The 55,553-nt window shown below is 70.6% G+C and carries 52 protein-coding genes, 2 tRNA genes and 2 pseudogenes (1 of these 56 running past the window's edge); 24 read left to right on the forward strand and 32 right to left on the reverse strand.

The annotated features are described in order from the left end of the window. Positions 1 to 93: 93 nt before the first annotated feature. The 8 genes from AB0D27_RS24960 to AB0D27_RS24995 form a co-directional block, all read right to left on the reverse strand. A complete protein-coding gene (locus AB0D27_RS24960) occupies positions 94 to 963 on the reverse strand; it encodes an alpha/beta fold hydrolase (protein WP_362512731.1) in 870 nt (289 codons plus the stop codon). A 109-nt stretch (positions 964 to 1,072) separates the two neighbouring features. Further along, positions 1,073 to 1,648, reverse strand: a complete 576-nt coding sequence (locus AB0D27_RS24965; protein WP_362512734.1) for a flavin reductase family protein — start codon at positions 1,646 to 1,648, stop codon at positions 1,073 to 1,075. After that, the gene (locus tag AB0D27_RS24970; protein WP_362512737.1) at positions 1,641 to 2,123 is read right to left on the reverse strand and encodes an SRPBCC family protein; all 483 of its coding nucleotides are present in this window, start codon (positions 2,121 to 2,123) and stop codon (positions 1,641 to 1,643) included. The genes AB0D27_RS24965 and AB0D27_RS24970 overlap by 8 nt, the downstream gene beginning before the upstream one ends. A gap of 76 nt (positions 2,124 to 2,199) precedes the next feature. Beyond that, positions 2,200 to 3,480 (reverse strand): aminotransferase class III-fold pyridoxal phosphate-dependent enzyme, encoded by a 1,281-nt coding sequence (locus AB0D27_RS24975; RefSeq protein ID WP_362512740.1) that lies wholly within the window; start codon positions 3,478 to 3,480, stop codon positions 2,200 to 2,202. Continuing rightward, positions 3,477 to 4,553 (reverse strand): SDR family oxidoreductase, encoded by a 1,077-nt coding sequence (locus AB0D27_RS24980; RefSeq protein ID WP_362512743.1) that lies wholly within the window; start codon positions 4,551 to 4,553, stop codon positions 3,477 to 3,479. The genes AB0D27_RS24975 and AB0D27_RS24980 overlap by 4 nt, the downstream gene beginning before the upstream one ends. A gap of 640 nt (positions 4,554 to 5,193) precedes the next feature. Then, positions 5,194 to 6,327, reverse strand: coding sequence for an acyl-CoA dehydrogenase family protein (locus AB0D27_RS24985; protein WP_362512746.1), 1,134 nt, complete (start codon positions 6,325 to 6,327; stop codon positions 5,194 to 5,196). A gap of 149 nt (positions 6,328 to 6,476) precedes the next feature. Next, the gene (locus AB0D27_RS24990) at positions 6,477 to 7,541 is read right to left on the reverse strand and encodes a LacI family DNA-binding transcriptional regulator (protein WP_362512748.1); all 1,065 of its coding nucleotides are present in this window, start codon (positions 7,539 to 7,541) and stop codon (positions 6,477 to 6,479) included. A gap of 95 nt (positions 7,542 to 7,636) precedes the next feature. Then, positions 7,637 to 8,188: a YceI family protein gene (locus AB0D27_RS24995; RefSeq protein ID WP_362512751.1), complete on the reverse strand. Its 552-nt coding sequence runs from the start codon at positions 8,186 to 8,188 to the stop codon at positions 7,637 to 7,639. Between the two features lie 219 nt (positions 8,189 to 8,407). Here AB0D27_RS24995 and AB0D27_RS25000 point away from each other — a divergent pair, with 219 nt between their 5' ends. Continuing rightward, positions 8,408 to 8,938 (forward strand): MarR family winged helix-turn-helix transcriptional regulator, encoded by a 531-nt coding sequence (locus AB0D27_RS25000; RefSeq protein WP_362512754.1) that lies wholly within the window; start codon positions 8,408 to 8,410, stop codon positions 8,936 to 8,938. 37 nt (positions 8,939 to 8,975) lie between these two features. Here AB0D27_RS25000 and AB0D27_RS25005 read toward each other — a convergent pair whose 3' ends face one another. From AB0D27_RS25005 to AB0D27_RS25025, 5 genes are all read right to left on the reverse strand, one after another. Beyond that, positions 8,976 to 9,788, reverse strand: a complete 813-nt coding sequence (locus AB0D27_RS25005) for an SAM-dependent methyltransferase (protein ID WP_362512757.1) — start codon at positions 9,786 to 9,788, stop codon at positions 8,976 to 8,978. Between the two features lie 84 nt (positions 9,789 to 9,872). Continuing rightward, positions 9,873 to 10,523 carry an endonuclease gene (locus tag AB0D27_RS25010; RefSeq protein ID WP_362512759.1) on the reverse strand — a complete coding sequence of 217 codons (651 nt, stop codon included), beginning with the start codon at positions 10,521 to 10,523 and terminating at the stop codon, positions 9,873 to 9,875. Between the two features lie 12 nt (positions 10,524 to 10,535). Next, positions 10,536 to 10,874 carry a DUF3140 domain-containing protein gene (locus tag AB0D27_RS25015; protein WP_362512761.1) on the reverse strand — a complete coding sequence of 113 codons (339 nt, stop codon included), beginning with the start codon at positions 10,872 to 10,874 and terminating at the stop codon, positions 10,536 to 10,538. 59 nt (positions 10,875 to 10,933) lie between these two features. Further along, positions 10,934 to 11,416, reverse strand: coding sequence for a DNA starvation/stationary phase protection protein (locus tag AB0D27_RS25020; RefSeq protein ID WP_362512764.1), 483 nt, complete (start codon positions 11,414 to 11,416; stop codon positions 10,934 to 10,936). After that, positions 11,413 to 11,670: a WhiB family transcriptional regulator gene (locus AB0D27_RS25025; RefSeq protein ID WP_362512767.1), complete on the reverse strand. Its 258-nt coding sequence runs from the start codon at positions 11,668 to 11,670 to the stop codon at positions 11,413 to 11,415. The genes AB0D27_RS25020 and AB0D27_RS25025 overlap by 4 nt, the downstream gene beginning before the upstream one ends. A gap of 204 nt (positions 11,671 to 11,874) precedes the next feature. Between AB0D27_RS25025 and AB0D27_RS25030 the strand changes: the two genes are divergently transcribed. From AB0D27_RS25030 to AB0D27_RS25040, 3 genes are all read left to right on the forward strand, one after another. Then, on the forward strand, positions 11,875 to 13,062 hold the full coding sequence (locus AB0D27_RS25030) for a thiolase family protein (protein ID WP_362512770.1): 1,188 nt from the start codon (positions 11,875 to 11,877) through the stop codon (positions 13,060 to 13,062). Between the two features lie 86 nt (positions 13,063 to 13,148). Beyond that, on the forward strand, positions 13,149 to 14,657 hold the full coding sequence (locus AB0D27_RS25035; RefSeq protein ID WP_362512773.1) for a long-chain fatty acid--CoA ligase: 1,509 nt from the start codon (positions 13,149 to 13,151) through the stop codon (positions 14,655 to 14,657). A gap of 66 nt (positions 14,658 to 14,723) precedes the next feature. Further along, a complete protein-coding gene (locus AB0D27_RS25040) occupies positions 14,724 to 15,497 on the forward strand; it encodes a sulfite exporter TauE/SafE family protein (protein ID WP_362512776.1) in 774 nt (257 codons plus the stop codon). A 2-nt stretch (positions 15,498 to 15,499) separates the two neighbouring features. Here the strand turns inward: AB0D27_RS25040 and AB0D27_RS25045 are convergent, their stop codons facing one another. Further along, a complete protein-coding gene (locus tag AB0D27_RS25045) occupies positions 15,500 to 16,291 on the reverse strand; it encodes an HAD-IIA family hydrolase (RefSeq protein ID WP_362512778.1) in 792 nt (263 codons plus the stop codon). A gap of 73 nt (positions 16,292 to 16,364) precedes the next feature. Between AB0D27_RS25045 and AB0D27_RS25050 the strand changes: the two genes are divergently transcribed. After that, positions 16,365 to 17,111: a cobalt-precorrin-6A reductase gene (locus AB0D27_RS25050; protein ID WP_362512781.1), complete on the forward strand. Its 747-nt coding sequence runs from the start codon at positions 16,365 to 16,367 to the stop codon at positions 17,109 to 17,111. A gap of 34 nt (positions 17,112 to 17,145) precedes the next feature. Here AB0D27_RS25050 and AB0D27_RS25055 read toward each other — a convergent pair. The 3 genes and pseudogenes from AB0D27_RS25055 to AB0D27_RS25065 form a co-directional block, all read right to left on the reverse strand. Continuing rightward, positions 17,146 to 17,659: pseudogene (locus tag AB0D27_RS25055) on the reverse strand (MFS transporter); the annotation flags it as partial. After that, positions 17,660 to 18,430, reverse strand: coding sequence for a precorrin-6A synthase (deacetylating) (gene cobF, locus AB0D27_RS25060; RefSeq protein ID WP_362512784.1), 771 nt, complete (start codon positions 18,428 to 18,430; stop codon positions 17,660 to 17,662). 80 nt (positions 18,431 to 18,510) lie between these two features. Then, positions 18,511 to 19,035 carry a DUF309 domain-containing protein gene (locus AB0D27_RS25065; RefSeq protein ID WP_362512787.1) on the reverse strand — a complete coding sequence of 175 codons (525 nt, stop codon included), beginning with the start codon at positions 19,033 to 19,035 and terminating at the stop codon, positions 18,511 to 18,513. Positions 19,036 to 19,134: 99 nt separating this feature from the next. Here AB0D27_RS25065 and AB0D27_RS25070 point away from each other — a divergent pair. Further along, positions 19,135 to 19,208 (forward strand) — tRNA-Pro (locus AB0D27_RS25070). Positions 19,209 to 19,305: 97 nt separating this feature from the next. Here AB0D27_RS25070 and AB0D27_RS25075 read toward each other — a convergent pair. Beyond that, entirely contained in the window at positions 19,306 to 19,434 is a 129-nt protein-coding gene (locus tag AB0D27_RS25075; protein ID WP_362512789.1) for a hypothetical protein, read from the reverse strand. 711 nt (positions 19,435 to 20,145) lie between these two features. Here AB0D27_RS25075 and AB0D27_RS25080 point away from each other — a divergent pair. The 4 genes from AB0D27_RS25080 to AB0D27_RS25095 all read left to right on the forward strand — a co-directional run bounded on the left by AB0D27_RS25080 (position 20,146) and on the right by AB0D27_RS25095 (position 25,819). Continuing rightward, positions 20,146 to 21,087 (forward strand): ABC transporter ATP-binding protein, encoded by a 942-nt coding sequence (locus AB0D27_RS25080; RefSeq protein ID WP_362512791.1) that lies wholly within the window; start codon positions 20,146 to 20,148, stop codon positions 21,085 to 21,087. Further along, positions 21,084 to 22,457, forward strand: a complete 1,374-nt coding sequence (locus AB0D27_RS25085; RefSeq protein ID WP_362512793.1) for an ABC transporter permease — start codon at positions 21,084 to 21,086, stop codon at positions 22,455 to 22,457. The genes AB0D27_RS25080 and AB0D27_RS25085 overlap by 4 nt, the downstream gene beginning before the upstream one ends. Before the next feature lie 7 nt (positions 22,458 to 22,464). Then, a complete protein-coding gene (locus tag AB0D27_RS25090; protein WP_362512796.1) occupies positions 22,465 to 25,218 on the forward strand; it encodes an alkaline phosphatase family protein in 2,754 nt (917 codons plus the stop codon). A 214-nt stretch (positions 25,219 to 25,432) separates the two neighbouring features. Continuing rightward, entirely contained in the window at positions 25,433 to 25,819 is a 387-nt protein-coding gene (locus tag AB0D27_RS25095) for a VOC family protein (RefSeq protein WP_362512799.1), read from the forward strand. A gap of 134 nt (positions 25,820 to 25,953) precedes the next feature. On the opposite strand, the gene AB0D27_RS25100 is transcribed toward AB0D27_RS25095, so the two are convergent. Next, positions 25,954 to 26,238: a hypothetical protein gene (locus AB0D27_RS25100; RefSeq protein ID WP_362512802.1), complete on the reverse strand. Its 285-nt coding sequence runs from the start codon at positions 26,236 to 26,238 to the stop codon at positions 25,954 to 25,956. Between the two features lie 321 nt (positions 26,239 to 26,559). On the opposite strand from AB0D27_RS25100, the gene AB0D27_RS25105 reads away from it, so the two are divergent. Continuing rightward, entirely contained in the window at positions 26,560 to 27,363 is an 804-nt protein-coding gene (locus AB0D27_RS25105; protein WP_362512804.1) for a DUF427 domain-containing protein, read from the forward strand. A 221-nt stretch (positions 27,364 to 27,584) separates the two neighbouring features. Continuing rightward, complete coding sequence (locus AB0D27_RS25110) at positions 27,585 to 29,399, forward strand: ABC transporter ATP-binding protein (protein WP_362512807.1); 1,815 nt, start codon at positions 27,585 to 27,587, stop codon at positions 29,397 to 29,399. Positions 29,400 to 29,473: 74 nt separating this feature from the next. Here AB0D27_RS25110 and AB0D27_RS25115 read toward each other — a convergent pair whose 3' ends face one another. After that, a complete protein-coding gene (locus AB0D27_RS25115) occupies positions 29,474 to 30,010 on the reverse strand; it encodes an NUDIX hydrolase family protein (RefSeq protein WP_362512810.1) in 537 nt (178 codons plus the stop codon). Between the two features lie 99 nt (positions 30,011 to 30,109). Continuing rightward, on the reverse strand, positions 30,110 to 31,216 hold the full coding sequence (locus tag AB0D27_RS25120) for a DUF2235 domain-containing protein (protein ID WP_362512813.1): 1,107 nt from the start codon (positions 31,214 to 31,216) through the stop codon (positions 30,110 to 30,112). A 126-nt stretch (positions 31,217 to 31,342) separates the two neighbouring features. On the opposite strand from AB0D27_RS25120, the gene AB0D27_RS25125 reads away from it, so the two are divergent. From AB0D27_RS25125 to AB0D27_RS25155, 7 genes are all read left to right on the forward strand, one after another. Beyond that, on the forward strand, positions 31,343 to 32,515 hold the full coding sequence (locus AB0D27_RS25125) for a caspase family protein (RefSeq protein WP_362512815.1): 1,173 nt from the start codon (positions 31,343 to 31,345) through the stop codon (positions 32,513 to 32,515). Continuing rightward, a complete protein-coding gene (locus tag AB0D27_RS25130; protein ID WP_362512818.1) occupies positions 32,512 to 33,795 on the forward strand; it encodes a hypothetical protein in 1,284 nt (427 codons plus the stop codon). Before AB0D27_RS25125 ends, AB0D27_RS25130 begins: the two co-directional genes overlap by 4 nt. A 22-nt stretch (positions 33,796 to 33,817) precedes the next feature. Then, the gene (locus AB0D27_RS25135; RefSeq protein ID WP_362512821.1) at positions 33,818 to 34,858 is read left to right on the forward strand and encodes a hypothetical protein; all 1,041 of its coding nucleotides are present in this window, start codon (positions 33,818 to 33,820) and stop codon (positions 34,856 to 34,858) included. Between the two features lie 40 nt (positions 34,859 to 34,898). Further along, complete coding sequence (locus AB0D27_RS25140; RefSeq protein WP_362512823.1) at positions 34,899 to 35,051, forward strand: hypothetical protein; 153 nt, start codon at positions 34,899 to 34,901, stop codon at positions 35,049 to 35,051. Continuing rightward, positions 35,048 to 36,127 (forward strand): maleylacetate reductase, encoded by a 1,080-nt coding sequence (locus AB0D27_RS25145; RefSeq protein WP_362512826.1) that lies wholly within the window; start codon positions 35,048 to 35,050, stop codon positions 36,125 to 36,127. Before AB0D27_RS25140 ends, AB0D27_RS25145 begins: the two co-directional genes overlap by 4 nt. Before the next feature lie 227 nt (positions 36,128 to 36,354). Further along, a complete protein-coding gene (locus tag AB0D27_RS25150; protein ID WP_362512903.1) occupies positions 36,355 to 37,752 on the forward strand; it encodes a hypothetical protein in 1,398 nt (465 codons plus the stop codon). A gap of 144 nt (positions 37,753 to 37,896) precedes the next feature. Continuing rightward, positions 37,897 to 38,664, forward strand: coding sequence for an NPP1 family protein (locus AB0D27_RS25155; protein ID WP_362512829.1), 768 nt, complete (start codon positions 37,897 to 37,899; stop codon positions 38,662 to 38,664). 48 nt (positions 38,665 to 38,712) lie between these two features. Here AB0D27_RS25155 and AB0D27_RS25160 read toward each other — a convergent pair whose 3' ends face one another. Continuing rightward, the gene (locus tag AB0D27_RS25160; RefSeq protein ID WP_362512832.1) at positions 38,713 to 39,600 is read right to left on the reverse strand and encodes an SDR family NAD(P)-dependent oxidoreductase; all 888 of its coding nucleotides are present in this window, start codon (positions 39,598 to 39,600) and stop codon (positions 38,713 to 38,715) included. 71 nt (positions 39,601 to 39,671) lie between these two features. Between AB0D27_RS25160 and AB0D27_RS25165 the strand changes: the two genes are divergently transcribed. Further along, positions 39,672 to 40,622: a LysR family transcriptional regulator gene (locus tag AB0D27_RS25165; RefSeq protein ID WP_362512834.1), complete on the forward strand. Its 951-nt coding sequence runs from the start codon at positions 39,672 to 39,674 to the stop codon at positions 40,620 to 40,622. Positions 40,623 to 40,701: 79 nt separating this feature from the next. Then, positions 40,702 to 40,775 (forward strand) — tRNA-Pro (locus AB0D27_RS25170). 62 nt (positions 40,776 to 40,837) lie between these two features. Here AB0D27_RS25170 and AB0D27_RS25175 read toward each other — a convergent pair. The 9 genes and pseudogenes from AB0D27_RS25175 to AB0D27_RS25215 form a co-directional block, all read right to left on the reverse strand. Continuing rightward, positions 40,838 to 41,671: a PaaX family transcriptional regulator C-terminal domain-containing protein gene (locus AB0D27_RS25175; RefSeq protein ID WP_362512837.1), complete on the reverse strand. Its 834-nt coding sequence runs from the start codon at positions 41,669 to 41,671 to the stop codon at positions 40,838 to 40,840. Between the two features lie 83 nt (positions 41,672 to 41,754). Next, positions 41,755 to 42,495, reverse strand: a complete 741-nt coding sequence (locus AB0D27_RS25180; RefSeq protein ID WP_362512906.1) for an Asp/Glu racemase — start codon at positions 42,493 to 42,495, stop codon at positions 41,755 to 41,757. A gap of 89 nt (positions 42,496 to 42,584) precedes the next feature. Next, on the reverse strand, positions 42,585 to 43,490 hold the full coding sequence (locus tag AB0D27_RS25185) for a fumarylacetoacetate hydrolase family protein (RefSeq protein WP_362512839.1): 906 nt from the start codon (positions 43,488 to 43,490) through the stop codon (positions 42,585 to 42,587). Between the two features lie 62 nt (positions 43,491 to 43,552). Further along, the gene (locus tag AB0D27_RS25190) at positions 43,553 to 44,662 is read right to left on the reverse strand and encodes a cupin domain-containing protein (protein WP_362512842.1); all 1,110 of its coding nucleotides are present in this window, start codon (positions 44,660 to 44,662) and stop codon (positions 43,553 to 43,555) included. Next, positions 44,659 to 45,666 carry a carbon-nitrogen hydrolase family protein gene (locus AB0D27_RS25195; RefSeq protein WP_362512845.1) on the reverse strand — a complete coding sequence of 336 codons (1,008 nt, stop codon included), beginning with the start codon at positions 45,664 to 45,666 and terminating at the stop codon, positions 44,659 to 44,661. Before AB0D27_RS25195 ends, AB0D27_RS25190 begins: the two co-directional genes overlap by 4 nt. 41 nt (positions 45,667 to 45,707) lie before the next feature. Then, positions 45,708 to 48,074 (reverse strand): FAD-dependent monooxygenase, encoded by a 2,367-nt coding sequence (locus AB0D27_RS25200; RefSeq protein WP_362512848.1) that lies wholly within the window; start codon positions 48,072 to 48,074, stop codon positions 45,708 to 45,710. 119 nt (positions 48,075 to 48,193) lie between these two features. Then, the gene (locus tag AB0D27_RS25205; RefSeq protein WP_362512909.1) at positions 48,194 to 48,679 is read right to left on the reverse strand and encodes a thioesterase family protein; all 486 of its coding nucleotides are present in this window, start codon (positions 48,677 to 48,679) and stop codon (positions 48,194 to 48,196) included. Between the two features lie 171 nt (positions 48,680 to 48,850). After that, positions 48,851 to 50,449, reverse strand: a pseudogene (locus tag AB0D27_RS25210) (AMP-binding protein); the annotation flags it as partial. 190 nt (positions 50,450 to 50,639) lie between these two features. Further along, a complete protein-coding gene (locus AB0D27_RS25215; protein ID WP_362512851.1) occupies positions 50,640 to 50,996 on the reverse strand; it encodes an ATP-binding protein in 357 nt (118 codons plus the stop codon). 420 nt (positions 50,997 to 51,416) lie between these two features. On the opposite strand from AB0D27_RS25215, the gene AB0D27_RS25220 reads away from it, so the two are divergent. Then, entirely contained in the window at positions 51,417 to 52,355 is a 939-nt protein-coding gene (locus AB0D27_RS25220) for an alpha/beta hydrolase (RefSeq protein WP_362512854.1), read from the forward strand. 203 nt (positions 52,356 to 52,558) lie between these two features. Next, positions 52,559 to 53,284 carry a phosphatase PAP2 family protein gene (locus tag AB0D27_RS25225; RefSeq protein ID WP_362512857.1) on the forward strand — a complete coding sequence of 242 codons (726 nt, stop codon included), beginning with the start codon at positions 52,559 to 52,561 and terminating at the stop codon, positions 53,282 to 53,284. 8 nt (positions 53,285 to 53,292) lie between these two features. Here AB0D27_RS25225 and AB0D27_RS25230 read toward each other — a convergent pair whose 3' ends face one another. After that, complete coding sequence (locus AB0D27_RS25230; RefSeq protein ID WP_362512859.1) at positions 53,293 to 54,297, reverse strand: LacI family DNA-binding transcriptional regulator; 1,005 nt, start codon at positions 54,295 to 54,297, stop codon at positions 53,293 to 53,295. A 94-nt stretch (positions 54,298 to 54,391) separates the two neighbouring features. Here AB0D27_RS25230 and AB0D27_RS25235 point away from each other — a divergent pair, with 94 nt between their 5' ends. Then, a protein-coding gene (locus tag AB0D27_RS25235) for a cytochrome P450 (RefSeq protein ID WP_362512862.1) crosses the window boundary here: on the forward strand, positions 54,392 to 55,553 show its 5' portion. 191 nt of this gene lie beyond the right edge of the window; only the first 1,162 of its 1,353 coding nucleotides appear in the window; the start codon lies at positions 54,392 to 54,394; the stop codon falls past the right edge of the window.

Raw genomic sequence — 55,553 nt, forward strand, 5'->3', positions numbered from 1 at the left:
GGGGTGCCCCCCCGTCCCGGGGGGGCGGGGGGTGGGGGGGGGGGGGGGGGGGGGGGCCGGGGGCCCCCCACCACCCCCTCCGTCGTACGCCCCTCAGTCGGCCAGCGCCGCGAGCGTCTCCCGCAGGACGACCGGGTCGTACGGCATGGCCAGGTGCGTGGTCCGGTTCTGCGGGGCGAGGTTCTGGAGGCAGAGGTTGCTGACGAGGTGGTCCGGCCGGGCGGGCAGCAGCTGCTGCGACTCGGGAGGCTGGACCAGTTCGTCCCGGGTGGACCAGACGACGGTGTAGCCGACCCCGTCCACGGTGTCGCCCGGCGCCACCAGCTCCGCCACGAACTCCGAGTCGTGCAGCAGCTGCGTGAACGCCGGGCTCACCCGGAACAGCACCCGCTCCTCCACGATCCCCCGCACACCGGGGACTTGACGGGCGAGGGCCGTCAGTCCCTGCACTGTCACCCCGTGACTGCTGGGCGCGATCCCGACGACGCGCCGCACCTTCCCCGTCCCGCCGAGGAACTTGAGGTAGTGGTGCGCGAGCATCCCGCCCTGCGAGTGGCCGACGAGATCCACCTTCGCCGCCTTGGTGTCCGCCAGCACCAGGTCGACGAAGTCCGCGAGTTCTCCGGCCGACTTCCGCAGGTCGCCGAGCCCGTACAGCCGCGGAAGGGTCGGCAACTCCCCGTAGTTCAGGCGGAAGATCCGGTGCCCCGCCGCTCTGAGCGCGGGCGCGGCCTTCCGCCAGACGGACTCCCGGTCGCCGAGCGTGCCGTGCACGAGCACGACCGGATAGGGACGTTCTTCACTCGGGGGCCGGTGCCAGTCGTCCTCCGCCGCCGCGGGGTCGAGCGCGGCGCCGATCCGGTGGCCGACGGACTGGGCGTTGCCGGACAACCGCTCGGGAGTCCGGATCAGTTCGGTCGCGGCGCTGTCGGAGTTGACGCCGGGAACGCGGGGCAGGGACATACGGCCTCCTCGGGCTGGGGAATCGGTTCTAGACATGCGCAAGACGCCCGGCCGGGATGATCCCGGCCGGGCGCAACGGCTCCACGGCTGTGTCAGCGGCCGGTCGTCGTCAGTCGTCGGCCGGCAGTGATCGGGCCCCCGTCAGCGTGTGGAACGCGCGGTCGTGCCACAGCAGCGGCCGGCCGCCGTTCACCTCCACCGCCATCACGCGTCCGACGACCGCGTGGTGATCGCCGTACGGCCGTACGTCCTCGACCAGGCACACCGACCAGGCGAGCGCGTCGACGAGCACCGGCAGGCCGAGCACCCGCCGTATGCGGCTGCCGTCGAAGCGCCGCGCGGGCGGCACGGAGGGGTCGGCGAACAGTTCGGCCAGACGCTTCTGATGCACCGTCAACAAGCTGACCGCGAAAGCACCTTGGTGCCGCACGGCGGAGAGGGTGCGCGAGCTGCCGCGCAGGCAGGCGAGGACGAGTGGCGGTCTGGCGGACAGGGAGGTCAGCGCGGAGACCGTCATTCCGGTGGGGCAGCCGGTGCCGTCCAGGGCCGTGACGACGGTGACCCCGGCCGTGAGCTTGGCGTAGAGGCCGAGGCAGCGCACCGTGTCCGGGCCGGGTTCGTCCCGCAGCGCGTCCCATCCCGCGCCGGCCGGTCCATCGTGCGGGGCGAGGGTGAGGTCAGCCATGCGCGGCGGCCGCGGTGTCGGCGAGCGCGGCGGGGGCCGGTGTGACCCTGCCGAGCAGCCCGCGCAGAATCCGCTCGATGTTGGTGCGCAAGGTCGAGTCGGCCACCGGGTCGAGCAGGTCCGCCAGCGTCGGGATGCCCAGATCGAAGACCGCCTCGAACGTTACGGCCGTACCGTCCGCGCCGGACGCGCACCGCCAGGTGCCCTCGAAGCGTTCGAAGTCGCCGGTGAGCTGGGTGAATCCGATGGTCCGGGTCTCCGGGAAGAACGCGTCGCGTTCCGTCCAGCGCATCAGGCCGTTGCGGAAGCGGACGGTCCAGTCCGACACGACCGTGCCGTCGTCTTGAGGTGGATGGACCGCGACCTCACGGACGGTCTCGGTGACCTGCGGGTAGCGGCGGAAGTCCCGGATCCGCTGGTAGGCGGTCTCGGGGTCGACGTCGTGCGCGGTCAGTCGTACGGTCACGTGGCGCATGGGGGGTTGCCTTTCCGCGGATGGGGCGCTGTGCCCGCTGGTTGGTGTCCGGCCGAGCTCTGGTCGCCGTCCGGCGTCAGCCGACGCGCGCGGCGACGACACTCAGCCCCTCGGCCAGGGCGGCGAGAAACAGCCGTACGTCCTCCTCGCCGACGATCGCGGGCGGCGTCAGCCGCAGGACCCGCGTGGCGTTGAGGGAGTGGTTCACGAGGACACCGCGACCGACCAGCTCCAGGATCAGCTCACCGGCGGTCCGCTCCTCGGCGAACTCCAGGCCGATCAGCAGGCCCCGGCCCCGTACGTCGTGCACGAGCCCTTCGCCGTACGGGGCGCAGGCGGCCCGAACGCCCGTGAGCAGCCGGTCGCCCAGCACCGCGGCGCGGCGCACGACGTTCTCCCGGTCCAGAGCCTCGACCGCGGCCCACGCGGCGGCGCAGGCGATCGGGGAGGCGGCGAAGGTCGACGTGTGCAGATACGGGTCACGGGAGAACGGCCGGTACGCGGCCTCGGTCGCGACCATGGCCGCGACCGGGACCACACCGCCGCTGAGTCCCTTGCCGACGAGGAGGACATCCGGGGACGGGGACCGGACGCCCTCGGCGGTCATGCCCCACCACGCGCCCAGTCGCCCCAGGCCCGTCTGGATCTCGTCGACGATCAGGAAGGCCCCGTACGCCCGGCACAGGCGGCTCACCTCCGCCAGATATCCCGGCGGTGGCACGCGTACGCCGCCCTCTCCCTGCACCGGCTCGACGATCACGCAGGCGCGTCGGCCGACTTCGGCGAGCGTGGCGGCCATCGCGTCGGTGTCCCCGTACGGCACCACCGTGCTGTCCGGCAGCAGGGGCCGGAAGGGCTGCTGGTACTTCGGGTTGGCGGTGGCGGTGAGCGCGCCGAGGGTTTTGCCGTGGTAGCCGCCCGCCGTGCTGACCAGGGCGGTGTGGCCGTGGGCCCGGGCCAGCTTCAGGCCCGCTTCGGTGGCCTCCGCCCCGGAGTTGACGAAGTGGACGCGGTCGAGACCGGCCGGGGTCCGCTCGGCCAGGGCCTGCGCCGCGCGGGCCGCGACGGGCTCCAGGAAGACCCGGCTCGCGAGGGGATGTGTGTCCACCTGACGGTGCACGGCCGCGGTCACGGCGGGATGCCGGTGGCCCAGGATGAAGACCCCGTAGCCACCGAAGTCGAGATAGCGGCGGCCGTCCTCGGTGTACACCCACGCGCCGTCGGACGCCGTCTCCAGCATGCCGCCGAGCACCGATCCGAGGACGGCCCGCCCGGTGGACAGATGGGCGCGATAGAGCCGGGCGATGTGCGCGCGGTCCGGGGCGAGGGGGATGTCGGCGGTGACGGCGGCGGTCATGAGGCCAGCTCCCGGGTCTCCGTGCTCCGGGCGGCGCCCGGTGACGTCTGCTGCGTGCGGCGTGGGGCGCGCATCCCGCCCCGCCCGGTGGACCACGCGGTCAGGTTGCGGACCAGCGCCTGCCGGAGGGCGTCCTTCGACAGCGCGGGGCCGCAGTGCGGTGATCCCAGGGACGACTCGAAGGGCAGCGCCCGCTGGAAGACCAGCAGCAGTTCCGCGTACGTGTGGAAGCGGCGGCGCAGGGATTCCGGGAAGGTGGGGCCCTCGATGAGCGGCAGCAGCAGACGGTGCACCGACTCCAGTGGAATGAGCCGCGGCGGATGCGGCCGGGGCCCGTACCCCTCCGCGAACTCCAGGCAGCTGTCCACCACTTCACGCTGCAGCAGCGCCTCCGCACCGGCCGTCAGCCAGTACTCGCCCTCCGTGACCCCGCCACGCAGCAGACCGCCCACCGCCCGGGCGACGACATCCTGCGGCACCATGTCGATCCGCGCGTCGGGGGCGCCGGGCAGCACCGGCACCTGGCCCTTGACGATGGCACCCAGTGCCCGCGTCAGCCCCTGCATCCCGGCGATACGCCCGGTGACGGAGTCACCCATCACCACCGAAGGACGCAGGATCACGCCTGGCACCGGTGCCTCGCGCACCACCTGTTCGGCGGCGGTCTTGGAGGCGAGATAGGCGGCTGCCCCGGGGAACCGCTCCTGTTCCTCGGGGGCCAGCGGGTTGGCGACGAAGGCGGTGCTCATGTGGTAGACCGGCGCGCCGGCGCGGGCGGCGAGGTCCAGCATCGCGACGGTTCCGTCGAGGTTGGCGCGCCGGATCGAGCCGGGATCCGACTTCCAGTTGGTGGCGGCGGCGCAGTGCACGATCAGCTCCACCTCGGCGGCGAGCAGCTCGAACTCTCGCTTCCGCAGGCCGAGTTGAGGCTCCAGCAGATCCGCTCGGACCTCACGGACCCGACGGTCGTTCACCGGAGTGCGATGGCGCAGGCAGACGATCCGGAAGTCCTGCGACAACTCGTCGATCAGGGCTCTGCCGAGCACTCCGGCGCCGCCGGTGAGCAGCACCACGGGGCGTTTCTCGGACGGCGGAGGACTGGGCGGAGCGCTGGGCCGGGGCCGGGGCTGAGGCATGTCGGTGTTCCCCCTCGGTCGGGTGAGCGGATGGTCTCGTTCGTGCGGTGGCTCGTGTCAGTCGACTCTCGGGCGGCGGCTTGGGGCGTACGGGGCTACGGCGTCGGCGTCGTGCTCTCGAACGGTGTCCGGGTGCGTCCGGCGAGTCGGCTCGTGCGGCGCTGGACGCGGGCAGCCCCGTCAGCGGCGGGAGGCGTGGAGTCGACCTGGCTCCGGTGGGCGTTCCGGGCCGGCCGGAGCCGGGCCGACAGGTGCGGTGGGGTGAGGTGGAGCGGTGTGGGTGGGGTCAGGCGATCGTCAGCGGCTCGTCGGCGAGATTGGCGCACAGTGGGCCCGTCATCCGGGACCGTGCGGTGGGGTGAGGTGGAGCGGTGTGGGCCGGGTCAGGCGATCGTCGGCGGCTCGTCGGCCCAGTTAGGCGCACAGCGGGCCCGTCATCCGGGACCGTGCGGTGGGGTGAGGTGGAGCGGTGTGGGTGGGGTCAGGCGATCGTCAGCGGCTCGTCGGGCAGATAGGCGCACAGCGGGCCTGTCATCCAGGAGCGCGCGGTGGGTGAGGCAGAGTGGTGTGGGTGGGGTCAGGCGATCGTCAGCGGCTCGTCGGCCAGATAGGCGCACAGCGGGCCCGTCATCCGGGACCGCGACGGCGGGTGCAGCGCGAGGCCGTTGGCGCAGGCCGCGAGGTAGCCGACCTCGTCGGACGTCATGAAGTTGAGCCCGCCGAGGAGTTCGACCGCACGGGGGACGACCCGGGCGAGGGCGTCCTGCACGGTGTAGCGGGCGTAGAGCGAGTCGGCGAGCGCGGATTCGTCGGGAGCGCCCTCGTCCACCCGCCGGGCGAGGCCCTCGGCCGCCGCCATCGCTCCCTCCGTCTCCACCAGCAGCCGGACCCGTTCGGCGTCGGGCACCCGCTCGTTGAGCAGCACTCGTTCCACCAGGGCGCTGGCGGCGCCGAGATAGCTGCCCGTCATCAGCAGCTCGAACCAGACCAGCCCCGCCGTCTGCACCGCGTCAAGGCGGGCTCCGGCCGGTGACGCGGTGCGCACCAGCAGCTCCCCGGGCACCAGGACGTTGTCCAGGGTGACCTGGTCGCTCTCGGCGCCCGCGAGGAAGCTGCTCGACCAGAAACCGCTGACGCTCAGTCCCTCGCTCGCGGCGGGGACGAGGGCCACGGCCAGTTCCTGGCCCTCACCGTTCTCCTGGGGCACCATCACGCTGGCGGTGAGCAGATCCATGGAACGGGCCAGACTGCACGGCCGTTTGACGCCGCTGATCCGCACACCCTCGGGAGTCACGGTGGCGGACATCGAGGGCGAGAGGATGCCGGTGCCGCTGCGGCCCTCGGCGAAACCGGACGCCATGATCCGGTTGTCGGACGCGACGCCCTCGATGAGCATCCACTCCAGCCCCTCACCGGAGCGGCTCAGTCCGACCAGGGTGGCCATCGAGAAGTGGTGCATGGTCGTCGCCACCGCGAGGGAGGGTGAGCGGCTGCCGAGCGCCCGCTGCACCCGCAGGGCCTCGAGTGCCGTGGCGCCCCTGCCCTGGAAGGCGGCCGGGGCCAGCAGACCGGGACCGCCGTACTCCCGGAACAGCCGGATCCCCGGGCTCTTCGGTCCTTCCAGTGTCATCAGCGGCAGGGCCCGCAGACTCTCGTCCAGGCCCGGCAGGAGTGTGCCGAGGGCCGCGCGCTCACGCTCCAGGAATCTCATGTCGTCGCCTGCTCCTTGGTGCTCAGGTGTCGTCGGCAGCGTCGTCTCTGTTTACGCGCGAACCGGCAAGACCCCTCGGCACAAGTGGTGTTGGAGCATTCGCCTACGGGACGGGACGTCGGTCGATCGAGGGTGCGGGACAGTCCCGATCACAGACCGCGCCGCCGAGTCGATTCCCGTATGACGATGTGCGTGCCGAGCACCTGGTGCTGGCTCTCCGGGAACTCCTCGCGGTGCAGTGCCAGCCGGACGGCTGTGCGGCCCAGTTCCTCGGCCGGGACGTGGACGGTGGTCAGCGTCGGATACACGTCGATGGCGGTCGGGATGTCGTCGTAACCCGCCACTGCGATGTCCTCAGGCACGCGGACCCCGGCCTCCCGCAGTGCCTGCAGGGCGCCCGCCGCGACCATGTCGGTGCCCGCGAAGAGCGCGCTGAACTCGACGCCGGACGCGAGCAGTTCCCGCGTCCCCTGGTAGCCGAAGCCACGCGTGAAGCTGCCGTCGACGATCAGCTCGGGGTCGGGCTCGATGCCGAGCAGCTGGTGCGCCCGGGTGAATCCGCTGAGGCGCCGGCTGCTGGTGGACAGTCCCGGCACTCGGCCGAGATAGGCGACGCGCCGGTGGCCCGCGCTCAGCAGGTGGGTGGTCATGGCGAAGGCGCCGTCCTCGTCGTCGTAGTCGACGACGGTCGCGGGCACCCCCGGGCCGAGCGGTGGCCGGCCGACCAGGACGAGCCGGGAGCCCGCCCGGTCGAGGGCGTGCGCGAAGTGGGTCATGCGGTCCTGGTAGGCCTTGTCGTCCCAGGCGCCGCCGACCACGATCACGGCGTCGGCCCGCTGTTCGCGCATCGTCTCGACGACGGCGAGGACGCGCTGCGGGTCGTTGTGCGTGGTGCACACCATGCACAGCCTGCCCTCGGCGGACGCCTGCTCCTCCACACCGCGCGCGACCTGGGCGTAGAACGGGCCGGTGACGTCGTCGACGACGAAGGCGACCGTCTTGTTGGTGGAGCCGCCGAGGGCCCGGGCGTGTGCGTTGACCACATAGTCGAGTTCGCGCATGGCCTTGAGGACCTTGGCGCGGGTGGTCTTGGCCACCGGGTAGGTGCCGCCGAGCACGCGGGAGACGGTGGACGCCGACACGCCCGCCCGGGCCGCGACATCCCGCACCGTCGAAGCATCGCCCTGGGGTGGGGCCGCCGCGTTCTTGTCCACCGTTCGCTTCCCTCCGCCCCCGCACCTGCGTGGACGCTCACCCTAGTGGGCGGCTGCGGCACGCGGTTCGGCGGCTCGGGAGCACGGGCGGGGTGTCAGGAGGACTGGCGGGTGAAGCGCGCGGTGATCGTGACGGAGGTCAGCGGCTTCAGCATGTTGGCCTGGTTCCAGGTCATGCCGAACTCCTTGCGGTCCACCGGGATGGCGGCGGTGAGGGTGACCGCGTCCGCCGAGATCTCGGACGCCTGCGCGGTGAAGGAGAGCTCACGGCTCACGCCGATGACTGTCAGGTCGCCGGTGACGCGGGCGGTTCCGTCGCCGGTCGGGGTGACGTCGGTGGCCGTGAAGACGAGCGAGGGGTGCTTGTCGACGTCGAAGAAGTCCGCGGTACGCAGGTGGGTGTCGCGCTTGGCGTTCTTGGTGTCCAGGGAGGCCGCGTCGATCGTCACGCTGCCGTGCGCACCGCCGCCGGCGAGCAGCTCGCCGTCGCCGCTGACCTTGGTGAAGACGCCCTTGACGGTGACCAGACCCCAGAAGGTCTTGTGCTGGACGCGCACCGAGGTGCCCGCCGGGTCCAGAGTCCAGTGGCCGGCGGCGACCTTCGCGAGCGAGCCGGGCTGGGGGGACTGCGAGGTGGCGTTGGACATGATCGTCGGTGCCTTTCGTGAGCGGTCAGGGGAGCGAGCCGGGGAGCGGTGTCGGTCGCGACGGTATTCCTTGAACGATCAATACGTCGCTAGCTATTACATTGGCAACTATTAGATAGCTAGCGAGATAATAGCTGGCCGGGGTATCCTCGGCAAGCGGGTCAGGACTCGGAATCGAGCAGGCCAGGACGTACGGGATCGGGTGACAGGAGTCAGTGCATGGGGGAGTCCCAGCAGTCAGTGGAGCGGGCCGCGTGCCCCGGGACGGCGGACCGGTGCCCCAGCGCGGAGGAAACCGACCTGCTGCAGCGCTGGAACGCGCTGGCGACGGGATTCCGGGAGCTGACGGACGAACTGCTCGCCGAGGCCCAGCGCGAGGTCGGCCTGCCGCCCTCGTCGCTCGAAGTGCTCTGCTTCCTGGTCGCCTCGCCGGATCAGGCCGCGCCGATGCGGCTGCTGTCCCAGACGCTCGGCTTCTCCACCGCGGGGACGACCGGAGTGGTCGACCGGCTGGCCGACGCCGGGCTCGTCGAGCGCCGTCCGTCGGGTTCGGACCGCAGGGTCACGTACGCGGCGCTGACGCCGCCCGGCCGGCAGACCGCCACGACCGCGGCCAAGGTGTTCGCCGACGCGGTGCGCCGCCGCGTCGTGGAACCTCTCGGTGAGGAGGGCTTCGCCTCCTTCGCCCGCGCCTTCCGCACGCTGGGCATCGCGGACGAGCCGTGTGCCGGGCCCGCGGGGTCGCACTGACGCCCGTGTCCGGCCGGCAGCCTCGGTACGTTCCGCACTAGGCCTTGAGACCGACCCCGCCGTACAGGGACACCGGCCCGTCACCGAGCGGGGTCTCGTCCTCGGCGAGTTCGGGATGCCAGTCCTTCACGGACACGATCCCCGGCTCCACCAGCTCAAGTCCCTTGAAGAAGCGGCTCACTTCGGTGTGCGAGCGGCCGACGAGGGTGACGCCCGCCCGCGCGTACGTCTCGATGCCGCGGCGCACGTTCTCCGCTTCGAAGTCGGCGGTCATCGTGGACAGGACCAGGAAACTGCCCGGCGCCAGCGCGTCGACCAGTGTCTCCACCAGCTCGTACGCGCCACTCTCGTCGGCGATGAAGTGCATCAGGGCGATGAGTGACAGGGCCATGGGCCGGTCGAAGTCGAGAATCCGCCCCGCCTCGTCGAGGATCTTGTGCGGCTCGCGGGCATCGGCCTGGAGGTACTGCGTCACGCCCTCCGGGGTCCCGCGCAGCAGGGCCTCGGCGTGGGCGAGGACGATCGGGTCGTTGTCGACGTACACCACCCGCGCGTCCGGAGCGGTCCTCTGGGCGATCTGGTGCAGGTTGGGCTCGGTGGGTATGCCGGTGCCGATGTCGAGGAACTGGCGGATGCCCGCCGCGCGGACGAGGTGGCGTATGGTCCGCTGCATGAACCAGCGGTTGCTGCGCGCGGCTCGCTTGGCGCCCGGGTCGAGCGACATGATGTGCTCCCCGAGCTGCTCGTCGACCGGGTAGTTGTCCTTGCCGCCGAGGTACCAGTCGTACACGCGCGCCGGATGCGGCCTGCTGGTGTCGATCCGGCCCGCGGCGGACTCGGTCCCGGTCATACGGCAACTCCCCTGCTCGGCTTGGCTGTTCGCCTTGCCGAGCTGTGTTCGGCAAGGCGTGCGAGCAGTGTGCCATCCTCCCGCCTACTGGACGTGCCGGAGGCAGTCCTCGACCACCTGCTTGTCCAGCGCCGCCCGGACGAGCGCCGCCGCGAGCACGGCCGGCTCGGTGCCGCCGGAGAGTTTCACCAACTGGTCGGGATCGTCCGGGAGGTGTAGCCGGCGAGCGCCGTCCAGGGCCTTGGAGTCGAGGTACGGTGCCACCTCCGGCCAGACCCGCTGGGTCTCGCGCAGGAAGATGTCCGCACCCGCAGGGCCCATCCCGGGCACTTCCTGGAGCAGGGTGCGCAGCCGGGAGATGTCCCCGTCGGCCTCGTCCCGCATGCGGCGCAGGTCGCCGCCCCAACGCTCCCTCACCAGCTCGGCGCCCTTGCCGAGCTGGGTCGAGGTGCGCTCGTCGTAGCGGCGGTAGCCGCCGCGCCCGAGCGCGTCCACACGCTGTTGCCAGGTGGCCTCGGCCATGCGGCGAGGGTCGCGCAGCCCGGCCTCATACAGGGCCCGGGCCGCCGCCACGGCGATCGAGGCGCGGATACGGGCGCTGAGCAGGCACGCCAGCACGAGAGTGCGGTACAGCGGCTGCGGAGTGTTCTTCAGCCGGATGCCCGCCTCCTCGGCGTACGTGCGGCCGTGCGCGGCGACGAGTTCCTTGATCACTCGTTGATGCCTGTCGCCCATGATCCAGGCCTCTCACTTGGGTGGCTTGAGCGGATCGTGGCCGATGCTCATCAGCTGGTGACGGCGTCGTGTGTCCATGGCCTCGGGCTCGTTCTCCAGGTCCTGCCGGCTGGTGACGATGTCCACGACCTTGTGCATGGTCTGGATGTCGTCGTCGGTGAGATCCGTACGGCGCTTCTGCAGGATCGCGAGGACATGCCGTCCGAGCGGCGGGCCGGCCTGATCCGGCAGCGGCTCGGACTCCTGACCGGCGTCGCGGGTCCGCAGCCAGGCCTCCAGCTCCTGAGAGGTCATGTTCACCACGCGGTGGAACTCGTCCCACAGCGCGTCGAGTTCGAGTGTGTCGGCCATGGTGTGCCCCTTCCGTTCTCGCGGGCTCCTTGCCTTCCTTCACGGGGGCCCGTCCGTACTCAGTCGCCGCGCGGCCAGTCCTCCGCCTGGAACATCCAGTACTGCTTCTCCAGTTCGGCCGTGAGCCCGATCAGCAGATCCTGGGTGACGGGGTCCGCCTTCTCGGTCGCGGTGATCCGCTCACGCAGCCGCCCGACGGTCGTCTCCAGCGCTTCGACGAGCAGTCGTACGACCTCGGTGTCCCGCAGCCAGCCGTCCTTCGGGCCCTGCACGGCGTAGGCCGTGGCGACGGTCTCGGGCCGGCCGTCCGGGGAGACGCCGAGCGCCGCGGCGCGTTCGGCCACCGTGTCGGCGTACGAGCGCGCGGTGGCGACCACCTCGTCCAACTGGAGATGGATCGAGCGGAACCGCGGTCCCACGATGTTCCAGTGGGCCTGCTTCCCGATGAGGGAGAGCCCGAGCAGATCCACCAGAGTGCTCTGCAACGCGTCCCCGGCGATCTGACGCGCGGGCTCGGCGAGCGTGCTCTTCACCACGGTCATACGGAGCTTCTCCTTCGGTCGTCGTTCCTGGCCGTACGGAGCAGTGCGGCGCGTTCCTCCTCGCAGGTACCGCCCCACACGCCCGATGTCTGCCCGCTGCCGAGGGCCCAGGCCAGGCACTCGCTGATCACCGGGCAGCGGGCGCAGACGCGCTTCGCGGCGGCGATCTCCTCCAGCGCGGGCCCTGTCGAGCCCACGGGGAAGAACAGATCGGGGTCCGCCCCCACGCAGGCCGCCCTCAGCAACCACTCCATGCGGGCGCGGGTGCCCAGGACGGATGGGTGGAAACCGTCCGGAGGAGGATCTTCCCAGCGGCCGGCCCGCGGTCTATAGTCCAAAACTAGCAGTGCTAATTAATTGCTGCCGGTCCTTGCCCCCTGATCAGTCGGTCCCTCGTCCCCCGCTCAATCGTTTCCATCGTTCGGATCCCGTGATCCGGTGTCCTCAGGAGCCCTGTCGTGCGTCCCGTCCACTTCGCGGCAGCCCGCCGCACCCCCATCGGCAAGCTGCGCGGAGCCCTGTCCCGGGTGCGCCCCGACGACCTCGCCGCGACCGTCATCCGCGCCCTGGTCGCCGAGGTGCCGACGCTCGACCCGGCCCGCATCGACGACGTCTACTGGGGTGCCGCCAACCAGGCGGGCGAGGACAACCGCAATGTCGCCCGCATGGCGGCGCTGCTCGCCGGCCTGCCCGAGTCCGTCCCCGGCGCCACCGTCAACCGGCTGTGCGCCTCCGGACTCGAGGCCGTCACGACGGCGGCCCGCGCCATCGCCTCGGGCGAGGCCGACATCGTGCTCGCCGGCGGCTCCGAGTCGATGAGCCGGGCTCCCTTCGTCCTGGCCCGCCCCGACGAGGCCCTGCCGCACCGCGTCGAGACCGTCGACACCCGGCTCGGCTGGCGCCTGGTCAACCCGGCGATGAGGGAACTGCACGGCCTGCTGTCGATGGGGGAGACCGCCGAGGAGGTCGCCGAGCGGTACGGCGTCTCGCGCGAACGTCAGGACGCCTTCGCGCTGCGCAGCCACCAGCGCGCCGCCGACGCCCGCGAGAACGGGCACTTCGACGCCGAACTGCTGCCCGTGAAGAACCCCGACGGTGTCGTCGTCGACAGCGACGAGTGCGTACGGGAGGACACCTCGCTCGACAAGCTGTCCCGCCTCAAGCCGGTGTTCCGCGAAGGCGGCACCGTCACCGCGGGCAACGCCTCCCCGATGAACGACGGCGCGGCCGCTCTGCTGCTGGTCAGCGAGGAGGCCCTGAACGAACTGGGCCTTGAGTCCCTCGGGCGGTATGCCGCCGGAGCCTCCGCCGGAGTCCACCCGGACGTCATGGGCATCGGCCCCGTCCCCGCCACCCAGAAGGCGCTGGGCCGCGTCGGCTGGAGCATCGGCGACATCGAGGAGGCCGAGTTCAACGAGGCCTTCGCCGCCCAGGCCCTCGCCTGCGTGGACCGTCTCGGCATCGACCCCGACCTCGTCAACCCGACCGGCGGCGCCATCGCCCTCGGCCACCCGCTCGGCTGCTCGGGCGCCCGCATCCTCACCACCCTGCTGCACCGCATGCGCCGCACGGGCGCCGCGCGCGGCCTGGCCACGATGTGCGTGGGCGTCGGCCAGGGCAGCGCGGTTCTGGTCGAGCGCCACTGACATCCTCGATGTCCGCCCTCGCCAGGCCCGTTCGCAACCCCCATCTGGCGCAGAGCCGCACCAGCAAGGAAACGGAGCATCTCTCCATGGCAACCCTCTCCCTCGCCGCGATCCTCGCCGAGAACGCCCGCCGCCGTCCTGACAAGACGGCGCTCGTCGAGGGCGACCTGCGCCTCACCTTCGCCGAGGTGTGGCAGCGCGCCCGAGCCCAGGCCGGCGCCCTCGTCGGCCTCGGCGTACGGCCCGGGGACCGGGTGGCGCTGATGGCGCCCAACACCGTGGAGTTCCCGCACGCGTACTACGCGATCGTGGCGGCGGGCGGCGTGGTCGTCCCCGTACATCTGCTGCTCTCGGCGTCCGAGGTCGAGCACGTGCTGAGGGACAGCGGCGCGACCCTGCTGCTGTGCCACCCGGCGCAGGCCGCGACGGGTGCCGCTGCCGCGCGGGCCCTCGGCGTCCACGTGGTCACGCTCGGCCCCGAGTTCGAGCAGCTCGCCGCGGACGCCGAACCGCTGCCGTCCTACCTCACCCGCGACGCCGACGACCCTGCCGTCGTCTTCTACACGAGCGGCACCACCGGGGTCCCCAAGGGCGCCGTTCTCAGCCACTTCAACCTGGTCATGAACGCGACCGTCAACGCCTTCGACGCCAACGACATCCGCCCCGACGACATCGCGCTCGGCGCACTGCCGCTGTTCCACGCCTTCGGGCAGACCGTCTCCCTGAACTCCACCTGGCGTGCGGGCGCCACCCTCGTGCTGCTGCCGCGCTTCGACGCGGCGCGCGCGATCGAGCTGATGGTGAAGGAGGACGTGAACACCTTCCACGGCGTTCCGACCATGTTCGTCGCCCTGGCGGCCGCCGCCGGGGACGCGGACGTGCTGCCAGAACTGCGCGTGTGCATATCGGGCGGCGCCTCGCTGCCCGTCGCCGTCCTCGAACGCTTCGACGAGGCGTTCGGGACGAAGATCTACGAGGGATACGGGCTCTCGGAGACCTCGCCGACCGCGTCCGTGAACCAGCCCCTGTTCGGTACGAAACCCGGCACCATCGGCCACCCGCTGTGGGGCGTGGACGTGGAGATCGCGCGGGCCGAGGTGGAGGGGCGTATCGAGCTGCTGCCGCCGGGGGAGCTGGGCGAGGTGGTCATCCGTGGTCACAACGTGTTCTCCGGCTATCTGGGCCGGCCCGAGGCCACCGCGGAGGCCGTGGTCGACGGCTGGTTCCGCACCGGTGACCTCGGCACCAAGGACGACGAGGGCTTCCTCAGGATCGTCGACCGCAAGAAGGACGTCATCATCCGCGGCGGCTACAACGTCTACCCGAGGGAGGTCGAGGAGGTGCTGATGCGGCACCCGGGGGTCGCCCAGGTCGCGGTGATCGGCCTCCCGGACGAGCTGCACGGCGAGGAGGTGTGCGCGATCGTCGTACGCGCCGAGGGAACCACCGCGGACGCGGCGGAGATCACCGGCTGGTCCAAGGGACATCTGGGGCGTCACAAGTACCCGCGCCGCGTGGAGTTCACCGACGCGCTGCCGCTGGGCCCGAGCATGAAGGTCCTCAAGCGGGAGCTGCGAACCCGCTACACCGGCTGACGCAGAGGTCACCTGGCGAGACGCTCCTTACGCCGCGGGATGCGTGGCCTTAGCATCGGTCCCCGCATGGACACAATGACGCTCTGGCACATATCCGCTTGGGAGTTCGCCGCTCTCGCCGCCGCGGCCCTGCTCGTCGGCTTCTCGAAGACCGCGGTGAGCGGGGCCAACACGGTCAGCCTGGCGATCTTCGCCGCCGTGCTGCCCGCCCGCGCCTCGACCGGCGTCCTCCTGCCCATCCTGATCGTCGGGGACGTACTCGCCGTCCTCACCTACCGGCGCCACGCCCACTGGCCCACGCTGTGGCGGCTGTTCCCGGCCGTCGCCGTAGGGGTCGTCTGCGGCACGCTGTTCCTGGTGTGGGCCGACGACGGGATCGTACGGACGTCGATCGGGGCGATCCTGCTGCTGATGGCGGCGGTCACCGTATGGCGCCGCCGGGCCGCCGCCCAGGACGGTGAACCCGATTCGGTGGCGACGCGCACAGGCCGCATCAAGGCCCGCTCCTACGGTGTGCTCGGCGGATTCACCACCATGGTCGCCAACGCGGGCGGCCCGGTGATGTCGATGTACCTCCTGTCCGCGGGCTTCCGGAAGCTGGGATTCCTCGGCACCTCGGCCTTCTTCTTCCTGATCGTCAACGTCTCCAAGGTGCCCTTCAGCGTGGGCCTCGGCCTGATCGACGGCCACTCGCTGCTGCTGGACGCGGCACTCGCGGCGTTCGTCGTGCCGGGCGCGTTCATCGGCAAATGGGCTGTGAACCGAATCAACCAACAGCTCTTCGAACGGCTGGTCATCGCCGCGACGGTGGTGGGCGGAGTGCAGCTGCTGCTGCGCTGACGTCAGCGCAGCAGAGCGGGGACGTCCGCGATGGAGTCCAGCACGTGGTCAGGCCTGCCGCTTGCCGTCCGGTGGGTCTCGGGCAGGTACTTGCCCGTCTTGACGAGCACACCCGTGATTCCTGTCCGCTGCGCCGCGAGGACGTCCGACTCGATGTCGTCGCCGATCATCAGAGCCTCGCCGGGCCCGACCCCGAGCCGCGCCAGCGCCGTCTCGAAGAACGCGGGCGCCGGCTTGCCGGTGATCTCCGCCTCCTGGTCGGACGCCCTCTCGAGGCCGAGCAGGAACGCGCCGCTGTCCAGCCGCAGTCCTCGGTCCGTACGCCAGTACAGATTGCGGTGCATGGCGACCAGCCGGGCACCCCGCTGGAGATGGCCGAAGGCCCGGTTCAGCGCCGCGTAGTCGAACTCGGGACCGGCGCCGCCCACGAGCACGACATCCGGCACGGTGTCCGCGTCGCCGTCGCTCTCGTCGATGAGCGTGACGCCCGCTAGATCCTCGCGAATGTCGCCGCTGTTCAGCAGGGAGCACCCGGCACCCGGATGACGCTCGGCGAGATACGCGGCGGTGACGGAGGGCGCGGTGAGGATGTCCTCGGCCTCCACCGGGAAGCCCGCTGCGGCGAGCGTCTCGGCGATCGACGCGCGCGTCCGGGACGTGGTGTTCGTGACCAGCGCGACGCCCAGGCCGATGTCGCGGAGGTGGCGCAACGCCTCGACCGCGCCGGGCAGCGGCTCCCACGAGACCGTGAGCACACCGTCGATGTCGATCAGGACCGCGCGTACCGAATCCATGCCAGGACCATACCGATCTGCCACGTCGGGGGCATGCGCACGCCGCTCCACGCACCCCCGTACGCTCGATCCCATGTCCCCCCACGTCCTGGTCCTCGGCGGCACCACCGAGGCACGTGAACTCGCCGCCGAGCTGGCGGCACGTCCCGGGGTACGGGTGACGACGTCGCTCGCGGGGCGCGTGTCCCGGCCGGCGGCGCTCGAAGGGGACGTACGGATCGGTGGGTTCGGTGGGGCGGAGGGGCTCGCGCGGTGGCTGCGCGAGCACGGCGTGGATGCCGTGGTGGACGCGACGCATCCCTTCGCCGCCGGCATCACGGCGAACGCCGCGCGGGCCGCGGCGCAGACCGGTGTCCCGGCCGTGGTGCTGCGCCGCCCGGGCTGGCGCCCGGGCCCCGGCGACCGCTGGCACTCGGCGGCCTCCCTCATCGAGGCCGCCGCGCTGCTCCCGGAGCTGGGCGGCCGGGTCTTCCTCACCACGGGCCGCCTGGGCCTCGCGGCCTTCGCCGACCTGGCCCACCTCCACTTTCTCGTACGTTCCGTGGAGGCGCCCGAGCCGCCCCTGCCCCCGGTGACCGAAGTGCTGCTCGCACGCGGTCCGTTCACCGTGACGGGCGAGAAGGCCCTGCTGCGCGAGCACCGCATCGATGTGCTGGTGACCAAGGACAGCGGGGGAGAGGCGACGGCGGCCAAGCTCACCGCCGCCCGTGACCTCGACCTCCCCGTGGTCGTCGTACGCCGGCCGCCGCTTCCGCCGGGCGTGATCGCGGTGGCGGACGTCGCGTCGGCGCTGGCCCGGCTGGACCTCGGCCCACGCTGACGAGAGCCGGATCCGGTCCACGGCCCCGCGCCGGTCAGCTCGCCGTGCTCGCGACCGGCTCCGGAGCCCGGGCGGGCAGGCCGTTGGACAGGTCCTCGACGAGGAGGCGCTTGGCGATCGTGTCGACGGCGGCGGAGGTCCGCGCCGGACGGGCGGCCAAGATCCTGCTCCACGCGCGCGGCGAGCCATCTGCCCCAGGCCTCGCTGATGATCCGCGCCTCGCGCTCGCCCGCCCCGGTGTGGGAGAAAAGTGAGTCGTGGCGGGTGAGGTAGCCCTCGTCGACCATGCGGTCGAAGACCGGTACGAGCACCTCCGGAGGCACGTGGCGACTGGCTGCGATCAGGCCCAGGCTGGCGTGGGCCACCATCCGCGTGAACAGATCCACCTGCAACACGGCCCAGGCGCCCGCCATATCGAGACGGGTGTCGGACCCGGTGACGACACGGCGGGCGGTGTCCATCTGCGTACCCCCGATGATCTTCCCGACCGACGCCTCCAGCAGCCGCCTCGAATCCGCGGTGGACGGGGACGCGAAGCCCTCGTACACCTAGGCCCGTGGATGTCTGCGCAGCAGGTAGGTGTCCATGATCCATCCCTTGCGCTCCCGGGCCTCGGCCCGCAGCCGCTCGATCCGGGGAGCCGCCTCGGTCAGCGGACCGGAGGCGAGGATCTCGTCCGGCGTGCCAATGTAGGCGCCCCAGTAGATGTCGATGTCCTCGTCCGCGTACTGCCGGAACGTCTGGTGGGCGTCGAGCATCACGACGACGTCGTCCACACCGTCGGGGAAGCCCTCCGCGAGGCGGCGGCCCGTGGTGATCTGGACCGGCCGGGCGACCCGGTTCAGGCCCGTCCGATGCCGGGCGACCAGCGCCGAGACGCTGCTGATACCAGGCACGACGTCGTACGTGAACGCCACCGCGCCCCGGTCCAGGATCTCCTCCAGAATGCCGAGCGTGCTGTCGTACAGCGCGGGATCGCCCCACACCAGGAACGCGCCGCTCTCTTCCTCGCCCAGCTCCTCGGCGATCAACCGTTCGTAGATGTCCGCGCGGGCACTGCGCCAGTCCCCGACGGCGGGGGAGTACGCCGTGCCCCCGGCGGACCGGTCGCGGTCCGGGTCGCGGGCTTCCACCAGCCGGTACGCCCCCTGCGGTATGTGCGCGTCGAGGATGTCACGGCGCAGCTGGACGAGGTCCGACTTCACCTCGCCCTTGTCCAGGATGAAGAACACGTCCGTGCTCCTCAGCGCCTTGACCGCCTGCAGCGTGAGCTGATCGGGGTCGCCCGCCCCGATTCCGATGACATGAATCTTTCGCACACCGAGAGTCTGCCGTACGCCACTGACAGTGGGCCCACCGCACCCGGGATCGACGCCGTCCCCGGCCCGGCGCCTCCTCGTCAGGCGTCCCGCCCGCGCAGCCGCGGCGCCCACGCCTGTGCGCTGATCGCCACGCCCTCCCGCTCCACGACCTCCGCCAATTCCCGGGCCCAGGCGCTCAATTCCGCCAGCCCCATCCCGTACGGCCGCGCCCGGCCGGTCCGCGCCGCCCACTCCTCGGCCGCCCCGGCGCCGCGCCGCAGCAGCCGTGCGCCACCCGTCGCGTTCCCCCGGGCCGCGTGCGTGAGCCCCACCGCGAGCTGGGCGAGCCCCCGCCACAGCGCACGCTCCTCCTCGGGACCGGACTTCCAGGCGTCCTCGAAGACCTCGTGCGCGTGAAACGGTTTGCCGGCCTCCAGCAGCGCCTGTGCCTCGGCGACCGTCTGCTCGGGGCCGCGCACGACGCCTTCCGGCTGGCGTTCCACCCCGTCCGCCTCGTACGGCAGGGGGCGCCCCAGCCCGTCGCGCGGCCGGGCGTTGCGCGCCCGCCCCGCCGTGTCCCGATCACGCCCGCCGCCCCGCCGAATTCCAGATGTGCCGCTCATACGCCGATTGTCGCGCGCTCCGCGCCCCCTTCGAAGCAGGCCCCGAGGTGGGGTAAAGTTCTGTTCGCACGATCACGCGGATCACCTGCGTGAAGGCATCGGGACGTGGCGCAGCTTGGTAGCGCACTTGACTGGGGGTCAAGGGGTCGCAGGTTCAAATCCTGTCGTCCCGACGGTGCGAAGGGTCTTCGCAGGCGAGAGCCTGTGAGGGCCCTTTTCGTATGGGTTGTTTCCGATCTTCGAGGTTGAGCATGCCGCTCATCGGCACCTTTACTCGGAGGCGACGAAGATGCCGTTGCTGAACCTGGAGAAGATGACCGCGGGTCTCTCGAAGACCTGGTCGGGGTTCCTGCGCGACTGGGGCCGCTCCCGGCGATCGGGGAACTTCCCGGAGACCACTCGCTACAACTATCTGCTGGCGGCTGCCCGCCGGGACCGTGATACGGCGGACCGATGCGCTCTTCGACCTGCGAGCGCTGATCGCCGATCTTGACGAGGTCGACGCCGATTCCCGGGATGATCTCCAGCCGAGCGTCCGGCCAGGGACGGCAAGCCGTCGGGTGCAGCGCATGCCCCCTCGGGCGCGGTGGGACCACGAACGGGACCCGCGCCAACGACCCCTGCCGTACTGCCCCCTGCACTCGGCCTCTCCGACGAGGCCGGACGACGCTACTCCGACGCCGACACGCAGGCCGACACTCCGGGCATCCAACTAGATTTCGGGCAGCGACTGTTGCCCTTGCCGTCCGGCTGCGGGCCCGCCTGGGCGGTTCGGTCCCGCCTGGGCGGTGACACCGAGTGACCGTCCCCGCCCCGGTGACTGACTTCTCGTCAATCCGCTCGCCGCGCCCCTCCGTCCATGCGGCCGGGTTACTTCTCAGTCACCCCCCCCAGTAACGAACATCGTTCGCGATCGCAACGCCTACATTTGCTCCGGCACTTTTGATCAAGGAATCGCAAAATTCGCTGGTTGAAGCGTGGATGACTCCGGCCCGGCGGCGCCGTCGCGAATGCCAAGTCGTTTCATGTTCAATCAACATTCAACTCGCGATCCCTGTGAGCAACATGGCCAATCCCTATGGTCCTTGAGGCTCTTGAAGGAAGGGACCCATGGAACAACGCCTCGCAATACGGGCTCGCGGCATCACTAAGAGTTTCGGTGACGTCGTCGCGCTCAACGGCATCGACCTCGATGTGACGCAGGGGCATATCCACGGCCTGGTCGGACCGAACGGCGCCGGGAAGACGACCTTGCTCGGCCTTCTGCTGGGGCTCGCGGTTGCCGACGACGGTCGCCTCGAGGTCCTGGGTACACCGGTCGGGCGGGCACTCGACGCTCCCGACGGTGTCGCCGGCTTCGTGGACGGTCCCGCTCTCTACCCCTCACTCACCCCACGGCAGAACCTCGCCGCGCTGGCCGCACTCCGCGGCCACGACACGCGCACGGCGGGAATCGACGACGTACTCGCCGAGGTCGGCCTCACCGACGTCGCCGACGACCGCACCCGCGGCTTTTCCCTCGGCATGCGCCAGCGGCTCGGACTCGCCGCAGCCCTGCTGACCAAGCCCCGGCTGCTCGTGCTCGACGAACCCTCCAACGGCCTTGATCCGGCGGGCAAGAAGCACGTGCACGGTGTCCTCAACCGGCTCGCAGCCGACGGGACCGCCGTCGTCCTGTCGAGCCACAACATGGACGACCTCGAGGCGCTGTGCTCCGAGGTGACCATCGTCGCCACAGGACGCGTCGTCTTCTCCGGCCCGCTGAACAAGCTGGCCGCCGACAACCGTGAACTCGACTATCGGCTGCTCACCTCCGACCCGCAGGCCGCCCGCCGGGTGGCCGACGACGCGCCCGGGGTCCGGGTCGTCGACGACGCCGGGGTACGGCAGGACGCCGAACTGCTCGTCGTACGCGCCCTGGTGCCCGCCCTCGACGACCTCGTGGTGCGGCTCGTGGAGGAGGGCGTCGCGCTGCGCGAGCTCACTCCCGTGGTGTCGCCGCTCGAAGCCGCGTTCCTCGCCCTCACCGAGCAGCAGGAGGCCGGCCGATGACCGCGACCCTCATCCCGAGCCCGGAACAGGAACACGAGCCGGTGACCCGGGGCCGTCGTATCCCCGTCACCCGCGCCTGTCGCTTCGAGCTCGTCAAGCTCGTCTCCCAGTGGCGGATCCGCCTGTTGGCCCTCGCCTGCTGGATCGTTCCTGCTCTCTTCGTCGCCGGCGTGAGCCAGCAGAGCACGCTCCCCGTGGACACCCTCTTCGGGCGCTGGATGCACGCCTCCGGGTGGGCCGGGCCGCTGGTGATGCTCGGTTTCGCGGGGACCTGGGCGCTCCCGCTGCTGACCTCGGTCGTGGCCGGTGACGTGTTCGCCTCCGAGGACCGGCTCGGCACCTGGCGCCAGTTGCTCGTGGCGGTCCGCTCACCGCGGCGGATCTTCGTGGCGAAGGTGGTCGCCAGCCTCAGCGTCCTGCTGCTGCTCGTGGCCGGGCTTGCGGTCTCCAGCACGGTGGGCGGCCTCCTGGCGGTCGGCAACCAGCCTCTGGTCGGCCTCGACGGCCACCTCCTGGCACCGTCGGACGCCGCCGTTCAGGTCCTGCTCTCCTGGGTCTGCGTCCTCGCTCCGACCCTGGCGCTCGCCGCACTCGGCTTCCTCGGGTCGGTCACGCTGGGACGGTCCCCGATGGGGCTGCTGGTGCCCGTGCTCGTCGCGCTCGCGATGGCGGTCGCCCAGATGCTGCCGCTCCCCGTGGCCGTCCGGGTCGCCCTGCCCAGCTACGCCTTCATCTCCTGGAACGGGCTGTTCACCAGCCCGCAGCAGCTCGGCCCGCTGCTGATCGGCGTCGTCGTCAGCCTCGTGTGGGCCGTGGCCGCCACGGCGCTGGCCTATGTGCTCTTCGTACGGCGCGAATTCACCAACCTGAGCCACGACGGTTCGGGCCGCCGCGCCATCACCGTCGGAGTCCTGCCGCTCGTCGGGGTGGCCGCCGTGTCGTTCGCTGTCGTCGCCGCGACGACCTCGGCAACGGGCTCCGGGATCGAGCAGGACAAGGTGCAGCGTTCGGTGGCCACGGCGTTCGCGCACCTGTACCGCATGCAGACCGACGAACTCAACCGACCCGCCGTCACCGAGGCCCAGTTGAAGGCCACGGCGGCGTGCAGCAAGGGCCATGTCCAGGACCGCGCAGAGGGGCCGGGCAACGACTGGCGCTGCGTCGTCTCGTGGCATCTCCCCGGCGTCCAGACCACAGGTCAGGCCATCTACCAACTGGACGTCACCTCAGACGGGCGGTTCGTCGCCGATGGCGACGGACCGAAGGAAGTGAACGGCTACTTCCTGGTGCGGACCCCCAATGGGGACGCGCCGAACCCGATGTGGCAGTTCGACGGGAACGTCGAACTGCTCGACACCTCGAAGGGATAAGTTTTCCATGCACGTAATTCGGCAGCGCCAGGTCAGCCAGAAGGGCCAGTTCCACGTCCTCGGCAGACGAGTCGGGCGCCGGTCGCTCATGGTGACGGCGGGCATCGCGGTCGCCCTCGGCGTCACGGGCACGGCCGTAGCCTCCACGGCTCAGTTCGGCACCGAGCAGGTCGGCCAGGTCACCGCCAACGGCCGGGTCGTCTCCGACGACCAGCACCTCCAGCCCTACGGCGACAGCAGCGTCATCAACGACGGCAAGATCATGTCGTCCACCGTCAGCCCGGACGGCAAGCACTTGGCCGCCTCGGTCACCGACGGCGACGCCGCCCTGGTGATCATGGACCTCACCACCGGCAAGGTGGCGCAGAAGATCGGCACCAACGCGGCCGACAACCTGCGCATCAGCAGCAGCGCCGTGGGCCAGGAAGGCCCGACCTACTCGCCCGACGGCACGTCGCTGTGGCTGGGCCAGGCCACCGGTTACACCAAGTTCACCGTCAACGCCGACGGCACCCTGGCCAACCCGGTCGCCGTGAGCATCCCGACCGTGAGCGGCCAGCAGGCCCTGGTGGGCGCCGCGGTGTTCTCCGCCGACGGCTCCACCGTGTACGGCGCGGTCAACGGCCAGAACAAGGTCGTCGCCATCGACGCCGCCACCGGCACCGTCAAGGCAACCTGGACCACCGGCACCGCCCCGCGCGGCCTGGCCCTGGTCGGCGGCAAGCTGTATGTCTCCAACGAGGGCGGTCGCCCGGCCAAGGCCGGCGAGACCACCATCAACTCCTACGGCACCCAGGTCCCGGCGGACCGTGAGACCGGCGCCTCCACCACCGGCACGGTCAGCGTGATCAACACCGCCGACGCGTCCGCCGCCGTGGGCACCATCGATGTCGGTCTGCACCCGACCGCGGTGTACGCGAAGAACGGCGTGCTGTTCGTCACCAACACCTCCGACAACAGCGTCTCGGTCATCGACTCCACGAGCGACAAGGTCGTCCAGACCATCTCCACCCAGCCGTGGGCGGAGGCTTCGGTCGGCTACGAGCCCAACGCCGTCACCCTCACCGACGACGGCCGTCTGCTGGTGACGCTGGGCCGCGCCAACGCCGTCGCGGTCTACCGCTACTCCGGCCCGCAGCAGCCCGCCCGCTACGTCGGCCTGCTCCCGACGGACTACTTCCCGTCGGAGATCGCCAGCGTCGGTGGGAAGATCGTCGTCTCCAACACCCGTGGCATAGACGCCCGTCGCTCGACCACGGCCCGGCACGGCACCCACGACACCACGTCCAGCCTGACCACGTTCACCCTGCCGAGCGACGACGTCGTCAAGTCGTACACGCCCAAGGTGTTCCAGATGAACGGCTGGAGCGGCGACTCGCTCAAGCTGTCCGAGACCAACGCCAACGTGCCCGCGGTGCCGGTCCCGGCCCGGCTCGGCGACCCCTCGACGATCAAGCACGTCTTCCTGCTCGTCAAGGAGAACCGCACCTACGACCAGGTCTACGGCGACATCCCGCAGGGCAACGGCGACCCCTCGCTGACCACGTTCGGCGAGAACGTCACGCCCAACCAGCACGCGCTGGCCAAGCAGTTCGGCCTGTACGACAACTTCTACGACATGGCCACGAACTCCGCCGAGGGCCACAACTGGCTCACGCAGTCGGACGACCCGGAGTACACCGAGTCCTCCGCCGGTGAGTACACGCGCTCCTACGACACCGAGGACGATGTCCTCGGCCACCAGAAGACCGGCTTCATCTGGACCGGTGCGAAGGCGGCCGGGAAGTCCGTCAAGGACTACGGCGAGTTCCAGACGCTGGAGCAGAAGCCGTCGGGTTCGAACTGGCAGAACCTGTACTGCGACAGCAAGGACATGGCCGCGACCGGCTCGCCGTCCAAGTACCCGATCCAGACGGGTTCGGCGATCCCCTCGCTCAACGACGTCTCGGTGCAGGGCTTCCCGAAGTTCGACACCAGCGTGCCGGACGTCTACAAGGAGCAGGTCTGGGAGCAGGACTTCAAGAAGAACGGTCCTGCCAACCTGAACATGTTCTGGTACTCCAACGACCACACCGGTGGCCCGGCGAACTCCGCCGCCCAGGTCGCCGACAACGACCTCGCGGTCGGCCGCACGGTCGACGCGATCACGCACAGCAAGGACTGGAAGGACTCGGCGATCTTCATCGTCGAGGACGACTCCCAGGCCGGCCAGGACCACGTCGACGGCCACCGTGCGCCGATCCAGATCATCAGCCCGTACGCCAAGCACGGCGTCGTCGACAGCCACTACTACTCGCAAGTCACGATGATGCGCACCATCGAGCAGATCCTCGGGATCCACCCGATGAACCAGATGGACACCGCGGCCACCCCGATGTTCGGCGCGTTCACGAACAAGGCGGACAACACGCCGTTCACGGCCGTCCCCAACCGGACCTCGCTGACCCTCGGCGTGAACCCGGCGCCCACCTGCGGTACGGACACCCCGGCCCCGCAGAACCCGGCGGCGGCGGCCGCGCCCACGACGACCGCGGTCGCGGCGGCCCAGCAGCCGGTGGCGGACGAGTGGAAGAGCTGGGCCTCCAAGCAGCGTTTCACCGGCCCGAACGCCGTGCCGGACGCCGCCAACCCGGCCCAGATGGACCGCTACACCTGGTACCAGACCTTCAACTTCTCCAAGCCCTTCCCGGGTGACAAGAAGGTCTACGCGCCCAAGGACGTCCCCGGCGCCTTCCTCCCGTCCTCGGAGAACGACGGCTGACGCAGTAGGCCGGTCGGCATAGCCTGACCGTCGTCAGATGGCCCCTGGCCGGCATCCGCCGGTCAGGGGCCACTTGCGTTTTCCACAGGGGTGCGGGCTGTCCGTCGACATCGAAGTTGGGTGTAGCTGTTCTGCAGGGATGGGGCGCGAAGCGAGTGGGCGGCGACCTCTAAGGTGTGCATCGCGAAAGTCCAGTTATCGGCCCGGAGGCGCCATGCCCCTGCAGATGAAGTTGAGCGCGATAACACTCGATTGCCCTGATCCGCTGGCCCTGGCGGCGTTCTATCAGGAGGCCACTGGCCTTGAGCCACACCCGAAATCCGACGCCGACTTCGCCGGTCTGAACTGGGGGGATGGTCTCTTGATCGGCTTTCAGCGGGTCGACGATTACCGGGCTCCGAGCTGGCCCGAGCAGACCGTTCCCCAGCAGCTTCACATCTGCTTCAAGGTCGCGGAAGACCTGGACGTGGCCGAGGCCCGGCTGCTGGAACTGGGCGCGAGCAAGCCGGACCACCAGCCGCCGGACCATCAGCCGAATGAGGAGAAGTGGCGGGTCCTGATCGATCCGGCTGGGCACCCCTTCTGCGTGGTCAGAGAGTGATAGACGCCGACGAGTGCGTCGGCGACTGTGACATGTCTGCGGTGTCCTCCAGCAGAGTGCGAACCTGGCCGACCGCGTCGTAGACCACGTCTGGGCCGGCGCTGCCGGTGAGTCGCTTCACCGCGGAGCCGATCTCACCCGGCTCCCCGCCGAACGGCACGCAGCGCGCGATGACCGACGCCGCTGGGGTGCCCTGTTCCGGGGCGACCCGGTCGATTCCGATGACCCGGGGCTCCCCACACCCGGGCGATCTGCGCGACCGCGCTGCCAACGCCACCGCAGACGCCGAAGACGGCGATCGTCTCCCCCTTGTCCAGCTGAGCGGTCTCGACGGCGCCGACGACGAAGTTGACTCCGATAGCCGACGCCTCCGCGAAGTCGAGCCGCTCGGGTTTGCGGATCAGGGCGCCGGCGGGCACAGCGAGGAGTTCGGCATGCGATCCGTCGCGGGTGACCCCACGTCGCCGTCTGTTCCGCACCCTCAGCAGGCGCCCGGCCGCTGTGGCACGGGCGGACCCCGGGAAGGAAGGGATGATGGCACAGCGATTCGAGGTCAGTACCGCGCTGATCACGGGCGGGGGCACCGGCATCGGCCGGCAGTCCGCACACGCGGGTATCTGACGTTCGCCAGCGCGATCAGGTTCTCCGGCTTCGCCCCCCCGTGATCACCGGGTGGCACTGTGGATGCACCTGCGGGTGTTCGCCCGCCCCGAAGAGCGCCATCCGAAGGAGAGCGGGTCATGACCACCTTCCCCACCGCGCGCGCTGTAAGGACCACCCCGGAAGGCCTCCTGTGGGAGCCCAGCGAACGGTGGGTGCGCGGCCGCACGGGCGACACCACCGTTGTCGACAGCCGGCACCCCGTACTCGTCTGGGAGCCCGCCCTGCCCGTGCCGCAGTACGCCTTCCCGCGCGAGGAGGTCCGCGAGGACCTGCTCCGCCCGGCGAAGAACCCCCCGATGGGCGCGCACTCCGGATCGCGGATCTTCTACGACCTCGAAGTCGACGGCGAGCTGCTGGAGAACGCGGCCTGGACGTTCCCCGCCGACGACCTGGCCGGCCACATCGCTTTCGAGTGGTTCCGGCGCAGCGGCAAGGGCCTCGACCACTGGTACGAGGAGGAGGAAGAGATCTTCATCCACCCGCGCGACCCGCACAAGCGGGTGGACGCGATCCCGAGCAGCCGCCACGTCCGGGTCGAGATCGCCGGCACCGTCGTCGCGGACACCCGCCGTCCGGTGCTGCTCTTCGAGACCGGTCTGCCCGTGCGGTACTACATCCCGGGCGAGGACGTCCGGCTCGACCTGCTCGTCCCCACCGAGCACGGCACCGGGTGCCCGTACAAGGGCACCGCCGAGTACTGGTCGTGGCGGGACGGCGCCGGCGTTCCGCCGCATGTGGTCTGGAGCTACCCGGATCCGCTGCCCGCGGTGGGCGTGATCAAGGGCCTGCTCGCCTTCTACAACGAAGCGGTCGACATCACCGTGGACGGTGAACGCCTGGAGCGCCCCGTCACTCCGTTCACCAAGGCGCTCTCCACGTAACTGTCCGATCATTTCCGCCAGTTGCACGCCGTACGAGCCGGGGTCGTACGTGTGTACGGCGCGCCGCCGGCTGAGAAAAACGCTTGGACTCCGCGGGCGCCGTCGCGGGACACTGCGATTCCTGGCCTGCCCGTACTCGCACGTCAGTGTCATGGCGAGTTGCTGGGGGGCTCCGTCGTCGTGCCCCGCCCGTCGGAGGACGACCCGAGCACGGGGTGGGGATGGGATCGCCTGAATCGCGCGAGGTTCCGCCGGGCAGGGGCTCGGTGCTCCTCGCACTTCGGTACTACGGACGGGAGTTGGCCCGGCTCCGACGGCTGACGGCACCCGCGATGCTGCTGCCGGCGCTGGGCAACATCGGCATCAACTACATCGCGCCGCTGCTCGTCGCCAAGCTCGTCGGCCGAATCGCGGGTGACGCCGGTATCACCATCGGCTCGACGCTGCCCTACGTCCTCGGCTTCGCCGGAGTCCTGCTGCTCGCGGAGACGCTGTGGCGCGTCGGCCTGCACTACCTGAACCGCGTTGACGCCCTCGGCATCGAGCACCTGTACGTGATCGGAATGGACGAGCTGTTCGCCAAGGACGCCGCGTTCTTCCACGACAACTTCGCCGGGTCGCTGACCAAGCGGGTCCTGAGCTTCGCCTCCCGCTTCGAGGAGTTCGTCGACACACTGACGTTCCAGGTCGTGGGCAGCCTGGTACCGCTGGTGTTCGGGTCCGTAGTGCTGTGGCGCTACGAACCGCTGCTCGTGGTAGGGTTCTTGGCGATGATCGCATTGACGGCGCTGTGCGTGACGCCGCTCATCCGTCGCCGCCAGGCGCTCGTCGATCAGCGCGAGGAGGCCATCGCCCGGGTGTCGGGCAACGTCGCCGACAGCCTGATGAACATGGACACGGTCCGGGCGTTCGCGGCCGAAGAACACGAGGCCGCCGAGCACCGGTCGCGCGTCGCGGTGTCGCGGCGGCTCACCCTGCGGTCGTGGGACTACGGCAATCTGCGCATCGACACGCTGGTCGCGCCGTTGTCCGTGCTGACCAACGCGCTGGGCCTGCTGCTCGCGGTCGCGCTCGGCGGGGGCAGCCACGGCGTCGAGGCGGTCGTGGTCGCCTTCACGTACTACACCAACGCGACGCGGATCATGTTCGAGTTCAACCAGATCTACCGCCGCCTGGAGAGCTCGATGACGGAGGCCGCGCAGTTCACCGAACTGCTGCTGACGCCGCCGACCGTGCGCGACCCCGCGTCGCCGGAGCCACTGCTGCCTGGGTCCGCCGACGTCCGCTTCGAGCAGGTGACGTTCGCCCACGCGGGCGCGGAACCGCTCTTCGTGGGACTCGACCTGGCCGCGCCGAGCGGGGCGAAGATCGGTCTCGTCGGCCGGTCCGGCGGGGGCAAGACCACGCTCACCCGGCTTCTGCTGCGGATGACGGACATCGACGCCGGCCGGATCCTGATCGGCGGTCAGGACATCAGCAGACTGCGCCAGGCCGACCTGCGCAGCCTGCTCGCGTACGTGCCGCAGGACCCGGCGATGTTCCACCGCACGCTACGGGACAACATCGCGTTCGCCCGGCCGGACGCCACCGACGCCGAGATCCGCCGCGCGGCCGAGGCGGCGCACGTCACGGAGTTCGCCGACGCGCTGCCGGACGGCTTCGGCACCATGGTGGGTGAGCGCGGCGTCAAGCTGTCCGGCGGACAACGCCAGCGGGTCGCCCTCGCCAGGGCGATCCTGCGCGACGCGCCGATCCTGCTGCTCGACGAGGCGACGAGCGCCCTGGACTCCGAGAGCGAGCTCCTCGTCCAGGAGGCGCTGTGGCGGCTCATGGAGGGACGGACGGCGCTCGTGGTGGCGCACCGGCTGAGCACGGTCGCCACCATGGACCAGCTCGTCGTCCTCGACCGCGGACGGATCGTCGAGCAGGGCACGCACCAGGAGCTCCTCGCGTCGGACGGCGCCTACGCGAAGCTGTGGCAGCACCAGTCGGGCGGCTTCCTCGACGACAGCCCCGCCCGGGCCGACCTGCACTGAGCCCGAGCCCGATGCACGTGGCCCCACGCCTGCCGACCACCTCGTGACGCCGGACGGCCTTTCCACAGCCTCATTCAGGACAGGCAGCCGACGTGGGCGAGGGCCTGCTTGAGAAGGACGCCGTGCCCGCCCGGCATCTCGTCGACGACCATCGGCGACGAGGCCTCTTGTGGGCTGAACCAGACGAGGTCGAGGGCGTCCTGCCGAGGGCGGCAGTCGCCAGTCACCGGGACGATGTATGCCAGCGACACGGCGTGCTGGCGGGGATCGTGGAAGGGCGTGACCCCCAGCGTCGGGAAGTACTCGGCCACGGTGAAGGGCTGCAGGGAGGCCGGGACGCGGGGCAGGGCCACCGGGCCGAGGTCCTTCTCCAGATGGCGAAGCAGGGCGTCCCGGACCCGCTCGTGGTGCAGCACCCGGCCGGAGACGAGGGTGCGGCTGACCGTCCCGTCCGGACCGATGCGGAGCAGGAGCCCGATGTGGGTGACTTCGCCGTTGTCGTCGACGCGCACCGGCACCGCTTCGACGTACAGGATCGGCATGCGTGCGCGGGCCAGTTCCAGCTCGTCGCTGGACAGCCAGCCGGGCGTGGTTTCGGTCATGTCAGACATTGGTTGATCATACTTTCAGCGCGTGCCGCTGTGCGCGTGCCGTTGTCCGCGTGCCGCTGTGTGCGCCGCTGTCCGCGCCCCGCCTTGCGCCCCCCGCTCTCAGGTCCGAGCCGACGACTCCGCATTCGGCGCGGTCCGCAGGCCGTCGCCGTGAGCCGTGAGCCACTCGGTGTCCGACCAGACCGCCGAGGCCGGGATCCGCTCCGCGGCCTCCCGCTCCGGAGCCGTCTCCAGCCGCGCGCGGACACTCGAGTGCACATGGGCGCCGTGCGGAAGCCGGCGACGCCGGTAGGTGAGCAGGGCCCAGATCCAGCCTGTCCGGTGCACTGCCCCCAGGGCGTCCTCCGGGACCAGCGTCACCTCGCGGGCGTACGCGCCGCTCTTCAGCAGCAGTCCCTCGTCGAGGGCGCCGTCCACGATCCACTTCAGGGCGACGGTGGCGAGCCGGGGATCGTCGTCGAAGGTTCCGCCGACGTCGGAGTGGACTCCGGCGAACCACACCTGCTCGATCGAGGCGGGCGCGGGCCGCTTCAGGTCGCCGGCTGTGACGAGGTACTCGCGGTAGGGCCTGCGCTTCTCGTCGATGGACACGGCGTGCCGGACGCGGCCGACGTTCGGGACCTGACGAGTGTAGGGCCACCGCAGGTTCCAGCGCAGCACACCGGCCGCCTTCACGGAGTCCCAGAGGCCCAGGTAGGCGACGGAGATGCCGACGCGCCCCTCGACCGCGTTGCTGAACGCCCCGGCGAAATGGTGGAGTTGGTCCCAGTCGTCCCGGGTCCAGTCCTTGTTCTTCGCGTACACCGACACGGCGTAGGGCACGAGGTTCTCCATGCCGGGCCGCATCAGGCCGACCGCCTTGAGCATGCCGACCAGGGCGCGGGCCGTGTACGCGCCGCGGCTGAAACCGAAGATGTGGATACGGTCGCCGGGCTGGTAGTGCTCCATCAGATACGTGTACGCCTCGGCGAGGTTGGTCCGTATCCCGGAGCCGAAGGCGAGACCGAACAGTCTCGACAGCCGCCGGGCGATCGGTGTCCAGGCGCCCGCGGCGGAGAAGGTGCCGACGCCGGGGTCGTAGTAGGCGATCTGCCGGGCGGGGTCGGAGAGGTCCAGCATTTCGTAGAGCCGGACGACGTTCGTATTCCCTTTCGCCTTCAACTGATTGCCCGTGCCGTCCAGGCAGATGACGAGATTCTTGGCCATGTCGGGCCTCACGTTCACTGGTGTACCGGGACGCGGGCATACCAGGACACAACGGGTTTGTAGAAATATAATAAGGGAAATGCTGCTTGCGGGCAGTCTCCGGCACAGTCGGGTTCCGGAGGATCCATGGCCGGTTCCGTAGTTCACCTGGATGAGGACGCCGGCCTTCCGCGCACCCACGCACTGGTCATCGGCGTCGGCACGTACCCGCATCTCGCCGGTGGCGCGGCACCGGTGGCGGACTCCGACGGGATGCGGCAGCTCAGCTCGCCCCCGATCTCGGCCCGCGCCCTCGCGCATTGGCTGCTGTCCGAGTACACCGATCCGCAGCGGCCGCTCGGAAGTCTCGCCCTGCTGCTGAGCGAGGAGCCACCGGCACCGTTCGTGAACCCCCGCACGCACGCCGCGCACGATGTCGAGGTCGCCACCATCGACAACATCCTCACCGCGGTCACCCAGTGGAACGACCGCGGCGACAGCCACGTCGACAACCGCCTCGTCTTCTACTTCTGCGGACACGGAGTCTCGCAAGGTGACGACATGGCGCTGCTTGCCGCCGACATCTTCGCCGACCAGCACAACCCCCTCAACGGCGCACTGGACTTCGCCGGACTGATGAACGGACTCAAGCGGTGCAAGGCCAGCCAGCAGGTGTTCTTCGTCGACGCCTGCCGGTCCAACTCCGATGTCCTGATCGAGAGTTCGGGCACGCGCTTCGCCGGACAGACACCGCTCGGGGGCGGAACGCGTCCGCTCGATCTCCCCCGACGGTTCCACATCCCGTACTACGCGACCCTGGCCGGAGACCGCTCGCACGCACGGCCCGGACAGGTCAGCCTGTTCACCGAAGCGCTGCTCAAGAGCCTCGCCGGTGCGGCCAGCGACGACCCCGAGGGCGACTGGCGGGTCAACACCTCGCATCTCCTGGAAGCCATCGACCACTTCATGCACCAGCCCCAGTTCGCCGGAGCGGTCGCGGGCGTCCAGGTCCCCTCGGTCGGGGAACTGCCCGTGTTCGTCCTTCACCAGCTGCCCGGCCCACCCGTCGTTCCGGTGTACGTGGGCTGCGAGCGCGCGCAGGAGAACGCCGAAGCCGAGTTCGTCTGCCGCGAGGGCGGCCTCGAGCGGCTGCGCCGGCCGGCCGGCGCGGTCGACGACGCGGATCCACAGAGCGAGTGGGCCATCGAACTCCGCTTCGGGAACTACGACTTCGAGGCGCGAGTCGGCGACCACGACGTACGGACCAAGTCCGTCACCGTACGTCCGGTGTTCCGGCGCGTGCAGCTGGTGAAGCCATGACCGCCGTCCTGCGCGTGCGGATCGCGCTGAGCCTCACCGAGACCGACGTCTTGGGCGGAGCGAAGGTCGTCGGCAACATCTACCCGGCCGACGGCGGGGGCATCGCGCACCGCAACGTCCTCTTCCCCTGCGGCGCTTCGGCCGCCCCGGCGCGCTACGAGGTCGACCCCGGCCGCTATCTCGTCACCGCCACGCTGCCCTCCGGAGTCCTGCTCACCAAGGACGCCGAGGCGCGGGAAGGCGCCGACACGTCCGTGACGCTGCGTACGGCGCCCTCGCCGTACGAGTCGCACTCCTGGCAGTACCTGATGGGCAACATCGAGTCCTACGGGGCCTATCACGACGGCGAGGCGGTACCGGTGCCCCGCTCCAAGGGATCGAACTCCGGCGTGCGGGAGTGGGCCTCGGTCATCGAACCCGGCCATGCCGCCTGGATCGGCGAACCCAAGGCGACAAGCTGGCAGTTCGCGTCCATGCTCACACTCGCCGAGGAGCCCCCGCAGCGACCGGTCGTGTTCGACATCGCCCAGTCCGCGCCCCACTCCGTCCCCAGTCTCGCGCTGGGCGACGCGGCGGCGCGGCTCTACCGCTTCGGTCCGCACGGCCCGGTCGACGAGCACGGCGAGCCCACGCTCTGCGGGCCCACGGGCCCACGCCAGTTCCTGGTCGTCTCGCTGGCCGGCAGTGAATACGTCGTCACTCTCCCGGCGCCCTGGGGCAGCGCGCAGATCGAGGTTCTCGTCAACGAACGGCAGAGCCCCACCGGCAGCGCCGCCTCGGTGACCGTGCGCGACAGCAGGGTGGGACCCGCCCTGGGCTACATGGTCCGAGGCGCCTTTGACTCGGCCGCGACCCTCGTCAAGGACGCGGAGAGCATGCTCTACGACAAGATGACCAACCCGCTCGCGGCGGTGGCGGGCGCGTACGTCCTGGTCGGCAGCGAGCTGAGCGAGCGGCGGCGCCGCTGGGACCCGTGGCTGTCCCGGCTACGGCAGGACTTCCACTGGATGAGCGACGGATCCCTGCTGTGGGCCATGCGCCAGCTGCGCCGCGCGCACACCGAAGCGGAGCGGGAAGGGGCGCGCGACGCGCTCGTCGAGGCCTTCGACCGCGGGGTCCCGGTCTTCACCCTCGGCCTGAGCCGCCTCATCCACGGGCTCTCCGAGTTCCCCGACGACCCGGAGTGCTCGGACCGGCTCGACCAGGCCCGACGGCTGTCCTGGCGCGTCGACATGCGCGAGCCGTTCGTGATCGTCGCGCTGCACGGGAGGCCGCGATGACCGGTCCGCTTGGGAGGCTCCCATGATCAGGTTCACCATGATGCCCGGCGAGGACGGCGACTGCCTGCTCCTGGAGTACGGCGACGACACCTTCGTACGCCGGATCCTCGTCGACGGCGGCCGCTCGGGCACGTATCCGCGCATCAAGCCCACGCTCGCCGGGCTCGACGGACTGGTCGACCTCCTGGTGGTCACCCATGTCGACCAGGACCACATCCTCGGGGTGCTCGCCCTGATGGACGACGCCGACAGATCGGTGGAGTTCGGGGACGTGTGGTTCAACGGCTTCGACCAGCTCCTCGACGCCGAGGGGTTCGGCGCGGTGGACGGCGAGAAGCTCACCAGCGCCCTGCTGGCGCAGAAGGTGCCGTGGAACGACGCGTTCGGCGGCCGCGGCGTCGAAGTCGGGCGGGAGCTGGCCTGGTTCGAGGACGGTTCCACGATGGAGGTGCTCTCGCCCGATCGAGGGCAACTCGAGCGGCTCGCCCCGGTCTGGAGCGAGGAGTGCGCCAAGAACGGACTGCTCCCGGGCCGGGACCCCGACGAAGTCCCGCCGGTGGAGGGGTTCGAGCACTTCGGGACCCCGAACGTCGAGCAGCTCGCCGCGTCGCCGTTCAAGCCGGACACCTCGAAGACCAACCTCACCAGCATCGGACTGCTCTTCGAGTTCGAGGACAGGCGCGTCGTCCTCACCGGCGACGCGGACGACCGCCGGCTCGTTGCCTCGATACGGCCCCGGGCCGAGGCGGCGGGCGGGCGGCTGCACCTCGACGTCCTGAAGGTCGCCCACCACGGCAGCGACCACAACCTCTCGAACGAGCTGCTCGACCTCATCGACTGCGACCGCTATCTGATATCCACCAGCGGCGCGCGGCACGACCACCCCAACGAGATCGCCGTCGCCCGGATCCTCGAGCACGGCGGCGCCCGGAAGGAGATCGTCTTCAACTACCGTGATCGCGCGGCGACATGGGACGTCGGCGCCCTCAAGAAACGCTTCGGCTATACGGTGACGGCGCCGGCGTCGGAAGCGGCCGACGGATTCGTCAGTTTCGAACTGTGAGTCGCCGACGGAGCATGGCCTCCGTCACCAGGAGAGTGGCATGACCACGGAAATCACGACCGACATCACTGGCGCTGTCGTCGACAGCCTCCAGGACACGGCGGATCTCCGGCCGCGCGAGCCGGCACGGCAGTTGGGGGCCGCCCATCCCTTCCGGCACGCCCGTTTCGACCATGTACTGGAGCCGCCATGAGCACCCCGCTCGACTTCTCGTACGAGACCCGGCCCGTGCGCGTTGTCTTCCGGCCCGGAGGCGCGGTGTCCGCGACGCCGGGGGAGGCGGCGCGGCTGGGTCTGCGCAGGCTGCTGGTGGTGTGCGGCAGCCGGGGCGAGGCCATCGCGCGGCTCGTCGCGGACGCGCTCGGTGACGCATGCGTCGGGCTGCATGCCGGGGCTCGGATGCATGTGCCGGTGGAGGTCGTCGGCCGGGCGGTCGAGGTGGCGCGTGCGGCGGGCGCCGACGGCTGTGTGGCGGTGGGCGGCGGTTCGGCGATCGGGCTGGGCAAGGCGATCGCGTTGCGCACCGGCCTGCCGCTGATGGCGGTCCCGTCGACCTATTCCGGCTCGGAGATGACGCCGGTGTGGGGGCTGACCGAGCACGGTGTGAAACGTACCGGCCGTGATCCCGTCGTCCAGCCCCGCAGCGTGGTCTACGACGCCGAGCTGACCCTCGCGCTCCCGGTCCCGCTCTCGGTGACGAGCGGTGTCAACGCGCTCGCGCACGCGGCCGAGGCCCTCTACGCGCCGGATGCCTCGCCTCTCGTCTCGCTGATGGCGGAGGAGGGTGTACAGGCGATGGCCGGGGCCCTTCCCCTGGTGGCCGCCGCCCCCGACAGTCTCGAGGCGCGCAGCCGTGCGCTCTATGGCGCCTGGTTGTGCGGTGCCTGCCTGGGCGCGACGACCATGGGTCTGCATCACAAGCTGTGCCATGTGCTGGGCGGCACCTTCGGCCTGCCGCACGCCGAGACCCACACGGTGGTCCTGCCCTACGTCCTCGCCTACAACGCGTCCGCCGCCCCCGACGCGATCACCGCCCTGTCCCGCGCACTGGACACCCACGACGTCCCCCGCGCCCTCCGAGAGCTGGCCGGGGGCCTCGGCGCTCCGCGCTCCCTCGCCGAACTCGGCCTGAAGGAACCGGACTTGACGGTCGCGACCGCGCAGACCGTTGCTGACTCGTATGCCAATCCCCGCGAGATCACCGCGAACGGCGTACTGGGCCTGCTGACAGCGGCGTACGAGGGCTGGGAACCCCGGAGCGACGCCTGAGCCGCTGCTCCGACGTAGCGTCAGGTGCACTGTCTCGCAAGGGAGTTGGAGCGGAACATCGTATGCGGGCGTGGCGTAGATCACCCTGGAAGTGTGCGCAATCCTGAAGCGGGGATTCACAGGTTCATGACAGGCTCGCCTCTGGTTACCCACCGGTAATCCCCTGTCACCCCCCACCCCCCTCAGGACTGATCTTGCGTATCCGCAAGCGGCCCTTGCGTGCCGTCATGCCCGCGCTCGCCGCATCCGCCCTGCTCCTCGTCGCCGGTTGCTCGGCGGATCCCGGGGCGCACTCCTCCTCCCCTGAACGTGCCCAGGCGGCCGAAGCCTCCGCCACCCCCGACACCGGTCGACCACTCGCCGTCGCCGCCGCCCCCGAGGCGGCAGCCACCTCGACCGCCGTCGCCCGGCCCGGTGCGACAGGAGGCAAAGCCCGCAAGACCGCCCTCAAGGTGAAGTCGTACGACAGCCGTACTCGACGGGCCGTCATATCACCCGCCGGCCACGGAACTCCGGACTCCGCGGCGCCGTCCCCGACCGCCGGCAAAACGGCGAGACCGCACCGCACCGCCGTCGGCGATGTCATCGCCAGCGCCCCCGCGCCCGGCGCCCCCGGCGGACTCCTCGCCAAGGTCACCGAGGTGATCGGCGCGAGCGGTGACGGTACCGAGGTGCAGACCGCCCCGACGACGCTGGACGCGCTGCTCGGCGACGGCGACGCGAAGGGCACCGTGCCCGTCGACCCCGCGTCCTTCGACGTCGAACGGCTGCTGCCCGACGTGAAGGTCTCGTGGGCGAAGACCGGGGACATCCATTCCGGACCCGAGGGCAACAAGGTCCCGCTCGGCAGCCTGCGCGTCGACGTGGCGGCGAAGGTCGGCACGGCCCAGGGAGCGCCGGCCTCGGCGTCGGCGGCCGTGTACGGCTTCGTCCAGGTCGCGCCCGAAGTCGACTTCTCCTACGGCGGACACTCCGCCGGCTCGGGGCCGGGAGCGGCCTCCCTCGGTGTCTCCGGTGACTGGACCTCGCGGTGGGCGGTCAAGGGGCGCGCCGCCGCCTCCGCCGAGCCCGTGCGGGTGCCGTTCGCGAAGCTGCACGCCGATCCCGTACTGCAGGTCGGCCCGATTCCCGTCGTGGTGAACCTCGATCTGACCTGCTACTTCCAGATCGGCGCCGACGGAAACGTCACCGTCGACATCCAGCAGGACCTCAAGGGCGACTTCACAGCCGGCGGCACCTTCGGACCCGCCAAGGGCTGGACGCCGGTCAACGAGTCGCACATGACCAGCACTCCGGTACGCACCTCCGTCAGCACGGCGGGGAGCGTGCGGGCGTCCCTCGGTGCGGAGGCCACCGTCGGTCTCTACGGCACGGTCGGCGTCACCGCCGACCTGGCCCCGTATCTCCGCGGCGAGGCAGCGGGTTCGGCCGACACCACATCCGCCACCGGCCCCACCGCGAAGGCCGGTGTCGGCGCGGCGGGCGTCTGGGCCGTCTACGGCGGTGTCGACCTGACCGGCACCCTGCGCGTCCAACTGTCCGTCTTCGGCACGCCCGTTCTCCAACACAGCGTCCCGCTCGGCACGTTGCACCGGGAGTGGAAGCTCGCCGACGGCAAGGCGTAGCGAGCCATGCGACGTTGATCCTTCATCACGCGGACACCTCAAGGCGCTGGCGATTTTCGCCACGGCCCGGAAAGCTGAGCTGGGCATGCCAAACGACCGCCTGGTCTGCCCCGCCCCCACGCCGCGGTCGATCAGGAGGACGCAGTGAAGAGAAGCTCGCGGATCCGCAAGGTCTCGTTCATCCTCGGCAGCGCCGTCGCGCTGGTCGTCGCCTTTCCCGGCAGCGCCCTCGCCGACCCGCCGAAGGCCTTGCCCGCGAACGCGGACGGACTGGAGCAGACGTTCCAGCCGGCCTACGACTACGACACGGACGGCTGCTACCCGACTCCCGCCATCGGCCCCGACGGCACCATCAACGGCGGCCTCAAGCCGTCCGGGGCCCTCAACGGCCAGTGCCACGACTCCTGGGACCTCGACAACACCAACGGCTACTCGCGGGAGAAGTGCAACAACGGCTGGTGCGCCATCATGTACGGCCTGTACTTCGAGAAGGACCAGGCCGTCGCCGGCAGCGGCCTCGGCGGGCACCGCAACGACTGGGAGCACGTCGTGGTGTGGGTGCAGGACAACGAGGCCAAGTACGTGTCCACTTCGGCCCACGGCAACTTCAACGTCTACGGCCGTGACTCGATCCGCTGGGACGGCACACACCCCAAGGTCGTCTACCACAAGGACGGCATCAGCACGCACTGCTTCCGCCCGGCCAACTCCAACGACGAACCCCCGGAGAACCACCACCACGCCTGGCAGTTCCCGAGCCTGGTCGGCTGGAACGGCTACCCCGCAGGTCTGCGCGACAAGTTGAGCGCGTACGACTTCGGCAGTGCCGTCTTCGGCCTCAAGGACGGCAACTTCAACTACCACCTGGAGAAGGCCAAGCCGGCCGGCATCGCGTTCGACCCCAACGCCTGACCGAGGGGCCGCCGGGTGGGTGGCGCGTGAGCCGCCACCCACCCCCGGCTATCCGCCGAGGAGTTGATCCCGCTGCCGCGGCGGCTTCCCGTCGTACCAGGGCACGACCGCCCCGAACCGGACGAGTTCGCCGTACGCCGCCGGCTCGACCTTTTCGCGCAGCAGCAGGTCGAGCACGGCGCCCGCGGCCTGCGCCGGGCTCTGTGCCCCGCTGAAGTCCTCGAACCACGGCCGCGACAGCGCAGTGTCGACGAGCCCCGGGCAGACCGCCGCGACCAGTGTGTTCCGGGCCAGGTCGGTGTCGTGGCGCTGGGCCGCCACCGCCCGCACCGCGGCGACCTGGGCCACCTTGGACGGCACGTTGATCCAGCGGGGCCAGCCGGACTCCTCCGCCGTACCGGCGTGCACGGCCGCGCGCCAGGACTCGACCGCCGCCTCGACCTGTTCGAGCGAGACGCCGTCGAACAGGGGGTGGAGGCGAGCGTCCAGATGACCGAGCGTGCCCAGGGAGCTGGCCACGACGATCAGCCGTCCACCGGGACGCAAGTCCGGCCCGAACGAGCGCAGCACCGCGTGCGCGCCGCCGTTGGCGACATCGATGAACTCGTCGGCCTGCTCCGCCTGGGACCGTTCCGGGGTGAGCATGGCGCTCGCGTTGGACACCACGATGTCCACCCCGCCGTACCGCGTGCCGAGTTCGCCGGCCAGCCGTCGCGCGGCCGCCGCGTCGGTGACGTCGAGCACGCGGCCCTCCACCCGACTTCTGGTGTCCGGGGCTTGGTTGACGCGGGAGACGGCGTCCGTGACCCGCCCGGCGTTGCGTCCCGTGAGCAGGACCAGGTCGTCGGGCTCCATCCGGGCGGCGAGCCCTTCGACGAGCGCGAAGCCGAGGCCCTGATTGGCGCCGGTGACAAGAGCGATGCGTGCGACAGTCATGACCACCACGCTAGAAACACCCCAGCCATGCGTCCAACGAAAGCTGCTCACCTCTGGTATGCGTAAACATCATGGACTTCACCGACGTCTCCCTGGTCGCCCTGCGCGTCTTCCGCGAGGTGGCCGAGCGGGGCACGCTCACCTCCGCGGCCGGGGCGCTGGGCTACACCCAGTCCGCGGTGTCCCGCCAGATCGCCTCCCTCGAACGGGCCGCGCGGGCACCACTGTTGGAGCGGCGCCGGGACGGGGTTCGGCTGACCGCCGCCGGACATGTCGTGCTGCGCCGGGCCGTGACGGTGCTCGACCAGATCGACGCGACCGCGCGGGAACTCGCGGGGCTGCCCGCCGAGGCCGGGACCGTCCGGCTGGGCTGGTTCGCCAGCGCGGGCGCCGTGCTGCTGCCCCGGGCCATCGCCGCGCTGCGCCGTACCCACCCGGCGATCACGGTCAGCACCCGGGAGGGCAGCACACCCGCCCTGGTCCGGTCGCTGCGCGCCGGCACCCTGGACCTGGCCGTCCTCGCCTCCGCGCCGCCGTTTCGCCCCTTTGACACGGAGTCGCCCCCACTGACCTTGCGGACACTCGGCGAACGCACCCTGCGGCTCGCGGTGCCCGCCACCCATCCGCTCGCCGCGAGCGACTCCGTCGACATCGCCGACCTGCGCGGACAGCGCTGGATCGCGGGACCCCCGTCAGGCGAGGAGAAGCTGATGGGCGTCTGGCCCGGCCTGGACGAACGCCCCCTGATCGCGCACACCGCCCGCGACTGGCTGGCCAAGCTGAACCTCGTCGCCGCCGGCTGCGGCCTGACCACCGTCCCCGCCGCACTCGCCCCCGCCGCACCACCCGGCGTACGGATCCTGGCCGTGCACGGCGGCCCCGACGAGCGGCGCCGTCTCGTCCTGGCCCGCCTCCCACGCCCCCTGCCGGAACCGGCCGCCCGCCTGGCCGACGCACTCCGCACAGCGGCGGCCGAACTGACCAGCCCGGGCCAGCCGCTCCGTCGTACGACCGGCCGGTGACCGCCCGTGCGAGGCCATCACCTCACGTGCGGTAGGGTTTACCTGCACGATCACGCGGGACAGCCCGGGTGAGACGCACCGGGACGTGGCGCAGCTTGGTAGCGCACTTGACTGGGGGTCAAGGGGTCGCAGGTTCAAATCCTGTCGTCCCGACGGTGCGAAGGGTCTTCGCAGGTGACAACCTGCGGGGGCCCTTTTCCGTATGGGTCGGCGGTTTAGGGAGCCTTCGTCTCCAGCCCGGTAACGGTCTGGACGTGCCGGAGGCCCGGCTCGGCGAGTACCGCGTGCAGCTGCTGGAACACCTGGCGCGCGGCGACGGCGTTCCAGTCCGACGGGAGCAGCTCGGACGGGAGTCCGGGGTCGAGGTACGGCAGGCGGCGCCACTGAGTGAGCATCGGGACGTAGTGGCGGAATGCCTCGGCGTCGTCGATGTCGGTCTGCCGGCCGAGGCGCCCGGCGACAGGTCCGTAGGTGTCGGTGAAGTCGGCGTACTGCTCCTCGATCGCCGGGAAGTCCCACCAGGAGCTGACGGAGGCGCGCAGATCACTGAACGCGGCGTAGTCCGAGGTGAAGAGGTGGACGTAGTCGCCGAGTCCGAGGCGGACGAGGGTGCCGCGGGCGTCGTCCAGCAGGCGGCGGGGCGCCAGCCACACGCCCGGGGAGATGTTGCCGAACCCCAGCCATGTCAGCCGGGTGCGCAACTGGTACCGGTGGGCGCGCTCCGACTCGGGAACGGAGAAGACCGCCATCACCCAGCCGTCGGCCAGGTCGGCGGGCTCCAGGCTGCCGAAGATACGCCGGTCGCCCTCGTCGAACACCGGGTGCACGGCGAGGCTGAGCCGGTAGCCGGTGGCGGCCCGCCGCTCCGGTTCGAGGACGCCGCGCTTCTTGAGCCGGGAGATCGCCGAGCGCACCGCCGGACCGTCCACGCCCAGCTCCGACATCAGCGCGATCAGGTCGGCGACGGCGATCCAGCCGTCGAGACGCCTCAGGAAGGCCCCGTAGACCGTACTGATCAACGAGCTGGGCCTGATGGAGCTGTCCGCCATGATCGCCTTCCGCTGTGTGCGGGGGCGATCCTACCGACCTGCCCCACCGCGAGTTCGGGGCGGGGCAGGACGATCGTCCCCGGTCAACCTTGGCTCGCCTCCTGCTGAGGCAGCGGCGTCTCGGCGTAATCGCCGGACAGCAGGTGGCCCGCTCCGGGAGCGACGGCCGGAAGACCGAGGGCGCGCAGCATCTGATGGGCGGTGCAGACCGCTGCGGAGACGACGGGCTTGCCGAGGAGTTGTTCCGCCTCCTCGATGGCGCCCAGGGACGGCATCTGGACGCAGGCGGAGAGGACGACGGCATCGGCGTCGGCGTGGGCCAGGGTGCGGGCGATTCCGGGCAGCTCGGCGGGGTCGTGCGCGGCGACGTCGAGGTTGCCCGGGATCTCCAGTGCCGCGTAGTCGAGTACCTCGATCCCCTCATGGGTGAGGTAGTCCACGACCGTCTTCGTGAGCGGGCGCATATAGGGGGCGACCAGGGCGATCTTCTTGGCACCGAGGGTGTGCAGTCCGTGGACCAAGGCTCCGGCGCTGGTGACGACGGGCGCCGGAGCGCCGTTCTCCGCGGTGCGCGCGTGCAGGCGCTCCTCGGACGTGCGGTGGTAGCCCAGGCCCATGCTCATGATGGCCACCAGACAGGCGTACCCGAGTACGTCCACGTGCGCGTCGGACAGCTCCACGGCGCACCGGTCGGAGTCGGCGTCCATCGCCTTCAACTGCTCGGGCGTCACATGGGTCATGCGCATGCGGCTGGAGTGGAAGGTGAAGCGTTCCGGCGCGAGGGCCTGGCGTGCGCGCAGGATGGCCGGCACCTCGGTCTCCATCGTGACATTGGAGCTGGGCACGATCTGGCCGATTCGGTACGTGGGGTGGGACACAGGGCGCTCCAGAACTCGTGGTGGGGCGGGTGCGGTCAACGGGCGTCGAGGACGGGGTTGGTGAGGGTGCCGATGCCCTCGACGGTCGCTTCGACGGTGTCGCCCGGAGCGAGGAACTCCGGGGGGACCATGCCCGCCCCGACGCCCGAGGGGGACCCCGTGGCGATGACATCGCCGGGTTCGAGCGTGACGCCCGAGGAGATGTCGGCGATGAGCCGGGCGATGGGGAAGAGCATGTGGCGGGTGTTCGACTTCTGCTTGGTCACGCCGTTGACGCGGAGGGAGAGATCGAGCGCCATGGGGTCGGGAACGTCGTCCTTGGTGACGACGGCCGGCCCGAAGGGGGCGTAGGAGTCCTGTCCCTTGGAGAAGAACCACTGCCCGGAGCGGCGCTGGTCGCGAGCGCTGATGTCGTTGATGATGCTGTAGCCGAAGATGTGGTCGAAGGCGTCGTCCTCGCTGACGCGGAAGGCGGACTTGCCGATGACGACGGCGAGTTCGCATTCCCAGTCGAGTTGGGTCGTCAGGTCGGCGTTGTGCAGGATCGGCTGTCCCGGACCGGTGACGGCGGTGGCGGGCTTGCTGAAGAGCACCGGACGCGGGGGCAGTTCCTTGTCGGTGTCGAGGCTGCGACTGGACTCCTCGACGTGCTCGACGTAGTTCAGGCCGACGCCGATGATCTTTCCGGGGCGCAGTGGGGCGTGGAGAGAGACCTCCGCCAGTGGACGGACGGCTTCGGACGGCCAGCCGGTAGGTCCTTCGGCCAGCAGACGCCGGGCGGTTTCGAGGGCCGTGGCGCCGGCGTCGATGAAGGACCGCAGATCATGGGGCAGTTGGGTGCCATGGTGTGCGGCCAGCGCGGCGAGATCGATCACACCGTCGTCGATCTGGGCGCCCAGTCGGGCGGGCGCGTTGTTGTGGTGGAAGGTGACGAGTCGCATGGGAGGTTCCTCGGGGCAGGAGAGAATGATGTGCAACGGAGTGGGTGGGGGCCGAACACGCCCTAACTGGTGGGCTGGTGCCCTCCGTTCTCGGTGTACGCCTCTTCACGGTGGAAGCCGAGCGAGCGCATGACCGGGAAGTCGTTGAAGGAGAAGAGGCAGGCGTCCTCGGACTGGTCGAGGTTGGCGTGCTCGTGCCAGGCCCAGGACGGCACACAGAAAATGTCGCCCTCCCGCCACTCGAAACGCCGCCCGGCGATCACCGAGACGCCTCGGCCCTTGGCCGCGGTGTAGATGACGGACCCGGTGTGGCGATGGGCCAGGGTGGCCTGACCGGGCCGCAGGAGCTGCATGTGCGCGCCCATCGTGGCCATGGCGGAGCCGCCGGTCAGCGGGTTGGCGTACTCCATGATCACGCCGTCGTACGGGGAGCCGTCGGCGGCCTTGGCCAGGTCGAGCAGGGCCTGATAGGTGGGCTCCCACGGATAGCCGAAGACGGGGGAGTAGGGACGCGTCCACTTCTCCATGCCGGAGGGGAGGAGGTTGCCGCCGTAGCTGAGGACGGAGGAGTTGATCACCTTTCCGGGCGTCTGGTGCAGGTCCGGGTGGATCTCGTAGAAGCCCGCGTCGAGGGCGTTGACCAGGGGGATGTCCAGGCCGTCCTGCCAGATGACGGGCACGTCGTCGGCTTCGTTGCCGTGCTCGTGCCAGGTGCCGCTCGGAGTGATGGCGAAGTCGCGGGGCCCGACCTTGAGCTTCTGTCCGTCGACGATGGTCCAGGCGCCGGTGCCCTCGTGGACGAAACGCAGGGCCGCCGCCGTGTGGCGGTGGGCCGTCATCGACTCGCCGGGGCCCATGATCTGCAGTCCGGTGTAGAGCGGGCCGACTGCGGCGCTCACCTCCGTGCGGCCGGGGTTGACCAGCATGACCACGCGACGGCCGGCCTCGTCGCCGGTGACGAGCGGGAGCGCCTTGTGGACGAGCGGCCGCAGTTGCTCGTAACGCCACAGCATCGGCACGGACTTGGGCTGTGGATACCAGGGTTCGATGTCGTTGGCGACCGTCCACAGGGCTCCCGCGTCCAGCTTGGCCAACTCGTCGTAGTAGGCGAGGAGTTCGGGGTTGTCGGTGACGCGGGCGCGGCCGATCCGGTCGTCGTCGTGGGCTGTCATGCTTCCTCTTTCAGGGTGGCAGGTGCGGGCTCGTCCCCCTCGACGGCCGTGAGGGTCAGCGGGCTGCGGGGACGGTTGTCGACCTGCAACCGGAAGATGTCGAACCGGTTGTAGTGGCCGACGATGTCGTGCATCTGCTTGGGCTGGATGCACTTGGCGAGGTCGATCTCGGCGTAGACGATGCCCTCGTCGTCGACGAGCGGCTCGGTGACCGGACGGCCGTCGGGGCCGAAGATGCCGGACAGGGCGCTTCGGGGCCGGGCGAGCAGCTTGCGCACGTCCGGGTCGTCCCCGGCGATCTGTTCGACGATCTCCGGGGAGATGGTCGAACAGGCGACCACGGAATACACCTTGCCCTCGAAGCTGTGCGCGGCGGTGCGGAGCGCGATGGCGTCCGCCATGTCGTAGTCCTCGGGGGCGACGGGAAGGGCGATGTAGCTTGCGGCGTGGACGAGCTCGCCCTGGGCGAGCAGGGTGAACCGGGCCAGGGTGTTGGTGTTCTCGCCGCAGGCCAGCACTCCGAGCGGCCCGATCCTCGTCCGGTGGACGCGCAGGGAGCTTCCGTCGCCGCCGGTCCAGGTCAGTTTCTCCGCCCAGGTGGGCACCAACTTGCGGTGCACGCCGAGGAGTTCACCGTCCGCGCCGATGGTCAACAGGGTGTTGTAGAGCACCCCGAGACTGTGCGCGGCTCGTTCGTTGACGCCGATGACGATGGTGGCGCCGGCCTGACGGGCGGCGGCCCGCAGGGTGTCCACGTGCGGTCCGGGCACGTCGACGGAGGAGCGCTGGAGCCGTTCGAACCAGGGCGAGCCCTGGACGGGGTTCATGGTCCAGTTCCAGTACGGGTATCCCGGGACGAACACCTCGGGGAAGACGATCAGGGAGGCGCCGTTGCCGGCCGCCTCGTGGATGAGGGACACGGCCTTGTCGACGGTCGCGGCGGCGTCCAGATACACCGGAGACGCCTGTACGGCGGCGGCGGTGAAGCGGGGCAGATTCTCCATGGGTTCCTCTGGTTGTTCCGTTGCCGGATGCGGAGCGCGGTTCAGCAGGACGCGGTGACGGGGAGCGGTCGGACAGGTTCGGGCTGCCAGCGCCGGTGGACGAGGGCGGCGGCTCCGCGCAGCAGATGCAGGCGCGGCGGCACGCGGTCGGCGCGCGGGCCGGGGGGTTTGCGGCTGCCGGCCTGCCAAGGTCCGGGCCAGGACGCGGCCGCGTCCCGGTATCCCTGGTCCGCGGCTGCGTGCAGCGTCCACAGCGGGTCGTACAGATGGGCGCGTCCCACGGCGACCAGGTCGGCTCGCCCGGCCAGGATGATCGAGTTGGCGTCGTCGTAGCTGGAGATGGCGCCGACGGCGATGGTCGGGATGCCGGTGGCGTTGCGGATCAGGTCGGCGAACGGCGTCTGGTAACTGCGCCCATACCGTGGCTGCTCGTGGGCGACGACCTCGCCGGTGGACACGTCGACGGCGTCGGTGCCCGCCGCGGCCAGCGCCCGGCAGATCTCGACCGCTTCGGCCTCGGTGGTACCGCCCTCGGCCCAGTCGGCGGCCGATATCCGTACGACCAGGGGCTTGCCGTCGGGCCAGACGGCGCGTACGGCCGACAGCACCTCCAGGGGGAAGCGCAGCCGTCCGGCAAGTGTGCCGCCGTACTCGTCGGTGCGATGGTTGGTGAGAGGTGAGAGGAAGCCGGACACGAGGTGGCCGTGGCCGAACTGCAGCTCCAGAGCGTCGAATCCGGCCCGACGGGCACGGGCCGCCGCTTCGGCGAAGTGCTGGGCGACGCGGCGGAGTTCCTCCGTGGTCGCTTCGCGCGGGACCGGGCTCGCCTCGTCCCACGCCAGCGGTGAGGCGGCCAGGGTCGGCCAGCCGTTCCCGCCGAGCGGAAGGCCGACCCCGTCCGGGCCGGGAACCGAGGTGGACCCACGGCGGCCGGCGTGCGTGAGCTGGATACCCAGTGGCGTGTCGGAGACCGCGCGCACGGCGTCGACGATCGCTCGCCACGCGGCCTCCTGCTCGCCGGTGTAGAGGCCGGGACAACCGCTGGTGGCCCGGCCGTCGGGGCTGACGGCGGTCATCCCGGCGAACACCACACCGGCCCCGCCCAGGACTTGGGCGGTGAGCTGGGCCTGCTCGAACGAGCCGGGCACGCCGGCGTTCGCCGTGTACGTGGCCATCGGCGGCACGACCACACGGTTGCGCAGCGACAGCCCGCCCAGCCGCGCGGGCCGGAACATCGGCGGGACGGTGGCGGTCCCGCCGGACGCGGTGGCGACCGCCGTCACGAAGTCGGCGTCCCGGGCACGAAGGTTGTCGTAAGTGACCCGGCGGCTACGGGTGAGCAGGTTGAAGGCGAACTGGTCGGGTGCCTGACCGGTGTAGCGGTCGATGGTCTCGAACCACTCCAGGCTCGCCTGCGCGGCACGCTGTGTGGACTCGACAACGGGCCTGCGCTCCGCCTCGTAGGCGGCCAACGCCTCGGCCACGGAGTGGTGTTCGTGGAGGCTCGCGACCAGCGCGAGGGCGTCCTCCATGGCCAGCTTGGTACCGGATCCGATGGAGAAGTGGGCGGTGTGGGCGGCGTCTCCCAGCAGGACCACGTTCTGGTGGCACCAGGACGCGTTGCGTACGGTCGTGAAGCGGATCCACTTGGACGCGTTGGGTATCAGCCGGTGGCCGTCGAGATGCTCGGCGAGGAACTGCTCGCACCGCCGCACGCTCTCCTCGTCGTTCTCCCCGCGGGCGAACTCCCGGTCGGCGAGGGCCTCGAAGCCCGCCCTGCGCCAGGCGTCCTCGGCGATCTCCACGATGAACGTGCTGCGCTTGTCGTCGTACGGATAGGCGTGGACCTGGACGACGCCGAAGTCCCGCTCCTCGACGATGAAGGTGAACGCCTCGAAGACACGGTCGGTGGACAGCCACATGTAGCGGCAGTTGCGTTCGTCCAGATCCGGGCCGAAGCTCTCGGCATAGGTCTCGCGGGTCGCCGAGCGGATTCCGTCGGCGGCGACCACCAGGTCGTAGTCGGCGGAGAGTTGCTCGACAGGCGGTGCCTGGGTGCCGTAGCGCACGTCCACGTGGAGTTCCGCGCACCGCTTCTGCAGGATCTCCCGCAGCCGGTTGCGGTCCATGGCGGCGAAGCCGTGCCCGCCGGAGGTGCGTACCTCGCCACCGTGGTGTACGTCGATGTCGCTCCACCGGGCGAACTCCGCGGACATCGCCGTGAACACCGCCGGGTCGGCCTGGGCGATGCCGTCCAGCGTCTCGTCGGAGAAGACGACTCCGAAGCCGAACGCGTCGTCGCGGGCGTTGCGCTCCCAGAGGGTGATCTCCCACTCCGGTGAGAGCCGCTTCGCCAGGGCGGCGAAGTAGAGACCGCCGGGTCCGCCTCCGATGACCGCTACGCGCACTGCGTCCTCCTCAGGACTCCGGATGACTCCGGATGACTCCGGGGCAAGATGTGTGGGGTCTGTACGTACGTGAATGAGGTGACTCATGGGGGGCCTCCCGAGTGCGTCGGCACGCCGGGTCAGGCCAGAGTTTCGGGCAGCTGTGGACCCGACTTGACCAGGACCTCGCGCACCTCGTCGGGCCAGGGTGTGGAGCCGGTGGAATGCGCGGCGGAGTGGGCGATCGACATACGACCGGTGGCGGCCACCTCGTCGCCCTGACCGCGCACGGTGAAGGCGTAATGGAGCGAGGAGGTCCCGACCTTGGCCACGCGCAGTTCGGTGCGGACGATCTCCCCGAACCAGAGCCGCGCGCGGTAGTCGGCCTCGAAGTGGACTCGGGGTGTGCTTCCGAAGAGATGGGCCAGCCCAAGGCGACGCAGCAGGGTGGCCTCGGCCGCCTCGACCCAGCGCACCACGGTCGAGTGGTGGTAGTGACCCGCGGCGTCGGTGTCGGGCCATTCGACCCGGCGCTCGATGACGACGCTGGGCGGGTTCGGCTCGGGGGCATCCGCACGTCCGGCCGCGCAGCTGTCGGTGGGAAGGTGCGGGCGGGGTGAATGCATGGTGGCCTCTTCCAGCCGGCTGCTCGCCGCCGGCTCCGGGAGCGGTTGCGGTGCGGCCGTCGGCAGCGGGTGTGGTTGCGGTGCGGCCGTCGGTAGTGGGAGCGGTTGCGGTGCGGCCGTCGGCAGCGGGGATGGGGAAGACCGCTCAGCGACCGCGTCCCGGGCTCGCGCGCGCAGTTCGGTGCGCCGGAGCTTTCCGTTGCTGGTGCGTGGCAGTTCGGCGACGAACTCGACGGCGCGGGGGTACTTGTAGGGGGCGATGGTCTGCTTGACGTGGTTTTGCAGGTCCTTCACCGTCACGTCGTCGGCGGCGACGCCCGGGCGGAGAACGACATACGCCTTGACGACCATCCCGCGCCGGACGTCCGGCGCGCCGACGACGGCGCAGTCCTCGACGGAGGGATGGATGACAAGCGCCTTCTCCACCTCGGGACCCGCGATGTTGTAGCCGGAGGAGACGATCATGTCGTCGCTGCGGGCCACGTACCAGAAGTAGCCGTCCGGGTCGCGTATGTAGGTGTCCCCGGTGATGTTCCAGCCGTTCCTGACGTACGTCGTCTGGCGCGGATCGGCCAGGTAGCGGCAGCCGGTCGGGCCGGCGACCGCCAAGAGGCCGGGCTCTCCGTCCGGGACGGGCTCACCCGCCTCGTTCACGACGAGTGCCCGGTAGCCGGGGACGGGTCTGCCCGTGGATCCGGGGCGTATGTCGGCGTCGGCGGCGGAGACGAAGACGTGGAGCATCTCGGTGGCGCCGATGCCGTCGATGATGCGCAGCCCGGTCGCGGCGTGGAAGTCCTCCCAGACCTCCGCGGGCAGCGCTTCTCCGGCGGACACGCAACGCCGCAGTCCCGCCAGTCGGTCCACCGATCCGGCGGCCATGATCGCCCGGTAGGCGGTGGGAGCGGTGAGCAGCACGGTGACGCCGTGTTCGGCGACGAGTTCGGCCAGCCGTTCCGGGGAAGCCTGCTCGATCAGCAGGGCGGACGCGCCGGCATGAAGGGGAAACACCACCAACCCGCCGAGCCCGAAGGTGAAGGCGAGCGGTGGAGTGCCGGTGAAGACGTCGTCCTGGCGCGGCTTGAGGACGTGCCGGGAGAAGGTGTCGGCGATGGCCAGGACGTCCCGGTGGAAGTGCAGGGTCGCCTTCGGGTCTCCCGTCGTGCCGGACGTGAAGCCGATCAGGGCCACGTCGTCGCCGGCGGTGTCGACGCTGGTGAAGGTGCCGTCCTTGGCGGCGCAGCGCCCCGTCAGGTCCTGCGCGTCGTCGCCGCCATAGGCGAGGACCCTGAGGCCAGGGGTGTCCGCGGCATCGAGTTCGTCGAGAAGACGGTGATCGCACACGGCGACGGTCGGTCGACTGATGTCGTACAACTCGGAGAGTTCCACGGCGCGGAGCAACGGCATGGTGGTGACGACCACGCCCCCGGCCTTGAGCACTCCGACCCACGCGGCCACCAGCCAGGGGTTGTTGGGGCCTCGCAGGAGGACGCGGTTTCCGGGCTGAAGTCCGAGGTCCTCGGTGAGTACTTGTGCCACTTGATTGGCGCGGTGCAGCAGTTCGCCGTACGTCCACCGCTCGGTGGGGGTGAGCAGACAGGGGCGGTCGGCACCCCAGCGCGCGACGGCGTCGTCGAGCAGGCGCTGGGCGCAGTTGAGGCGGTCGGGGTACTGCAACTCCGGCAGGTCGAAGTGCAGTTCGGGCCAGAGGGGGAAGGGTGGCAACCGGTCGCGACAGAAGGTGTCGACGTGCGCGGACGGGGAGAGCTCCATGGGGCGCACCTCAATCTCGGGGGCAGCGGGGAGACTGGTGCAAGTATGTCGCTGAAATGACGGCAGTCAATAAAACTCGATAAATTTCTCTGCGGGTGGTGCGCCGCGCGTGGCCCCGAACGGCCCTGGACGGTCGTTTGGCCTTCGGTGGCACGGGCCGAGACCGCGGCATCCGAACGACAGTCGGGCCTCAAGTGGCGGGGATCCGAACCCTGACGACCTTTCCGGCGCCGCGGCGGAACGCGGTGAGGTCGCCGGACGCCTCGGCGACCAACAGGCCGACGATCATCAGCCCGCGGCCGCTCTCCGCGTCCGGCTCGGCCTCCTGGTCGAGGGGCGGCAGGGTGGGATCGTCGTCGGCGACTTCTAGCTGCAGTCGGCCGCTGTCCAGCGTGAGGGTGACGCGCAGTCGTTCGGTGACGGCCCCCGCGTGCCGCACGGCATTGGCGACGAGTTCACTGACGGCCAGCAGGAGCGTGTCCGCAACGTCCGGGGCGACGCGCCAGCCTTCGAGGACGGCGCCGACGCGCGCCCGCGTGCGGGGCACCGACGCGGTGGTCGGCGTCGGGAGCCGGTGAACGAAGCGATGGCGGCGAGGTGGGGTGGGCGCCGGCGGTGTCCAAGCCGGTGAGGCGTGTGCGGGGCGGTCCGGTGTGGCGGTGAGCATGGCGGGCTCCCGAGGGGAGGGCGACGACGTCACGCCGATCTCTCGTGTAACTGATCCGGCTGGTTCGCGGGTACTGGCGGCCTTGTTCGGGCGCTATCGTGTCGCCTAATCTGCTGTTACACGTGTAACGTAACAGCCTCGCGATGGCCGCACAAGGCATTTCGGACATACGACGCTTTGCTTGTCCTGGGGGGCGCCGAGGTGCGTGGGCCGACGCGTTCCCGTCGTGGCCACCAGCAAGAGGCACACCGCTGCTTCCCAGCCGAGCACCGGATCCAGGTTGATCAGAAAGAGGCAGACATGACGCAATCCCTCCCGGCCGCGGTGGACATGGAGTGGCCGCCGCCGCCCTTCCTCGCTCCCGCTCCGCCTTTGGCCGGCCACGACGGCGTACGACGGTTCGAAGGACTCACCTACGCGACGACGCCGGGGTACCGCCCTCGTCTGCTCGACGTCCACGTGCCCGCGGCTGAGAGCGCGGTGCCCGCTGTCGTCTGGATCCATGGCGGGGGCTGGCTGGAGGGCGACCGGCGCTATCCGCCGCCGACCGTTCCCGTCGATCTGTTGCACGGCGCGGTCCTGCGGGCGGGGCTCGCCCTCGTCTGCATCGACTATCGGCACAGCCTCGAAGCACCCTTCCCGGCGCAGCTGCACGACGCGAAGGCCGCGATCCGCTACGTCCGGAGGTATGCCGACACCTTCGGCATCGACCAGGACAGGATCGGCGTCTGGGGCGAGTCGGCGGGCGGTCACCTCGCCGCACTCGCGGGTCTTGTCGGTCCTGACGTTCCCGGGGGGCGGGAACTGGAAGGCGCCGAGGGAGTGGACGACGAGGACAGCGGCGTCATGGCCGTCGTCGACTGGTACGGAGTGTCCGAGCTGGGCTCCCTGCTCTCGCGCGCGCTGCCGCCCGCCCCGCCCGGAAAGGAGTACCCCAATCCGTTCACCGCTCTGCTGGGTGGCACCCCCGGGCAGCTGCCGGAGCGGTCCCGCGTCGCCAGCCCCGTCACCTATGCGACGGGCGCGGCGACGCCTCCGTTCCTGCTGGTTCACGGAACGGCGGACAGTCTGGTGCCGTACAGCCAGAGCGAGGTGCTCGCCGAGGCACTGCACAGGGCCGGTGGCGAGGTGACTCTCCTGCCCGTGGACGGCGCCGACCACATCTTCCTCGGAGCTCCGGACGTGACGCCGATCGTGACCGAGAGTGTCGCGTTTCTCGCCCGCCACCTGGGCGCCTGACCGCCACGGATGCCACTGCCCGCGGGGTGCCTTCCGAGGGTGCCCCGCGGGCGCGGCCGGTCCAAAGCCGGCGACTTCCCATTCCGCTTGGAGCCTGAACTCCGGCCGGATCGGCGTGCGTGCCAGATGTCGCGCGCCCAGCCGGAGTTCAGACACCGGCTCCTACGCTCGGCCGTGCCCCGCCGCGGCCGTGAGAGGTCCTCATGACGGCACCTTCGGCCACTCCTTCCGACACCACCGCGGTGTCACGCCATCGACGCTCCGCTCCTGTTCCCCCGTACCGCGCGGCACTCGCGCTCGGCCTGCTCTGCGTCCTGGCCACGGTGGCGCTGGCGCTCGTCGTCCACGCACATCCCGAGCGACCGCCCTTTCAAGCCCTCGACGATCGCTGGCTGCGCTGGATGGGAGGTCCTCGAAATGGCGTCTGTGCGGCCCTGGCCGCCGTGCTCAACTGGTTCGGCGGGCCGCTCGGCGTGATCGTCCCCGGGGCCCTGCTCCTGTTCCTCGCCGCCCGGAAGCGCTGGTGGTCCCTGCTCTATCTGCTCACCTCCTATCTGGTCGGCAACATGCTTGTCGTCCAAGTACTCAAGCACCTGGTGGACCGGCCGCGCCCGCCGCATCCACTGGTTCGCGTGGACCACGGCTCCTTCCCCTCGGGGCACGCGGCCGGCACGGCGCTCCTGGTGGTGGTCGTCGGCGCGCTGCTCGTGCCGGCGGCCCGCAGGCCCATGTGGTGGCTGGGCGGCACGCTGTTCACCTTGGCGATGATGTGGAGCCGCACCTGGCTCCACGCGCACTGGCTCAGCGACACGCTGGCCGGCGCCATGGCGGGCGCCGGCTGCGGCCTCCTGCTGTGGCGGGCCTTCGCGCCGCTGCTGCTCCGCGAGCGCAGCCCGGCGAACCGTGACACCGGGGTCCAGGAGCCGTGACGCGTCCTTCACGAGGACTGGCGGTGGACGAGAACGGGTTCCACGCCGAACTCGCCCGGCGCGTCGCCCCCCTCGATCAGCTCATGAAGAATGTCGGCGATCTGGCCCGGCGTGGGCAGATCCAGCCGGATGGTCGTGAGCGGAGGCTGCTGCAACACGGACACCAGCAGGTCGTCCGCCCCGACGATCGCCACTTCGTCCGGGACGGAGAACCCCGCGTCCTGAAGGGCGTGCAGCAGCAGGGCCGCGTATTCGTCGTTGTAGGCGAACACCGCGTCCAGACCGAGTGCCCGCCAGCGCCCGGCCAGCTCGGCCGCGGACTCCTGGGTGTATGCCATCTCCAGCGCGGTGACAGTCGCCGTGCTGCGGGCGGCGACGCTCTGCGCGCCGGCGAGCCGCGGCTCGGCGAACGTATCGAGCCCGCGCTCTCGCGGCATGATCACACCGATGGTGCGCCGCCCCTGGGAGACGAGATGGCCGGCGGCCACCGCACCGATGCGCGCGTGGTCGAACGGGATGGTCCGGACGCCCTCCACGGGCCGGGCGGCGCACGCGAGGAGGCCGCGGACGCCCGCTCGGCGCAGTACCTCGGCCGCCTGTGCGGTGAAACGATCGCCCTCCAGGGCGAACACCGCCGCGGGTCGGAGTTCCGCCCATGCCCGGGCGGCGGTGACCACATCGGAGAACCGGCCGGCATGCAGCACGGTGGTGTAGCCGTGACGTTCGAGCTCGCTCTGCAGATCGTCCAGCCAGGTGCTGACCAGACGGCCGATCGCCGAGACGGACGTGGGCAGCAGCACCAGATTGCTGCGCCCGGCGCGCAGCGAACGGGCCGCGGCATGCGGCACGTAGCCCAGCTGGTTCGCCGCGGCGAGCACCCGCGCCCTCGTACTGTCGCTGACCCGGTGCGTCTGAGTGTTGTTGAGCACGAAGGACACGGTGGCCCGTGAGACTCCCGCCAGACGGGCCACGTCCGCGCTGGTGACCGTCGGAGCAGCTGAATCCTTGGCCATGTCGTCCTTGCTCGTTCCCTCGGCACTTGTTCCTCTCCAGGTTACACGCGTTACTACATTTCGTTGACGAGCGTTTCGAGCCTGAAGGAGCGCGATGAATCCGGACAGACATGGTGAGTCGGGGCCCGATTGCCCGTACGTGACAGGCCCCTCGGCGCTGGGCGGTGCGCGGCTCGCGCGGGAACTGCCGGGTGTCTACGAACGACTGCGCACGCAGTGGGGGCCCATCGCCCAGATCGAGATCGCCCCCGGGGTGGCCGCCTGGCTGGTTCTGGGACACCGGGAGGCGCTCGACATCATCTGGAACGAAAGGCTCTTCTCCAGTGACCCACGACGCTGGAACCTGATCGCTCAGGGCCTGGTCCATGCGCAGGCGCCGCTGTCGGCGATGCTGGGCGCGCGTCCTGCCATCTCGCGCCTCGACGGGCAAGAGCACCGACGGCACCGCCGGGCCCTGACCGAGGCACTGGACCGTGTCGACGCGCCGAGGCTGCGCCGCATGGTCCACGACCAGGCGACCGCGCTGGTGGACGGCTGGGCAGCGCACGGCACGGCGGATGTCATGGCCCAGTACGCGCGGCCGCTCGTGTGGAGCGTGTTCGCACGGCTGCTCGGACTGACCCGCAGCTCGCTCACCGTGCTCGACACGTTGATCGGACACGTCCTGGAGGGCACCGACGCGGCCGTCCGCGCCGAGGCGGAGCTGCTGGAGGTGCTGGGGGTTCTCGTGACGAGCACGCGCGCCACGCCCGGACCGGACCTGGCGTCGTGGCTCGCCCACAGCTCAGGGCTGACGGTCCGGGAGATCACGCACAGCCTGATGGCTCTGCTCCTCGCCGGTGTGGAGAGCACGGTCAGCGCGATCGGCAATACCGTCCGGCTGTCGTTGACGGATGCGCGGTTGGGTGCCGCCTTGGCCGGGGGGCGTCTCACCGCTCCGGAGGCCGTCGAGCACGCGCTGTGGGCGGCCTCGCCGATGCCGAACATCGCCGGCCGTTGGGCGACGTCCGATGTCACTTTCGGAGGGTGCCGGATTCACGCCGGGGACCTGCTCATCCCCTGCCTGGCCGCCGCCAACGCCGATCTCGGTGTCCAGGGCGCGGGGGCCTCCGGCAATCGCGCGCATCTGGCCTGGGGAACGGGTGCCCATGGCTGTCCCGCCAAGGAAGTCGCCCGCCTCGTCGCCGCCACGGCCGTGGACACCTTGCTGGTCCGGCTGACCGGTATCCGCCTCACCGTCCCGGATTCCGCCCTGC

The sequence above is a fragment of the Streptomyces sp. NPDC048415 genome, from assembly GCF_040651675.1.
Lineage (GTDB): Bacteria > Actinomycetota > Actinomycetes > Streptomycetales > Streptomycetaceae > Streptomyces.

Coding starts and splice junctions, on each gene's coding strand:
- AB0D27_RS24970 (WP_362512737.1), bottom strand. CDS start 2,123: ATGCGCCACGTGACCGTACGACTGACCGCGCACGACGTCGACCCCGAG.
- AB0D27_RS25185 (WP_362512839.1), bottom strand. CDS start 43,490: ATGCGACTCGTCACCTTCCACCACAACAACGCGCCCGCCCGACTGGGC.
- AB0D27_RS25090 (WP_362512796.1), top strand. CDS start 22,465: ATGCACGTAATTCGGCAGCGCCAGGTCAGCCAGAAGGGCCAGTTCCAC.
- AB0D27_RS25165 (WP_362512834.1), top strand. CDS start 39,672: ATGGACTTCACCGACGTCTCCCTGGTCGCCCTGCGCGTCTTCCGCGAG.
- AB0D27_RS25180 (WP_362512906.1), bottom strand. CDS start 42,495: ATGGAGACCGAGGTGCCGGCCATCCTGCGCGCACGCCAGGCCCTCGCG.
- AB0D27_RS25225 (WP_362512857.1), top strand. CDS start 52,559: ATGACGGCACCTTCGGCCACTCCTTCCGACACCACCGCGGTGTCACGC.
- AB0D27_RS25120 (WP_362512813.1), bottom strand. CDS start 31,216: ATGGCCAAGAATCTCGTCATCTGCCTGGACGGCACGGGCAATCAGTTG.
- AB0D27_RS25020 (WP_362512764.1), bottom strand. CDS start 11,416: ATGACCGTGGTGAAGAGCACGCTCGCCGAGCCCGCGCGTCAGATCGCC.
- AB0D27_RS25110 (WP_362512807.1), top strand. CDS start 27,585: ATGGGATCGCCTGAATCGCGCGAGGTTCCGCCGGGCAGGGGCTCGGTG.
- AB0D27_RS25150 (WP_362512903.1), top strand. CDS start 36,355: ATGCCCGCGCTCGCCGCATCCGCCCTGCTCCTCGTCGCCGGTTGCTCG.
- AB0D27_RS25135 (WP_362512821.1), top strand. CDS start 33,818: ATGATCAGGTTCACCATGATGCCCGGCGAGGACGGCGACTGCCTGCTC.
- AB0D27_RS24995 (WP_362512751.1), bottom strand. CDS start 8,188: ATGTCCAACGCCACCTCGCAGTCCCCCCAGCCCGGCTCGCTCGCGAAG.
- AB0D27_RS25010 (WP_362512759.1), bottom strand. CDS start 10,523: ATGGGCGACAGGCATCAACGAGTGATCAAGGAACTCGTCGCCGCGCAC.
- AB0D27_RS25145 (WP_362512826.1), top strand. CDS start 35,048: ATGAGCACCCCGCTCGACTTCTCGTACGAGACCCGGCCCGTGCGCGTT.
- AB0D27_RS25095 (WP_362512799.1), top strand. CDS start 25,433: ATGCCCCTGCAGATGAAGTTGAGCGCGATAACACTCGATTGCCCTGAT.
- AB0D27_RS25005 (WP_362512757.1), bottom strand. CDS start 9,788: ATGACCGGGACCGAGTCCGCCGCGGGCCGGATCGACACCAGCAGGCCG.
- AB0D27_RS25190 (WP_362512842.1), bottom strand. CDS start 44,662: ATGACAGCCCACGACGACGACCGGATCGGCCGCGCCCGCGTCACCGAC.
- AB0D27_RS25035 (WP_362512773.1), top strand. CDS start 13,149: ATGGCAACCCTCTCCCTCGCCGCGATCCTCGCCGAGAACGCCCGCCGC.
- AB0D27_RS24985 (WP_362512746.1), bottom strand. CDS start 6,327: ATGAGATTCCTGGAGCGTGAGCGCGCGGCCCTCGGCACACTCCTGCCG.
- AB0D27_RS25085 (WP_362512793.1), top strand. CDS start 21,084: ATGACCGCGACCCTCATCCCGAGCCCGGAACAGGAACACGAGCCGGTG.
- AB0D27_RS24975 (WP_362512740.1), bottom strand. CDS start 3,480: ATGACCGCCGCCGTCACCGCCGACATCCCCCTCGCCCCGGACCGCGCG.
- AB0D27_RS25175 (WP_362512837.1), bottom strand. CDS start 41,671: ATGGCGGACAGCTCCATCAGGCCCAGCTCGTTGATCAGTACGGTCTAC.
- AB0D27_RS25230 (WP_362512859.1), bottom strand. CDS start 54,297: ATGGCCAAGGATTCAGCTGCTCCGACGGTCACCAGCGCGGACGTGGCC.
- AB0D27_RS25195 (WP_362512845.1), bottom strand. CDS start 45,666: ATGGAGAATCTGCCCCGCTTCACCGCCGCCGCCGTACAGGCGTCTCCG.
- AB0D27_RS25080 (WP_362512791.1), top strand. CDS start 20,146: ATGGAACAACGCCTCGCAATACGGGCTCGCGGCATCACTAAGAGTTTC.
- AB0D27_RS25115 (WP_362512810.1), bottom strand. CDS start 30,010: ATGTCTGACATGACCGAAACCACGCCCGGCTGGCTGTCCAGCGACGAG.
- AB0D27_RS25125 (WP_362512815.1), top strand. CDS start 31,343: ATGGCCGGTTCCGTAGTTCACCTGGATGAGGACGCCGGCCTTCCGCGC.
- AB0D27_RS24960 (WP_362512731.1), bottom strand. CDS start 963: ATGTCCCTGCCCCGCGTTCCCGGCGTCAACTCCGACAGCGCCGCGACC.
- AB0D27_RS25220 (WP_362512854.1), top strand. CDS start 51,417: ATGACGCAATCCCTCCCGGCCGCGGTGGACATGGAGTGGCCGCCGCCG.
- AB0D27_RS25045 (WP_362512778.1), bottom strand. CDS start 16,291: ATGGATTCGGTACGCGCGGTCCTGATCGACATCGACGGTGTGCTCACG.
- AB0D27_RS25015 (WP_362512761.1), bottom strand. CDS start 10,874: ATGGCCGACACACTCGAACTCGACGCGCTGTGGGACGAGTTCCACCGC.
- AB0D27_RS25160 (WP_362512832.1), bottom strand. CDS start 39,600: ATGACTGTCGCACGCATCGCTCTTGTCACCGGCGCCAATCAGGGCCTC.
- AB0D27_RS25000 (WP_362512754.1), top strand. CDS start 8,408: ATGGGGGAGTCCCAGCAGTCAGTGGAGCGGGCCGCGTGCCCCGGGACG.
- AB0D27_RS25105 (WP_362512804.1), top strand. CDS start 26,560: ATGACCACCTTCCCCACCGCGCGCGCTGTAAGGACCACCCCGGAAGGC.
- AB0D27_RS25025 (WP_362512767.1), bottom strand. CDS start 11,670: ATGGAGTGGTTGCTGAGGGCGGCCTGCGTGGGGGCGGACCCCGATCTG.
- AB0D27_RS25065 (WP_362512787.1), bottom strand. CDS start 19,035: ATGAGCGGCACATCTGGAATTCGGCGGGGCGGCGGGCGTGATCGGGAC.
- AB0D27_RS25050 (WP_362512781.1), top strand. CDS start 16,365: ATGTCCCCCCACGTCCTGGTCCTCGGCGGCACCACCGAGGCACGTGAA.
- AB0D27_RS25205 (WP_362512909.1), bottom strand. CDS start 48,679: ATGCATTCACCCCGCCCGCACCTTCCCACCGACAGCTGCGCGGCCGGA.
- AB0D27_RS25140 (WP_362512823.1), top strand. CDS start 34,899: ATGACCACGGAAATCACGACCGACATCACTGGCGCTGTCGTCGACAGC.
- AB0D27_RS25040 (WP_362512776.1), top strand. CDS start 14,724: ATGGACACAATGACGCTCTGGCACATATCCGCTTGGGAGTTCGCCGCT.
- AB0D27_RS24965 (WP_362512734.1), bottom strand. CDS start 1,648: ATGGCTGACCTCACCCTCGCCCCGCACGATGGACCGGCCGGCGCGGGA.
- AB0D27_RS25130 (WP_362512818.1), top strand. CDS start 32,512: ATGACCGCCGTCCTGCGCGTGCGGATCGCGCTGAGCCTCACCGAGACC.